This is a genomic window from Streptomyces mauvecolor (genome assembly GCF_039532965.1).
Taxonomy (GTDB): domain Bacteria; phylum Actinomycetota; class Actinomycetes; order Streptomycetales; family Streptomycetaceae; genus Streptomyces; species Streptomyces violascens.
The window spans coordinates 1-55338 of record NZ_BAAASQ010000005.1; the positions used below are offsets into that span (position 1 = coordinate 1).

Here is a 55338-nt window from a genome sequence, read left to right on the forward strand (position 1 = left end):
GTGGGGAAAGCCCCGCACCAGGTCCGTATCAACGGATCACGGTGCGGGGCTTTTTCGCGTTGTGGCAGTATCGGTTCATGGAACATGTCATACGGCCCATCCGCGCCGACGAATGGCGCAAGTCCAAGGAACTTCGGCTGGCTTCGCTTGCTGATCCCGCTGCCCCCGTAGCCTTTCTGGACACGCTGGAGAACGCGTCCGCGAAGCCCGATTCGCACTGGCAGGAGCGGGCGAAGGGGGCCTCGCAGGGTAATTCCGCCCGGCACTTCATCGCCGAGGGGGCCGATGGCGCATGGGCCGGCGGCGTTGTGGTGCTGATCGAGGCCGAGGGCAGCGACGACGTCTTCGGGAATCGGATTGCTTCGGCGCAGGCGCACCTCGTGGGCGTATTCGTACGGCCCGAGCACCGAGGGGTCGGGCTGACCGAACGGCTTTTCGGTGCCGCGATGGAATGGGCCTGGACGCTGGACGAGCCGAGGGTGAACCGGATCCGGCTCTTCGTGCACGAGAACAATCCGCGCGCCCAGGGCTTCTACCGGAAGATCGGCTTCGTACCGACCGGGGTCACCGCCCTGCTGTCCGGCGACGGCTGCCACGACCTTGAGATGGCGGTCGAGCGGCCGTAGCCGTACGCCCTACGTCAGCGCCTCGGTCCAGCGGGCTCGGGCCTGTTCGGGGGAGCGGAGCAGGACCAGGGGCGGCATGCCCCGGTCCTGACCGGTCGACAGCAGCTCCGGAAGCCGGGGAAGCGGAGCCACGGCCGCGACGTCGTCCAGGACGATCGTCATTGGTGGGTCGAGGTGACCGTCAGATGACCGTTCGGCCATGCGGCGGCCGCGCTCGACCACGTCTGAGGCGAGTGCCGTGAGCAGGGGCATCGCGGCGGGATGGGACCGGGGGTCCTCGATCGCTTCACCCACCACATAAAGGGTGCCCCCCTCGTTCACAAATGATTCCAGGGCGAGCGAATCTGCTCGGTTTGGTGTGCAGGCATCGCGGATGTGGATCGAAGAGAGACAGGCGAGGGCTCGGGCCGTCAACTCCTGGGCGACGTCCCGGCGTTCGGGGTAGGCGGTGAGCGCGGACTCCAGGAGTCCTGCGCCGCCGCTCTGAGCCTTGGGGTGCGTGCGGAGGATGCGTACCGCGTCCTGAATCGCTGTGCCCTGGGCCCAGCGGTGCAGCTGCTTCGTCGCCTTGCCGTCGCGGCTCTCCAGGGCGGCGGCGTGCAGCCAGCAGCGCAGGAGGGTTTCCGCGGTGTCTGCCATGGCGGCGTCCATGCGGGCCTGGGGGCGGACGGGGGCGAGCAGTGCGGTTGCCCTCGCGGCTGCTGTGTCCGGGTCTTCGCAGCCGGCTGTGGGGGACCAGTGGAGTCTGGCGGGGGTGTCGCAGCGGTGGGTTGGGTCGTAGACGTGTACGGGGCCCAGCTTGGCTCGGGCGTCTTTTGTTTCTGCCCACAGGGTGGGGTCTGAGGTGACGATCAGGGCTGCGCCCTCTGCGTCTTGGATTGCCTGGAGGGCTCTGGGTCTTCTTGCTTCGGGGGCGCCGTAGAGCAGGCGTGGGGTTGGTTGTTCTGCGCGGGGGGCCGGGAATTGCTCCACTGGCGTGGCGGCGGGTTCCCGTGTGGGAGTGGGTTGTTCGGGGTGTGGGGCCTGGCCGGGGGCGGTGACCGGGGTTCCGGCCGGCGGGGTTCGTTGGGCCCACCCTTCCCCAAGGTCTCGGCTTCGCTCGACCAGGGGAGACCCGCCCACAGCGAGAGCGGAATCGGGGTGGTTGCCCACCGCGTGAGGTGAAGGCGGCTCCGGGGCCGTGCTCGCGGTCGCGCCCGATCCGGCCGCCTCCCTCGCTCTCGCCCTGACCCCCCGCCACCGTGCAAACGTCCCCAGCGCGAAGATCGTCAGGACGAGCAGGATCATCAGCTCGCCGATCAACAGGCCCCAGAACAGGCCGTATCCCGAGAGGGAGTTTGGCGGGGTGTCCGGCCAGGCGGCCGGTAGGTCGTGGGGGGACGTGGCCAGGGAGCGCAGGGCCATGGGGCTGTGGGTGAACGATACGGCGGGGGGCCACGCCCCGTGGGTGAAGAGGCCCCCCAGGCCCGTGGCCGTCCATACCAGGACCGTCAGGCCCAGGAGGAAGGCCAGCAGGCCCACCAGGAGTCCGTCCGGGATGCCGCGCTGGTCGCCGCGCTCGCCGCCTCTCGGGGTGCCCGTTCCGCTCACCTCACGCCACCGTGCCCTCGGCGGACAGGTGTTGTTCCATCAGCGCTGCCCGGCGTTCTGTTTCCGATTCGAGCTGGGAGTCCAGCTCCGAGGCCAGGATGTCGTCCGTTGCCGCCGATTCCGTCATCGCGCGGTCGGTGAAGACCAAGGGGCGTTCGCGTTCTGTGATCAGGTGTTTGACCACCTGGACGTTGCCGTTTACGTCCCATACCGCGATGCCCGGGGTGAGGGTCGGGATGATCTCCACAGCCCAGCGGGGGAGGCCCAGTACCCTGCCTGTCGCCCTTGCCTCGTCTGCTTTTTGCGCGTAGATGGTGCGGGTCGAGGCCATTTTCAGGATCGCTGCCGCTTCCCTTGCCGCGGCTCCGTCCACCACGTCGCTCAGGTGGTGGACCACCGCCACGAACGACAGGCCCAGACGCCGGCCGAACTTCAGCAGGCGCTGGAAGAGCTGGGCCACGAACGGGCTGTTGATGATGTGCCAGGCCTCCTCGACCAGGAAGATGCGCTTCTTCCGGTCGGGGCGGATCCAGGTGTGTTCCAGCCAGACGCCCACGATGGCCATCAGGATCGGCATCGCGATCGAATTTCGATCGATGTGGGAGAGGTCGAAGACGATCAGTGGGGCGTCCAGGTCGATGCCCACCGTCGTCGGGCCGTCGAACATGCCGCGCAGGTCGCCGTCCACCAGGCGGTCGAGGACCAGGGCGACGTCCAGGCCCCAGGCCCGTACGTCATCTATGTCGACGTTCATCGCCTCGGCCGACTCGGGCTCGGGGTGGCGGAGTTGCTCGACGATGTCGGTCAGCACCGGCTGGCGGTCCGTGATCGTGGTGTTGACGTACGCGTGCGCCACCTTGAGAGCGAAACCCGATCGTTCGTCCAGGCCGTGTCCCATCGCAACTTCGATGATCGTTCGAAGGAGCGCGAGCTGGCCTGTCGTCGTGATCGCCGGGTCCAGCGGGTTGAGCCGGATTCCGCCGTCCATCGCGGTCATCGGGTCGAGCCGGATGGGTGTTATCCCCAGCTCGCGCGCGATGAGGTTCCACTCGCCGACGCCGTCCTCGCCCTGCGCGTCGAGGACGACGACCTGGCGGTCGCGGAACCTCAACTGACGTAGCACGTACGTCTTTTCCAGGGCGGACTTGCCGTTGCCGGACTCGCCGAGCACCAGCCAGTGCGGGGCCGGGAGCTGCTGGCCGTACAGCTGGAAGGGGTCGTAGATGTAGCCCTTGCCGCTGTACACCTCGCGCCCGATGATCACGCCGGAGTCGCCGAGGCCGGGGGCCGCGGTCGGCAGGTAGACGGCCTGGGCCTGGCCCGTGGAGGTACGGACGGGCAGCCGGGTGGTCTCCACCTTGCCGAAGAGCAGGGCGGTGAAGGCGTCGGTGACGAGAGACAGCGGATCTCGCATGGCGGGTACTGCCTCTCGGCTAGCGGCGGATTCCGGTCGCGAACGGCAAGGTGTTGACGAAGGCCCGGTGGTGCTCGCGGTCGCACCACTCCAGCTTCAGGTACGACTTGCCGGCGGAGGCTCTGATGGTCCGCTTGTCGCGGGCCAGCGCCTCCGGGGAGCGCGAGGACACCGTGATGTAGCCGACCAGGTTGACGCCCGCGGCGCCGCTCGCGAGGTCCTCGCCGCGCTGGTCGAGGCGGCCGTGGGCGGCGATGTCGCGGGGGTCGACGGTGCGGTTCATCTTGGCCGCGCGGGACGCCTCCGCCTCGTCGTTGGTCTTTTCCGTGAGCATTCGCTCAATCGCAACTTCGGTCGGTTCGAGGTCCATGCAGACGGCGACCGTACGGATCACATCCGGGGTGTGGACGAGCAGCGGGGCCAGGAAGTTGACGCCGACGGGGGTCATCGGCCACTCCTTCACCCAGGCGGTTGCGTGGCACCAGGGTGCCCGCGTCGAGGATTCCCGGGTCTTGGCCTGGAGGTACGTCGGCTCGACGGCGTCCAGCTCGGCGGGCCAGGCGTTGCGCTTGGTCATGGCCTGGATGTGGTCGATGGGGTGGTCCGGGTCGTACATGGAGTGCACGAGCGAGGCGAGCCGGCTCTGGCCGAGCGGCTGGCGTACGCGGATGTCGGCCTCCGCCAACCGGGCGCAGATGTCGGTCAGTTCACGTGCCATGACGACCGCGAGGCCCGCGTCGCGGTCCAGCTTGCGGCCGTGCGGGTTGGCTGCGCGGGCCATGGCGTGGGCCTCGGCGGCGAGCTCGCGGCTGTACTGCATGCAAGCCACGAGGTAGGCGCGGTGCTGCTCGCTGGAGGTGGACACCATCGACTGGAGCTGCTCGTAGGACTCCTGGAGCCAGTCGGGGGACTTGGTGTCGCCGCGCTGGGCGACGTCCTTGGCGTGCGCGTCGGGGTCGGCGGGCAGGGTGCGGGCCAGCATCTGGAGGCGGGTCACGAAGCCGTCGCCGTTGGCGACGTGCTTGAGCAGCGTGCCGAAGCGGTCCACGAGGGCCTCCTGGTCCTCGCTGTCGCGCAGGCCGACGCCCGGGCCCTCGATCTCGATCGCGGCGGTGACCGTACGCCGGTCCGCGTGCAGCAGGACGGCGATCTCGTCCGGGCCGAAGGGAGCCGCGAGCCAGCTGATGTGGCCGATGCCGGGTGGCGGCCCGACCTCGACCTCGCGCCCGTCGAGCCCCACCCCGGCCTCGGCGGCGCCCGACCGGTAGGCGGTGCCGCGCCGGAGCGAGCGCTTGTAACTGCGGTTGATTTCGAACCACTTGTAGAACGTGCGGTGCTTGTACGGGAGGTACACCGCGGCGAGCGCCAGGAACGGGAAGCCCATCAGGAGCACGATCCGCAGGGACAGGACGGGGACGAGGAGCCCGCACATCATGCCGAGGAACGCGCCGCCGATGATCAGCACGATCTCGCCGGTCTCGCGGTTCTTGCCGACGACGGCCGACGGCCGGGCACGGCCGATCAGATACGTACGGCGGGGCGCGACCGGCTGGGACTGGGTCGTCAACGCCCTCCACCTCCAGTGTTCTTGTTACGGGTGTGCGGGGTGCCGGACGTGGGCGCGGATCCGCGGCGTGGCGGAGGTGCGGCGGAGGGGACAGATCCGCCGCCGACTCCGCCGCCGGAGCCCCGGCTGCTGTGGGCGGCCACGCCACCGGACATGGGGTTGGCGGGGCGGGCCTGGGCGGCGCCGCCCCCCTGGTTGCCCCGGCCGCTGTGGGTCTTGATGCCCTGCGAGACGAGGGCGGCGGGCGAGGAGATGAGGGCGGCGGCCTGCGAGCCGTCGGTGGCCTGTTTGCGGTTCGTACGGGCCGAGGCGATCTCGTCGCCGAAGCCGGGCACGAAGCGGTAGATCATCGCCGAGGCGAAGATCGCCAGAAGGATGATCGCCAAGCCCGAGACGACGGCCGAGAACGAGTCGGGGCCCTTGCCGGACGAGAGCGCTCCGGCCAGGCCGAGCACGATCACGATGACCGGTTTCACCATGATCACGGCGATCATGATGCCCGCCCAGCGGCGCACGTGGCCCCACATGTTCTTGTCGACGAGCCCCGCGTACACGACGGTGCCGAGCAGGGCGCCGACGTACAACAGGGCGGCGCGGATGACCAGTTCGAGGAACAGCACGCCCGCGGCGAGGATCGAGACCAGGGCGACGACGATCAGCATGATCGGGCCGCCGCCGATGTCCGTGCCCTTTTTGAGCGCGGCGGAGAACGAGCCGAAGAACACGTCCGACTGGTTGCCGGTCGCGGACGCGATCGCCTCTGTCACGGCGTCCGTCGCCGATACGACGGTGTAGAGGATCAGCGGGGTGAACGCGGAGGCGAGCACGGTCAGCCACAGGAACCCGACGGCTTCCGAGAGCGCGGTGGACAGCGGCACCCCGCGGATCGCCCGCTTGGCCACGGCCAGCAGCCACAGGACGAGGGTGAGGAAGGTGGCGGCCGCGAAGACGACGGCGTACTGGGTGCGGAAGTTGCCGTTGGTGAAGTCCACGGTGGCCGTGTTCTTCACGGCGTCGGAGAGCTTGCCGACGATCCAGGCGGCGGCGTCGGCACAGCCCTTGGCCAGGGAGGTCAGGGGGTCGGCGGCCTGGTTCGGGTCGGTCACCGGCGCGCCCCCGCCCTTGCTGGAACCGGATTCGCAGTAGTCCCTGGCGGGGCCGCGGATGAGGTCGCACGCGTTGTTGCTCGGGCTGGGGCTCGGGCTGCTGCCCGGCGCCCCGCTCGGAGTCGGTGTTGGGGAAGGAGCGGCGTACGCCCTGCTCGCGAGCAGGATGGCCGCCGTCTGGACGGCTGTGAACGCGGCAGCGATCGAGAAGGCGCGGCGGGGCGGCTTACCGGGCATACGTGAACCCTCCGAACTGCTCCACGGCATCGGTCATGTCCTTGGCCGGAGCGGCGGCCTGGTCACGGCCGACAGGTGCCGGGCCGTCCTTCTGAGTGAAGTCGGTGATCTTCCAGTCCGTGCCGGTCCACTTGAGCTGAAAGGTGTTGGTGAACCAGCTCTCGGACACCGGGTTCTTGGACCCTTCGCCTGCCAGCCCGAAGAGCGACGAGTTCCAGACCGACACGCTTGCGGTGGTGCCGTCGAAGCGGTCCGCCTTGGAACCGACCGGATTGGCCCGGGAGATGAACGTCTGCCCAGCGGGCGCCGTGCCGTCCGGATTGAGGCCGATGCGGGACAGGAAGTCCTTGCCGGAGTACACCTTGTCGAGGTCACCGAGGCGGGCCGCCGCGACATCGGGTGCGTACACCGTGTTCACGATTTCGTGCCGCCGGCCGGTGTTGTACATACCGTCGGAACCCAGTGCCACCAGGTAGTTGACGGCCGCCGACTGCGCCCCCTGTTCCGTCTGCGGGAAGCCGGAGGCGATGCCGGACTGCTTGCCGTCCACCGGCTTCGTGCCCGTCGCCGCCGTCGACTGCGCGTCCGGCTTCTTCGCGTTCCCCGCGTCCGACGTCGAGCCGGAGTCGCCGCCCCGGTTCGCGAAGGCGATCGCGGCGACCAGCAGGACCACGACGCCCACGACCATCACCAGGGAGCGGGTGTTGCGCGGGGGGCGGCGGGCGCTGCCGTAGGCGTCGCCGGTGCCTTCGGGCAGGCGGGTGCGGGTCTGGCGGGTGCCGCCGAGCGTGCTGAAGCGGTCGTCGGCGGGGCCGGGATCGCCCCCGCCGTGGCCCGGCTCGTCGTCGAAACTCATGCCTGCGCCCCCTCGACCGTGTGCGGTTCCGCGTAGTACGACGGTAGCCGTGCTGGTTCCCGCGCGGGCGCGGTGTGGTGACTCGACATCAGGGAGACGCAACCTCTGCCGTTGGGCACGACGGACGGGTGGTGTGAGGGGGAAAGGAAGGGGAGTTGGCCTACTGACTCAGGGTCAGACGGCCATTCCGTACACGATGGTGAAGAGCGTGCCCAGCGAGCCGATGATGAAGACTCCGGTCAGGCCGGCCACGATCAGGCCCTTGCCCTGTTCGGCGCTGAAGGTGTCGCGCAGCGCCGTCGCTCCGATCCTCTGTTTGGCCGCGCCCCATACCGCGATGCCGAGGCAGAGGAGGATGGCGACCGCCATCACCACCTCCACCATGATGCGGGCCTCGTTGCCGAGCGTCCCGAACGGCCCCCAGTTGGGGGCGATTCCGCCGATGATGGTGGTGATGTCGCCTTTTCCGGCTGCCAGGTACATGTAACTCACCGCCCCTGTCGGGTAGTTCGAAGCCCTTGCCGCACGGCATGGGTCAGGCTCTATCTTCGCTGATGAAACCGCCGTAGTAGGACGCCTTGGCGCCTCTCTTTGCGCGACTCCGCACGGCAGTGCCGGTCGCACCGCCCTGACCTGCGATGAACCGGTGTCCACCACAACACGTACGGTCACTCTGTGTATCACGCACGGTGACTACCGGCAATGGCTGTCGTTGTTACACCTTTGGGCCGCTTGTCGTGCCGGGCAGGCGTCGGCGCAGGTGCGCGGGCGACGGGGCGGCTCGGGCCGGTTCATAGAAACTTCTCAGAAAAGGTTCATGGTCGTTCTCAGCCGAACCCGCGAGAGTCAGAGTGTTCCGCAGTCCGCAAGCAGGCCCGCCGACCACCAGGAGACGCACCGTATGAAGCGCACTGGCATCTCCGGGATGAAGTTCGCGACCACCATGCGCGGAAAGTTCGGCGCGCTGTCGGCCGCGGCGGTGCTCCTGGTCATGCCGACGTACGGGGACCACGACGCGGCGGCGAAGAACCTGACCGAGGCGGCGCCGGCCACGGCGGCCAACGCCCGGGTGGGCGCGATATTCAAGGGGGACCTCGACGGCGGGCACTTCTGCACCGCGTCCGTCGTGCACAGCTCCGGCCGCGACCTGATCGTCACCGCCGCGCACTGCCTGCCCGCGGACGAATCGGAGGGCGGCAAGGCGGTGTTCGTGCCCGCCTACCGAGACGGCGCGGCGCCGTACGGGAGTTGGCCGATCGAGTCGGTGTACGCGGACGACAGCTGGAACGAGGACGGCGACCAGGACAGCGACGTCGCCTTCGCGGTGCTCGGGCCCGGCACGGACGGGGGCAAGAAGATCGAGGACGCGGTGGGCGCCGCCCCGCTGTTCGCCGGCCGGGCGACCGGGCAGGCCGTGACCATCACCGGCTACCCGGGCGACACCGAGGTCCCGCAGGTCTGCACGAACACGTCCGTCGCGTACGGCGACACCCAGCAGCGCATCGACTGCCCCGACTTCCCCGGTGGCACCAGCGGCAGCCCGTGGGTCGTCGAGGGCGGGGCTGTCGCGGGGGTGATCGGCGGGTACGAGTTCGGCGGCGACGACCCCGACGTCTCGTACAGCGTCGTCTTCGGCCAGCACACCAAGTCGCTGTACAAGCTCGCGGAGGCGGCGGGCGACCCCAAGCCGGCGGCGGCGCCCTCGACGGCCATCAGTCCCCAACCTGCCGCCGCCAGCGAGCCGTTGAAGCCTGATCAGGCACGGACTCCGTCCCAGGCGCCGACCCGGCCCTCGAATGGGCCCATCACGTGTGCCTGCATCCTCCCTTGAGCAGGACGACCCGGTCACCCGGGATTTGACCGCGCACCGTCACATGACAGGGTTGGGCGGTGGATGCGCTCAGGCCTCGGCAGGATCCGGAACGGATCGGTACGTACGCGTTGCTCGCACGCCTCGGGGCGGGCGGGATGGGGATGGTCTACCTCGGGCGCTCGCCCGGCGGGCGGCTCGTCGCGATCAAGGTGATCAAGGACGAGATCACCGGTCACCCTGAAGCCCTGACCCGCTTCCGGCGCGAGGCGGAGACCGTGCGGGCGGTGCGCAGCGCGTACACCGCGAACCTCATCGACGCGTCGCTGTCCGCGCCGCCGTACTGGCTGGCGACCGAGTACGTCGCCGGTCCGACGCTCTCCCACGCGGTGCGCGAGCGGGGCGCGTTCCCCGCGGACACGTGCCGCCGGCTGTTCGCGGCCCTCGCGGAGGGCCTGGCGAGCGTCCATGGGTACGGGGTGACCCACCGCGACCTGAAGCCCCAGAACGTCATCCTGTCGCCCCAGGGGCCGCAGTTGATCGACTTCGGGATTGCGAAGGGGGCGGGGGATACGGCTTTGACGCAGACCGGGTACGCCTCGGGTACCCCGGGTTTCACGGCTCCCGAGGTGCTGCTGGCGGGTCAGGTCGGCTCGGCGGCGGATGTGTTCGCGCTAGGGGCGACGATCGCGTTCGCGGCCACCGGACGGGCCCCGTTCGGTTCGGGCGCGATGGACGCGGTGTCGTACCGGGCCGCACACGGGGAGATCGACGTGGACGGTGTCGAGCCCGGGCTCGCGGCACTGATCCGGGTGTGCGTGGCCAAGGACCCGGCGGCCAGGCCCGGGGCGGCCGGGGTGATCGAGGCGTGCGGGGTGGACTCGGCGCTGGTGGAGGACCCGTTCTACCGGCCGCTGGTGAGCCTCGGGGACGCGGTACCGGCGTACGCGACGCAGGCCGCCCCCGCTCTGCTGCACAACCTGCCCACGGCGGCGGCAGGCGGGCCCGAGCACCCGGCGACGTATGTGCCGACGGCGCTTGCCATCCCCGGCAAGCGCCGCACCACGCCGTGGCTCGCGGCCGCCGCGGTCGGTCTGGTGCTCGGCGTGGCCGGGGCGGGTCTCGTGTGGTGGCTGCCGGGCGACACCGGGGGTGACGGCGGGGCGAAGGCTGGAGGGACGTCCTCGGCCAAGCCGGGCATCTCCGCGTCCGCCTCGCCGGGGCCCATACCCAGCGCCGATGCCTCCGGCGGCAGCACGAAGCCGGTGGGCACGCCCGGGTACATCGAGCAGACCAACCCCTCGCGGGACTACTGGAACGCGCAGTCCAAGTCCTGCGGGCTGCCCGCCGAGGAGCGGCTGAACCCGAACCTCTCGGCGTACGAGGTGACCGAGCTCGGAAGCACCGAGCACAAGGAGGTGCTCAACGGGAAGCTCAAGGTCGGCTTCCTGCTGAAGTCGTACGCGGAGAGCGAGGTGAAGGCGCCCTACTACGTCTCCCTCGTTGTGAAGCCGCCGCACGCCATCGATCCGGACACCGGCGCCCCGGGTGCGGGCGTGCTCCAGCAGAACCTCGACCTCGGCTATGCGAGCAAGCCCGTCGACATGTTCGCCAAGGGGCTTGGCCAGTGGGTGGAGTTCACTTATCCGGACGACTTCACCGAGACGGTGATGGGTAAGCCGCATCCGGCCATCGACGTGAGCAAGGACCCCGGGGACTGGACGCTGCTTGTCGAGCACGTGCAGGCTCCGAAGCAGTACGCGTCCATCGTGTGCGCCGGTTTCAGGGTGGGCTGATCCGAGCCACTCGGGCAAAACGACGGTGAATACGGCCTGGATGGGGGAGGGTTGAGGCGTGCGCAAGGTCTTGTTGGTTGGCGGGATCGGGCTCGGGGTGTGCCTGAGCTTCGTCGCGCTGCTCGTCGTCGGCACGTATTCGGCCGCCGCCGGTCTTGCTTCGGCGGCGGGCGGAGCGGTTGGACTGGCCAAGGGAGCGGTACCGGCTCTCTACCAGCCGATCGTCCAGAAGTGGGGCAACCTCTGCCCGGCCATCAACCCGGCTCTGCTCGCGGCCCAGCTGTACCAGGAGAGCGGCTGGGACCCGAAGGTGGTCAGCCCTGCCGACGCGCGCGGCATCGCTCAGTTCATCCCCGACACCTGGGCGAGCCACGGCATCGACGGCAACGGGGACGGCAAGCGGGACATCTGGGACCCGGCGGATGCCATTCCGTCAGCAGCCTCGTACGACTGCGAATTGGCCAAATACGTCAAGGACGTGCCCGGGGACACGACGGACAACATGCTCGCCGCATACAACGCGGGGGCCTACCGAGTCATCCAGGCCGGCGGTGTCCCGAACATCAAGGAAACCCAGGGCTACGTAAAAACCATCCGCTCCCTCGAAAAGAGCTTCGCCGCCCCCGTCGGGCGGGTGCAGCCCTCGCAGCAGGCTGCTGGGGCCATCTACTACGCGCAGCAGAAGCTCGGGACTCCCTACCTCTGGGGTGGGGAGGGGACGCCTGAGCAAGGGGGGCGGTTCGACTGCTCGGGGCTTACCCAGGCCGCTTACCAGAGCGTCGGGATCACGCTGCCCCGCGTGGCCAACGACCAGTACAACGCCGGCCCGCACCCCGCCAGGAACGAGCTGCTCCCCGGGGACCTCGTGTTCTTCTCGACCGACCTCAGCAATTCGCGGGCCATCCATCACGTGGGGTTGTACGTCGGCGGCGGGTACATGATCAACGCGCCCTATACCGGCGCCGTCATCCGCTTCGACAAGATCGACGCGCCCGACTACTTCGGCGCGACCCGGGTCACCAAGGACGGTGCCGCGGCCCTGCCGAGCTTCAAACCGGCGGCTTGAACAAGCTCCCCCGGTGGCTGGAACTCTCCGTGAAGCCAAGGCCCTGAGCTGCGACGATGAGTCACTCTTCGATAACGTCGACGTGATCATTCAGTGGAGAGTGGAACGCGGCGGGCGAACAGGGCGTTCCCTGGACAGTGACTGATGTACGTACTGACCACGGGGGTTGGTAGCAGGACGGAACAAGGCAAGGGGCCGCAGCATGGCTGGACTCGCATTCGATGGCGCGAATCCCGATGTCAGCCTGCTCTACGACATCAACGGACTCGCCAAGGACGCTCCCTCCTGGCTCGATCGTGCGATGGCGTTCGTCGGGGAGTACGGGATTCTGCTCGGCCTCGTGCTCGTCGTGCTGTGGTGCTGGTGGAGCGTGCGGCGCGGGGAGGACCGGCAGTCGGCGGTCGCGTCCGTGGCCGGGATCGTGTGGGCGCCGCTGGCCGCCGGGATCGCCGTGCTCGTCAACATCCCCATCCGCGGCTTCGTGGAGAGGCCGAGGCCCTTCCTCGACCACAAGGGTCTGGACGTGCTGGTGGACGGCAAGAGCGACTTCTCGTTCGTGAGCGACCACGCCACCCTCGCCATGGCCATCGGCGCCGGACTCTTCGTCGCCAACCGGAAGTTCGGCCTCATCGCGCTCGGCCTCGCCCTGCTCGAAGGGTTCTGCCGGGTCTACATGGGCGTGCACTACCCGACCGATGTCGTGGGCGGCTTCGCGCTCGGCACCGCCGTCGCGCTGCTGCTCGCCCCGCTCGCCCAGATGCTGCTCACCCCGGTCGTCGCGGCCGTCGCCCGCTCGCCGCGGCTCGGCCGCCTGGTGCACTCGCGCAAAGCGCTGACCGTGGTTCCGGCCGCGGCCGGCGGTGCGGTCGAGTACCCGGGGGCCGAGGAGCGCGACCTCGCCGCCTGAGCCGGCGCCCCGTCAGAGCGCTTGGGGGAAGTCGAACAGCCTGGTCGGGTCGTACTGCTTCTTCAGCTGGGCCAGGCGCGGCGCGGCCGAGCCGTAGTAGGCCGTACGCCAGTCGGTGAGCTGCGGGTCCGGATAGTTCTGGTACGCCGCGCCCGACGCGTAGGGGCGCATCGCGCTGTGCGTGCGGATCAGCCAGGACTGCTGGGTCGCGCCCGGAGTGCCCGCCTGCCACGAGGCGATGTACTGGGCGAGCACCCGCGAGGTGCGGTGCACGAAGGCGGTCGCGTCCGGGGCGACCCGGTTGACGGCGCCGCCGAGCGCGGTGAGCACGAGGGTGCCCGCGCCCCCGTTGTCGGCGGCCGCGATACGGGTGAACTCCTCGGAGCTGCTGAGGAGTTGACGTACTCCTGCCTGGGGGAGCGCCTTGGTGTAGAAGTCGGACTTCGCGGCGTACGTCTCGCGCTGGAGCACTCCCTGGGGGTTGCGGCCCGGGGTCTGGCCGGGCAGATGGCACTGGGCCTGGCTGAAGGTGGAGCAGCCCGCGTACAGCAGCATCGCGTCCTGGAAGCCGGTGCGGCGCAGGGACACCGAGGCCGCGGGGGCGCCGGCGCGGTCGGCGAGGCGGTCGAGGGCGTTCTGGAGATCGCCGTACGAACCGATGGAGAACGCGGCGATGTTGATGGTCGGGTTGCCGCCGCCGGCCGCGCTCGCCAGGTGCGCGGCGGACCAGATCTCGTCCGCCTGGTCCGGGCCCCACTCCTGCCACGCCTCGACCACCGCCTGCGCCTGCCGCCAGGGCCAGGTCAGATAGGCGGTCACGGCCTGGGGGGCCTGGTGCGTACGGAAGGTGAAGCCGGTGACCACGCCGAAGTTGCCGTTGCCCGCGCCGCGCAGGGCCCAGAACAGATCCGGGTTCTCCTTCGCGCTCGCCGTCAGTTTTCGGCCATCCGCGGTGACGAGGCGGACGGAGGTCAGGCTGTCGCAGGTCAGCCCGTACGCGCGGGCCGTCACGCCGTGGCCGCCGCCCAGCGTCAGGCCCGAGACGGCGACGGTGGGGCACGAGCCGCCGGGGATCGCGCGGCCGGTCCTGGCGAGGTCGGTGTAGACGTCGATCAGCCGCGCGCCCGCGCCGATCGTGCCGTCGGCCGCCACGCCGTTCAGCCGCGACACGTCGATGACCAGGCGGCCCGTGCCCGATGACCACCCGGCGTAGTCGTGGCCTCCGCTGCGGACGGAGATCGGGGTGCGGTGGACCCGGGCGTAGGCGAGGCATTCCTGTACGTCCGCCTCGTGGGCGACGTACGCCACGGCGTCGGGCCGCTGGGGGTCGTAGCGGGTGTTGTAGAGCTGGCGGGCGGCGGCGTAGTCGGCGTCTTCGGGGCGGACGAGTTTGCCCTCCAGGGAGCGGGCGAGGGCGTTCAGGTCCGCCGGGGCCGGGGGCGTCGATGCGCTGGGTGAGGTGGTGCGGGGCGGGGTGGGCTTGGGGTGGGCGGTGCCTTCGCAGGCGGAGGCGGTGAACGCGGTTGCGGCGGTGGTGAGGAGGGTGCGGCGGCGCATTCGGGGCTCCCGGGGGGCGTGTGGGGCACTCCGCTTGCTCCTTCCCCGCCCCGCCCCTTCCCTAGACCCTCCGGCGGTCGGAAAAGGGGGAAGCCGGGTTTCCTGGGGGCGCCACCCCGGACCCCGTTCGCGCCTGAAGGGCGCTCGTCCTCGAACTCCGCCGCGCGCGGCTCGCAGAGGGGCCGGTCAGGAGTCGGAGGGGGTGCAGCTGGGCGGCGTGTGGGTCTCGGCGTCCGTACGGGCTCTGTCGCGGCTTCGGCGGGCCGGGCCCGTCCAGCCGCAGGAGCAGCGGGCGATCGCGAAGCTGCCGCGTTCCGTGATGGTGGTCTGGTGGAGCACCTCACCACCGTACTGCGGGCGTGACGGGGGCCGTATCGGAGTCGTTAGGAGTACGGGCTAGGCCAGTGGGCGTTGGGGGTTTGGCGGCGATGGTGGTGCAACGGCACGGAGCCGGACGAGCGGGTGCGATCGTGGTCGCCGCGCTGGTGGGCGGGGCGATCGCGAGCGCGGCCGGGTGCGGCGGCGGGAACAGCGCGGAGGTCGCGAGCGGGGGCACCGCCGACCCGGCGGGCCTGGTGCGCACCGCGGCCGACCGCCTTGTGGAGGCGGGCAGTTCGAAGGCCACCACCTCCATGGAGATGGCCACCGGGGGCACCCGGGTCGCGATCCGCGGTCAGGGAACGTACGACTTCCGGCACAGAACCGGGCAGTTGACGGTGGTGCTGCCGGGGGACGCCGCGGGGGAGGACGGCCACCGGCCGATCACCGAGCTCCTCGCGCCCGGCGCGCTCTACATGAAGAACCGGGGGGCCGGGGTGCCCGCCGACAAGTGGGTGCGGGTCGACACCGCCACGCTCGCCGACGGCAACCTCGTCACGGGCGGTGTCACCGACCCGTACACGGCGGCCGAGCTGCTGCGCGGCGCGCAGGGCGTGACGTACGTCGGCGAAGAGGAACTCGCCGGGGTGAAGGTGCGGCACTACCGGGGAAGTGCCGAACTGCCGGCGAAGGTGGCGAAAGGGTTCTCCAGGGGGACGGTTCCGTTCGACGCGTACCTCGACGAAGCGGGGCGGCTGTGCAAGGTGCGTCAGCAGTTCAGCTACGTCAACCAGGGCCGGCCCGTGGCGGTCGCCTCGACGACGCTGCTGTACGCGTTCGGGGCGGCCGTGAGCGTACGGCTGCCGGACGCCCGGGACATCTTCGACGGGAAGATCCAGCCGTAATCAGCCAGAAATGGCCCCCTCAGGTGGGCCTGTGGTGGCGGAAATGGTCCGTCCGTGCCATGCGCGGTCCGTGTCCCTCTCCCTACGCTAGGAAGCCGACGATGGCGAGAAGAGCGGGAAGAGGTCGAGGAAGAGGTGATGTGCGTGGCTGCGCTTCGCGGTGCGACCGTCCAGGACCACGTGGCCCTCGTCGAGATCGAGCTGTGCGGTGAACTGATGATCGCGGCGTCCGCCGCGGAGGGGGACCGGCTCAGCCCGGACCTCATCGACGAGGTGCTGAACGTGGGGCAGCCCGGGCCGCCCCCGGAATGCAACTAGTCCGCTCAGCCAGTTCCCTTTCCTGTCGGGGCGGCAGGGGGCGCGGTCGGGCCGGTTCCGCCGCGCCTTCCCTGCCGTGTCCGTCCCTGCGTCACGTCCGCATCATGCGGGCGATGGCCTTGGTGGCTTCCTCGACCTTGGCGTCGATCTCGTCGCCGCCCTTCACCGCCGCGTCCGCCACGCAGTGCCGCAGGTGCTCCTCCAGGAGCTGGAGCGCGAAGGACTGCAGGGCCTTCGTGGACGCGGAGACCTGGGTGAGTATGTCGATGCAGTAGACGTCCTCGTCGACCATGCGCTGGAGACCGCGGATCTGGCCCTCGATCCGGCGCAGCCGCTTGAGGTGCTCGTCCTTCTGCTTGTGGTAGCCGTGCACGCCGTGGTCGTGATCGGTCACAGGGGTCTCGACCGGGGGGCCGGCTGCCTCGGTGGTCGTCATCGCGTCCTCCCGTTGTCTGCCATGTGCCTGGTGGCCTGCCGTATGCGGCAAGGGGTTTCATACCCCTCATGGGTATATGGTAACGAATTTCCGGATCCCCGAAGGGGGCCCGTGCTGATCACTGTGCCTGATGGGCGACACTGAAGAACGCCGGTTAGCCGTGGCCGGATGATGCGCCTAGCATCAGCCTGACCGAATCCCAAGCACTCCGAGGACCCCACGTGCGCTTTCGTCTGACCCCCAGGGAGACGAGCTTCTACGACATGTTCTCCGCATCCGCGGACAACATCGTCACGGGCTCGAAGCTCCTCATGGAACTGCTCGGAGCGGATTCCGCGTCCCGGGCCGAGATCGCGGAGCGCATGCGGGCAGCGGAGCACGCGGGGGACGATGCCACCCACGCGATCTTCCACCAGCTGAACTCCTCGTTCATCACGCCGTTCGACCGCGAGGACATCTACAACCTCGCCTCGTGCCTCGACGACATCATGGACTTCATGGAGGAGGCCGTCGACCTGGTCGTCCTCTACAACATCGAGGAACTGCCCAAGGGCGTCGAGCAGCAGATCGAGGTGCTCAACCGGGCGGCCGTGCTGACCGCCGAGGCCATGCCGAACCTGCGGACGATGTCCAATCTGACCGAGTACTGGATCGAGGTCAACCGTCTGGAGAACCAGGCCGACCAGATCCACCGCAAGCTGCTCGCCCACCTCTTCAACGGCAAGTACGACGCCATCGAGGTGCTGAAGCTGAAGCAGATCGTGGACGTGCTCGAAGAGGCGGCGGACGCGTTCGAGCACGTGGCGAACACGGTGGAGACCATCGCCGTCAAGGAGTCCTGACCCAGTCATGGACACCTTTGCGTTGATCGTGACCATTGGGGTCGCGCTCGGATTCACGTACACGAACGGCTTTCACGACTCGGCGAACGCCATCGCCACCTCGGTGTCCACGCGGGCACTGACGCCGCGGGCGGCGCTCGCGATGGCCGCCGTCATGAACCTCGCCGGTGCCTTCCTCGGCAGCGGCGTCGCCAAGACCGTGAGCAAGGGGCTCATCTCCACGCCCGAGGGCAACAAGGGGATGGGGATCCTGTTCGCGGCGCTGGTCGGCGCGATCATCTGGAACCTGGTCACCTGGTACTTCGGGCTTCCCTCGTCCTCCTCGCACGCCCTGTTCGGCGGCATGGTCGGGGCGGCGCTCGCGGGCGGCATCACGGTGTACTGGTCCGGGGTGCTCGACAAGATCGTCATCCCGATGTTCGTCTCGCCGGTGGTCGGCCTCGTCGTCGGCTACCTCGTGATGTGCGTGATCCTGTGGATGTTCCGCAAGGCCAATCCGCACAAGGCCAAGCGCGGGTTCCGTATCGCGCAGACCGTCTCGGCGGCCGGCATGGCGCTCGGCCACGGCCTCCAGGACGCGCAGAAGACCATGGGCATCGTGGTGATGGCGCTGACCATCGCCAACGTTCAGTCCGCGGGTGACGAGATCCCGATCTGGGTCAAGATCGCTTGCGCGGCGATGCTGTCGCTCGGTACGTACGCGGGCGGCTGGCGGATCATGCGGACGCTGGGGCGGAAGATCATCGAGCTCGATCCGCCGCAGGGATTCGCCGCGGAGGCGACGGGTGCCTCGATCATGTTCGGGTCCTCCTTCCTGTTCCAGGCGCCCATCTCCACGACGCACGTGATCACCTCGGCGATCATGGGCGTGGGGGCGACCAAGCGGGTCAACGCGGTGCGGTGGGGTGTCGCGAAGAACATCATCCTGGGGTGGTTCATCACGATGCCGGCCGCGGCGGGTGTCGCTGCGCTGAGCTATCTGGTGGTGCGGCTCTTCTTCGGGTAGGCCCCCTGGGGCTCCGCCTCTCGGCCCCCGCTCCTCGAACGCCGGAGGGGCTGGATGAGCTCGTCGATCGGCCTCGGGCCGTGGGTGGCTGGTCGCGCAGTTCCCCGCGCCCCTGGGCAGGGTCGGTGCCGGCCGGGGTGAGCGTCTCAGCCTGTCCGGCGTTCGAGGACGAGCGCCCTTCACGCGCGAACGGGGTCCGGGGCGGAGCCCCAGGGGCCAGGGTTGTCGCGCGCGGGCGTACGTAAATGGGCCCGCCCCGGGTTTGCCGGGGCGGGCCCTTCGTCTTGCGGTGGCACCGCCATGCAGCACCGCAGACGCTCTGGGACGGGCCTAGCCGAAGCGGCCCGAGATGTAGTCCTCCGTGGCCTGCACGGACGGGTTGGAGAAGATCCGCTCCGTCTCGTCGATCTCGATCAGCTTGCCCGGCTGACCGACCGCCGCGAGGTTGAAGAACGCCGTACGGTCCGAGACCCGCGCCGCCTGCTGCATGTTGTGCGTCACGATCACGATCGTGAAGCGTCCCTTGAGCTCCCCGATCAGGTCCTCGATCGCGAGCGTGGAGATGGGGTCGAGGGCCGAGCAGGGCTCGTCCATGAGCAGAACGTCCGGTTCCACCGCGATCGCCCGCGCTATGCACAGGCGCTGCTGCTGGCCGCCGGAGAGGCCCGAACCCGGCTTGTTCAGGCGGTCCTTCACCTCGTTCCAGAGGTTCGCGCCCTTGAGGGACTTCTCGACGACGTCCGCCAGTTCGCTCTTCTTGAAATTGCCGTTCAGGCGCAGGCCCGCCGCCACGTTGTCGAAGATCGACATCGTCGGGAACGGGTTCGGGCGCTGGAACACCATGCCGACCGTACGGCGGACCGCCACCGGGTCGACCGCGGAGCCGTACAGGTTCTCGTCGTCCAGGAGCACCTTGCCCTCGACGCGGCCGCCGGGGGTCACCTCGTGCATGCGGTTCAGGGTGCGCAGGAACGTGGACTTGCCGCAGCCGGACGGGCCGATGAAGGCCGTCACCGAGCGCGGCTCGACCGTCATCGAGATGTCGTCGATCGCCTTGTGGGCGCCGTAGTAGGCGGAGAGGCCCGATACGTCGATTCGCTTGGCCATGTCACTTACTCACTGCTTCTGTAGGGGGATCAGTCGCTGTATGGCCGCGCGTCAGCGACCGGTCTTCGGGGCCTTCCAGCGGGCGATGCCGCGGGCCACCAGATTCAGGATCATGACGAAGGCGATCAGGACCAGGGCGGCCGCCCACGCGCGGTCGTACGACGCGTCGCTGCCGACTCGGTACTGCTCCCAGATGTAGAACGGGAGCGAGGACTGAGCACCGTCGAACGGGTTCGTGTTGATCAGCTGGTTGCCGAAGACGAGCAGCATGATCGGGGCGGTCTCGCCGGCGATGCGGGCGATCGCGAGCATGAAGCCCGTGGTGATGCCGCCGATCGCGGTCGGGATGACCACCTTCAGGATGGTGCGCCACTTCGGCACGCCGAGGGCGAGGGAGGCCTCGCGCAGCTCGTTCGGGACGAGCTTGAGCATCTCCTCCGTGGAGCGGACCACGACCGGCATCATCAGGATCGACAGGGCGAGCGAGCCCATGAAGCCCGACGGCTGCAGGTCGAACATCAGCATCAGGGTCAGGATGAACAGGCCCGCGACGATCGACGGGATGCCCGTCATGACGTCGACGAAGAAGGTCACGGCCTTGGCGAGCGCGCCCTTGCCGTACTCCACCAGGTAGACCGCGGTCAGCAGGCCGAGCGGCGCGGAGATCAGGGTGGCGATGCCGATCTGCTCCAGGGTGCCGATCAGCGCGTGGTAGATGCCGCCGCCCTGCTCGAAGGCGGGCACGCCGGCCATCGAGTGGGTCAGGAAGTATCCGTTGAGGACCTTGGTGCCGCGGCTGATCGTCGTCCACAGGAGCGAGAACAGCGGGATCACGGCGAGGATGAAGCAGACCCAGACCAGGGAGGTCGCCACCCGGTCCTTGGCCTGCCGCTTGTTCTCGACGGCCGAGGTGACCGCGTACGAGATGAGGACGAACAGCAGGGCCGCTATCAGGCCCCACTGGACCTTGCTCTGCAGATCGAAGGCGAGGCCGATGCCGACGGCGAGGGCGATCGCGGCGACCGCGAAGCCGGCTCCGGCCCAGCGGGGCAGGGAGCGGTGGCTGAGGCTGCCCTTGCGGGGGGCCGGGGTGGCCGGGGCTTCCTGAACGGCTACGTGGCTCATGCGTGGCTCCCTTCGGGGGCTCGTCCTGCGGGGTGGAGGGCGGGGGAAGGCACCGGGCTCATGCGTTGGCCCCCGAGTACTCCTTGCGGCGGGCGATGATCATGCGGGCGCCGCCGTTGACCAGCAGGGTGAGGACGAAGAGGACCAGGCCGGAGGCGATCAGGGCGTCGCGGCCGAGCTGGTTGGCCTCGTCGAACTTCGCGGCGATGTTCTGCGCGAAGGTGCCGCCGCCCGGGTTGAGCAGGTGCAGCGAGAGGACGTAGCTCGGGGAGAGGACCGTGGCGACGGCCATCGTCTCGCCGAGCGCGCGGCCCAGGCCCAGCATCGAGGCGGAGATCACGCCCGAGCGGCCGAAGGGCAGCACCGAGAGGCGGATGACTTCCCAGCGGGTCGCGCCGAGGGCCAGGGCGGCCTCCTCGTTCATGCGCGGGACCTGGAGGAAGACCTCGCGGCTGACGCTGGTCACGATCGGCAGGATCATGATCGCGAGCAGGATGCCGACGGTGAAGATGGAGCGGGCGACGCCGACTTCGGTCTTCTCGAAGAGGACGGTCCAGCCCAGGTACGAGTCGAGCCAGTCGTTGAGGCCGCCGAGGTAGGGCACCAGGAACAGGGCGCCCCAGATGCCGTAGACGATCGACGGTACGGCGGCGAGCAGATCGACGACGTACGCCAGCGGTGCGGCCAGCTTGCGCGGCGCGTAGTGCGAGATGAACAGGGCGATGCCGACGGCGACCGGGACCGCGATGGCCATCGCGATGACCGAGCTGACGACGGTGCCGAAGAGCAGGACCGCGATGCCGAACACCGGCGGTTGGCCGGCCGGGTTCCAGTCGAAGGTGGTCAGGAAGTTGCCCTGGTCCTCGGAGATCGCGATGCCGGCCCGGATGCTCAGGAAGATGGCGATGGCCGCCATGACGACGAGCAGGAAGATGCCCGAGCCCCGGGAGAGCCCGAGGAAGATCTTGTCGCCCGCGCGGCCGGTGGACTGCTTGCGGCGCGCTGCCGGGGCGGGAGCGGGTGGCGGAGGTGTGTCCGTTGCTATGGAAGAAGCCATGATCTTTCCGGTCTGTGGGCGGGGACCGGACGGGTCCCCTGGCGGCGGTGCACCGGATGGTGTGCGGCGGGGACCGGATCGGGGTCCCCGCCCCACGCGAGCCGCCGGGTCTTCGGCCCGGCGGCTCAACTGTCGCTCTACTGGAGGGAGTTGATGGTCTCGACGACCTTGGCGTTGATCTCGGACGGGATCGGCGCGTAGCTGGCGTCGGTGAGCAGCTTCTGCCCGTCGGCGCCGGCGGCGTAGGAGAGGAAGGACTTGACCGCGGGGAGGGTGGCGGCCTTGTTGCCCTTGTCGCAGGCGACCTCGTAGGTCACGAGGACGATCGGGTAGGCGTTGTCGGCCTTGGTCGCGTAGTCCAGCTTCAGCGCCAGGTCCTTGCCGGTGCCGGCGATCTTCGCGGCGGCGATGGCGGTGGAGGCGTTCGCGGAGCTGGCCTTGACCGGGGCGGAGGCGCCGGTGTTGATGTCCACGGTCTTGATCGACTGGGACGAGGCGTAGGAGAGCTCGAAGTAGCCGATGGCGCCGTTGGTCTGCTTGACCTGGGCGGCGACGCCGGCGGAGCCGGAGGCGGCCTGGCCGCCGGGGGCGGCCCACTTCTTGGCGGGCGCGTACGTCCAGTCGGCCTTGGCCGTGGCGCTGAGGTACTTGGTGAGGTTCTCGGTGGTGCCGGAGTCCTCGGAGCGGTGGAAGGCCTGGATCGCCAGGTCCGGGAGCTTGGCGCCCGGGTTCAGCTTGGCGATGGCCTCGTCGTTCCACTTGGTGATCTTGCCGCTGAAGATCTTGGCGAGGGACGAGGCGTCCAGGACGAGGCTGTCGACGCCCTCGACGTGGAAGCCGATCGCGATCGGGCCGCCGACCATCGGCAGGTTGATGCCCTGGCCGCCGGTGCAGACCTTCTTGGAGTCCTCGACCTGCTGCGGGTTGAGCGGCGAGTCGGAGCCGGCGAAGGCGACCGTGCCCTGGGTGAAGGCGACGATGCCCTCACCGGAGGAGGAGGACTTGTAGTTGATCTGCGCGTCCTTGCAGGCCGCCATGTAGTTCTTGACCCAGAGGTCCATGGCGTTCTTCTGCGCGGAGGAGCCGGAGGCCAGGAGCTGGCCCTTGGCGCCGTCGCACTTCACGTTGGAGGCGGCCCCGGAGGCCGTGCCGCCGGTCCCGCCCGTGGTCCCGCCGCCGTTGTTGTCGCTGCCGCACGCCGTGAGGGCCAGGGCGCTGGACACGGCGATGACGCCGAGGGCGGTGGCGCGGAGCCGGTTCTTGCGCTGAAGCTTCACTTTCGGGTGTTCCTTCCGGGAGCCGCCGGTTTCCGTTCGTTGTACGGCGGCGTGCGTGGATGGGCGGTGAGGGCGGGGTGCCGTGCACCGTGTAAGGCCGAAATTAGGCAGAACAGGTGAAGCGGTCGGCGGGGGAGAGTTAACGGAAGGTGAACCGTGGCGGGCAGTGCGGTGCCGACCGTTACCGGTTCGTGTTCAGCAGGCGTACGGAACCGATTCTGCGCCCGGGGTGCGCCGCTGTTGAGACCGGATTTCAGGCGGAGTGCAGCGCGTCGAGCAGCGCCAGGACCAGCTGCCGGTCGCGGGGCTGGGTGAGGCGGTGGTGGGCGGCCGCCGGGGGCAGCCAGAGCAGCCGGTCGACCTCGGAGTTCGCGGTGAACCGGCCCTCGCCCGCCTCGGCGGCCCAGTACTCGACCCGCTTGGGGCGGCCCTGGCCGTCCGTGTAGTGCACGGTGGGCAGCGCGGCACCCGGCGTGCACTGGTACCCGGTCTCCTCCAGTACCTCGCGCAGCGCACCCGCGAGCCCCGCCTCGCCCCGCTTCAGCTTGCCCTTGGGGTGCGACCAGTCGTCGTACTTCGGCCGGTGGACGAGGCAGACCTCAAGCCCGCCGTCGCCCCACGGCGAGCGGCGCCACAGCACGCAGCCCGCCGCGAGGACGGTTCCGTCGGGGGCGGTGCTCATGGTGCGGCCGTGGTCGCCGTGGGTGCTGAAGCCGAGGGTGCCGAGGTCACCGCCACCGGCTGCCAGACCCGCTGGAAGGCGAAGCGGGCCGCCTCCACGTCGTGCCGCTGGTCGGCGTGGAGCACGCCGAGCGCGTACGCGGTGGCCGGCGCGATCCGGGGCGTGCGGGCCGCGGCCGATGCCGCCGACGCGGCTTCGGCGGCGTCCCGGTGCCGGTCGAGGGCCCGCCCCGCGGCAAGGAGGCGCTCGGGGGGATCCTGCTCGCCGAGCCCGTGGTGCAGCACTTCCTGGGCGTACCGGTGCAGCCGGAGCAGCAGGCGCACCTGGTGCCAGGGGCTGTCCTGGGACTCGCTCTCGTGGACCAGGGCCTCCGCGTTGTACGGATGGGCGGCCCGGGCGAGCGGCAGCGCGGCCACCGCCCGGTCGAGGCGGTCCTCGGCGTCCAGGGCCGCGGGTGCGAGCACCTCGCAGGCGTGGGCGGCGGCCGCCGACGCCAGGGGCACCTCGCTGGCCAGCAGCGCGACCGCGTCCGCCACGGCGTGGAAGCGGGACGAGCCGAGCGCCTGGAGCGCCGCCGAGTGGGCCCGGGTGCGGGCCAGGGTCAGCTGCCGCTCCAGGAGCGCGCCGGCTCGGGCGGCGCCCACCGTGAGGGTGCCCGCGTCACCGCGCGGCGCCGGCACCCCGGGACCGGACAGCCGGTGCAGCGCGTCCAGGAGCCGGGTGAGCCGGGCCGAGCAGGAGTGCTCGCCCGCCAGCGTGCCCGACAGCCAGGCGAGTTCGGCCCGCAGCCGGTCGGCCCACTCCGGGTCGAGCAGCGGGCGGAAGGTGTGCAGGGTGCCGCTGATGCGGCGGGCCGCCGCGCGCAGGGCGCGGGCCGCCTCCTCGCTGGAGTGGTTGTCGGGACCCGCCTCGCGGTGGAGGCGGAGGCTGCGCAGGAATTCCCCTGCCTGCGCGTGGAGATAGGGGGCGAGGACCTCGCCCGCCAGCTCCTGTCCGGCGATGTTCTCAGGGCGTTGCACGCCGGCGCCTCCGGGCGTCTATCAGCATCTCCTGTACGTTCCGCAGCGGCTGTCCCTCGGCATCGGTCGCGTGCCGGTTCCAGTTCCCGTCGGCGCCCAGGTGCCAGGACGACGTGGTGTCCGACATCCCGGTCTCAAGGAGCCGGCTCAGGGCCGCGCGGTGGGCCGGGTCGGCGACCCGGACCAGTGCCTCGATGCGTCGGTCGAGGTTGCGGTGCATCATGTCGGCGCTGCCGAACCAGACTTCGGGCTCGCCGCCGTTCCCGAAGGCGAAGACCCGCGAGTGCTCCAGGAAGCGGCCGAGGATCGAGCGGACCCGGATGTTCTCCGAGAGCCCGGTCACGCCCGGCCGTATCGCGCAGATGCCGCGCACCCAGATGTCGACGGGCACGCCGGCCTGGGAGGCCCGGTAGCAGGCGTCGATGACGGCCTCGTCGACCATCGAGTTGACCTTGATGCGGACGTAGGCGGGCCGCCCGGCGTGCTGGTGGGCGATCTCCTTGTTGATCCGCGAAATCAGGCCGTCCCGAAGGGACTTGGGGGCGACGAGCAGACGCCGGTAGGTCTCGCGGCGCGAATACCCGGACAGCCGGTTGAAGAGGTCCGAGAGGTCCGCGCCGACCTGCGGGTCGGCGGTGAGCAGCCCCAGGTCCTCGTACAGGCGGGCCGTCTTCGGGTGGTAGTTGCCGGTCCCGACGTGGCTGTAGCGGCGCAGGGTGTCGCCCTCCTGGCGCACCACGAGGGAGAGCTTGCAGTGCGTCTTGAGGCCGACGAGCCCGTACACGACGTGGCAGCCGGACTCCTCCAGCTTGCGTGCCCACTTGATGTTGGCCTGCTCGTCGAAGCGCGCCTTGATCTCGACGAGGACGAGGACCTGCTTGCCCGACTCGGCCGCGTCTATCAAGGCGTCCACGATCGGCGAGTCGCCCGAAGTCCGGTACAGGGTCTGCTTGATGGCCAGCACGTCCGGGTCGGAGGCGGCCTGTTCCAGGAAGGCCTGCACCGAGGTCGAGAACGAGTCGTACGGGTGGTGCAGCAGTACGTCGCGTTCGCGCAGCGCCGCGAAGATGTCGGGCGCGGAGGCGGATTCGACCTCGGCGAGGTCGCGGTGGGTGCCCGCGACGAACTTGGGGAACTTCAGCTCCGGCCGGTCGAGCGCAGAGATCCCGAACAGGCCGGTCAGGTCGAGCGGGCCCGGCAGCGGGTAGACCTCGGCGTCCGAGATCTTCAACTCCCGTACCAGCAGGTCGAGTACGTACGGGTCGATGGACTCCTCGACCTCCAGCCGCACCGGCGGGCCGAAGCGGCGCCGCATGAGCTCCTTCTCCAGGGCCTGGAGCAGGTTCTCGGCGTCGTCCTCCTCGACTTCGAGGTCCTCGTTGCGCGTCACCCGGAACATGTGGTGCGCGAGCACCTCCATGCCGGGGAACAGCTCCTCCAGGTGCGCCGCGATGACGTCCTCAAGGGGCACGTAGCGCTGCGGAGAGGCCTCCAGGAAGCGGGAGAGCAGCGGCGGCACCTTCACGCGCGCGAAGTGGCGGTGGCCCGAGACCGGGTTGCGCACCACCACGGCGAGGTTGAGCGAGAGCCCCGAGATGTACGGGAAGGGGTGCGCGGGGTCGACGGCCAGCGGGGTGAGGACCGGGAAGATCTGCTGGCGGAACAGGGTGAAGAGGCGGGCCTGCTCCTTCTCCGTGAGCTCCGGCCAGCGGATCAGGTGGATGCCCTCGTCGGCCAGGGCCGGGGCGACGTCCTGCTGGTAGCAGGCGGCGTGCCGGGCCATGAGCTCGCGCGAGCGGGTCCAGATCAGGTCGAGGACCTCGCGCGGCTGGAGGCCGGAGGCGGAGCGGGTGGCGACGCCGGTGGCGATGCGGCGCTTGAGTCCGGCGACCCGGACCATGAAGAACTCGTCCAGGTTCGAGGCGAAGATCGCCAGGAAGTTCGCCCGCTCCAGGAGCGGGGTCGCCGGGTCCTCGGCGAGCTCCAGGACGCGCTCGTTGAACGCGAGCCAGCTGCGTTCGCGGTCCAGGAAGCGGCCCGAGGGGAGCTCGTCGCCCTCGCTCTCGTCCTCGTAGCCGTCCAGGTCGGCATCGATGTCCGGCTCGAGATCGGAGACGGCGGCCGCGAGCGTGTGCGGCCGGTGCGCGGCTATGGAGCCGACGGACGGCTGGGCGGGCTGGAGCGGGACCTCGGCGCTGGGCTGCTGGCTCATGTCCCCATTGTTCCGCGCGCCGGGGGTGTCCAGCGCGTCGGAGAGGGCGGGAGTGAGTGCCCGGGGGGATCTCGTGGGGGGAACTGTTCCGTTCCGGGTGGCGGGCGCCGGCGGCTTCATTACGCGAGCGTCGCAAGCGTGTCTGAATGGCTGGTTACGAGGACATGACGTGCGGGCCACCGAACCCCGGCCCCCGGGCGACGCCCAGGGGGCCGGTCCGCGGGGCGCGGCCACCAGAATGCGGCGGCCGGCCCGTCCGGGCAAGAGGTGCGGGAGGTCAGGACTCCGCGCGGTACATCAGGTCCACCTCGTGGGTGGTGAAGCCGAGGCGCTCGTAGACCGTGACCGCCGCGGTGTTGTCGGCGTCGACGTACAGCATCGCGGTGGGCAGGCCCTCGGCCGCCAGGTGGCGCAGACCCGTCGCCGTCAGCGCCTTGCCGAGGCCGCCGCCCTGGGCGTCCGGCCGGATCCCGACGACGTACACCTCGCCGAGCCGCTCCTCGGCGTGCACCTTCGTCCAGTGGAACCCGACGATCTCGCCGGCGCGCTCCGCGAGGAAGAAGCCCTTGGGGTCGAACCAGGGCTCGGCCTTGCGGTCGTCGAGGTCGCGCTGGGTGAGGGAGCCCTGCTCGGGGTGGTGCGCGAAGGCCGCCGCGTTCACCGCGAGCCAGGCCGCGTCGTCCTCGCCCGGCGTGAAGGTGCGCACGGTGACGCCCTCGGGCCAGACGGGCTCGGCGATGTCGAGCGGGCTCAACGGGCGCCGCAGCTGGCGCAGTTCGCGGAACAGGGTCAGGCCGAGGACCTGGGCGAGGTGGCGGGCCGCCGAGTGGCCGCCGTGCGCCCACACCCGCAGCCGCTTGCCGGTCGCGCCGAGCAGCGCGCTGCCCAGCGCCCGGCCGTGCCCGTGGCCGCGGTGCGCGGGGTGCACGACGAGCTCGGCGGCGGGTGCCTCGACCGGGTCGGTGTCCTCCAGCTGGGCGTACCCGGCGAGCACGTCGCCCACGGTCAGCAGAAAATGCCGCACGCCCTCGCGCCGGCCCCCGCGCAACTGGAGCCGCCCCTGCTCGGAGACGGCCTGCTGCCCGTCGCCGCGGGCGGCGTCGGCGATGAGGTCGAGGACGGCCTGCGCCTGCGAGTGACCGAGCTCGTCGAGCGTCTGGATCTCGCGGGAGGACGGGGTGGGGACGGCTGCGTCTGTCATGTGTACGAGGGTACGGGGGAGGGCGTCGCGGACGGGGCCGGGTGAGGGAGCCGGATCGCCCACGCGCCGTATGTGAACGCGCCCGTATGTGATCGGTCTCCGGTCGGTATGTGGTTGGTCCTCGGCCCGTACGTGATCAACGGCAACCAGCTCGTAACCCGCCACCCCCTGTTGCGCTACGCGCGTTGACCCTAGGCTGCGCCGGGACTTCACTGGAAACTCACAGGGGACTTTCAGAACATATGCCAGCGAAACCCCACATGAAGCGTGCCGCCACACGAATGTGGGCGGGGGCCGCCGGACTTGCCACCGTCGGGGCGCTCGTCGCCGCGATGCCCGCCGACGCGCACGACCGCGGTCACGGCCACCACCCCAAGCCGGACCGCACCGTCGACGTACAGCTGCTCTCCTTCAACGACTTGCACGGCAACCTGGAGCCCCCGGCCGGCTCCGCAGGGGCGGTGACGGAGCGTCAGGCGGACGGGACCACCAAGTCCGTGCCGGCCGGCGGCATGGAGTACCTCGCCACCTCGCTGCGCACCGCGCGCCAGGGCCACCCGTACTCCATCACCGCGGCCGGCGGCGACATGATCGGCGCGAGCCCGCTGCTCTCGGGGCTCTTCCACGACGAGCCGACCATCGAGGCGCTCAACAAGCTCAAGCTGGACGTCACGGCCGTCGGCAACCACGAGTTCGACGAGGGCGCCACCGAGCTCGCCCGCATGCAGAACGGCGGCTGCCACCCCACCGAGGGCTGCTACGAGAAGGGCAAGAAGTTCCGCGGAGCGGACTTCCCCTACCTCGCGGCCAATGTGACCAGCGAGAAGACCGGCAAGCCGATCCTCAAGCCGTACACGGTGTGGCAGAAGAACGGCGTCAAGATCGGCTTCATCGGCGTGACGCTCGAAGGCACCCCGAACGTCGTCACCGCGTCCGGCGTCAAGGGGCTCAAGTTCGCCGACGAGATCGAGACGATCAACAAGTACGCCAAGGAACTGGACCGGCAGGGCGTCAAGTCCATCGTCGCCCTGATCCACGAGGGCGGCATGCCGTCCAGCAACGCGTACAACGACAGCTGCGACAGCCAGGGCCCCGGCAGCGGGATCTCCGGCCCGATCGTCGACATAGCCAAGGGCATCACGCCCAAGGTCGACGCGCTGATCACCGGCCACACCCACCAGGCGTACGTCTGTACCATCCCGGACCCGGCGGGCAACCCGCGCATGGTCACCTCGGCGGCGTCGTTCGGCAAGCTGTACACGGACACGACGCTGACGTACGACCGGCGTACGAACGACATCGTCCGCACGGCGGTGAAGCCGCAGCAGCTGCCGAAGTCGGCGAACCACATCGTCAGCCGGGACCAGCCCAAGGCCGCGGACATGTCCCAACTGATCGCCCGCTGGGGCAAGTTGGCGGCGCCGGTCGCGGGCCGTCCGCAGGGGTACATCTCGGCGGACATCAACGGCCGCGGCTCGGAGGATCTGGAGAAGCCCCTGGGCGACCTGATAGCGGACGCGCAATTGGCAGGTCTTTCCTCCCCCGACAAGGGCGGCGCGCAGATAGCCCTCATGAACCCGGGCGGCATCCGCTCGGACCTGGTGTACAAGGCGTCCGGCGGTGAGGGCGACGGTGTGGTGACCTACGGCGAGGCCTTCACGGTCCAGCCGTTCACCAACATGATGAACGTGGTCGACCTGACCGGGGCGCAGCTGATCACCGCGCTCCAGCAGCAGGTCAGCGGGCCGAACGCGGCCGACCCGAAGATCCTCCAGGTGTCGAAGGGGCTTACGTACACGCTGGACATGACGAAGTCGGGGGCGGCGCGGGTGGTCGTGGACACGGTGAAGCTGAACGGGGCCGGGATCGACCCCGCGAAGACGTACCGGGTCGCGATGAACGAGTTCCTGGCGGGCGGGGGTGACGGGTTCCCGGCGCTGGTGGGCAAGAACAAGCTGGTCGGGGCGTCCGACCTCGACGTCTTCGACGCGTACCTGACCGCGAACTCTTCGGCTTCCGCGCCGATGGCTCCGCCGGTGCGGGGTCGGATCACGGTGGTGAAGTAGCTGTCCCCTGCGGGGGGCTGAGGGGCGGCGGGGCCTGTGCGGCCCGCCGCCCCCTCTTGCGCTTTCGGCACTCCGTGCCGGGGGTTTGTCTGCAGGCCCGGTGGGGGCTGGTCGCGCAGTTCCCCGCGCCCCTAGCGGCATCGGACCTGGCCACGGGGTCTGGGGCGGAGCCCCAGGGGCCCGGCGGCCCTACGGGGTCTCCGGGGGTGGGGTCGGGGCGCCCGGCAGGGTGATGGTTGCCAGGGTGCCGCCCGACGCGGGGGCGGTCAGGGTCACCTCGCCGCCCGCGTGTTGCACCGTACGGGCCACGATGGACAGGCCGAGGCCCGAACCGGGGAGCGCCCGCGCCGAAGGGGAGCGCCAGAAGCGTTCGAAGACGTGCGGGAGGTCTTCGGCAGGGATGCCGGGGCCCTGGTCGCGGACGGTCAGGACACCCCGGTCCAGCGCCACCGTGACCGTCCCGCGCGGCGGACTGAACTTCACCGCGTTGTCCAGCACGTTCACCACCGCCCGCTGCAACGCCGCCGTGACCGTCCCGCGCGGCGGACTGAACTTCACCGCGTTGTCCAGCACGTTCACCACCGCCCGCTGCAACGCCGCCGGCTCGGCCCGCACGTACCAGGGCGCCAGCTGCGCCGTGATCGTCAGCTCCGGCCCGCGCAGCCGCGCCCGGTCGAGCGCGACCCGCGTGATGTCGTGCAGGCCGACCACCTCCAGCGGGCCCTCCCGGACCGCGTCCGGACGCGACAGCTCCTGCAAGTCGCCGATGAGCGAGGCGAGTTCGGACATCTGTGCCGTCACCGACGCCATCAGCGCCTTGCGGTCGGCGGGCGGAATGGCCCGCCCCGTCTCCTCGCTCCGGGCGAGCAGCTCGATGTTCGTACGCAGCGAGGTGAGCGGCGTACGCAGCTCGTGCCCGGCGTCCGCGATGAGCTGTGCCTGCCGGTCCCGGGAGGAGGCGAGCGCGGCGGTCATCGCGTTGAAGGAGAGGGAGAGGCGGGCGATCTCGTCCTCGCCCTCGACCGGGATGCGTACGGTCAGATCCTCGGTGCGGGCGACGTGTTCGACCGCGCCGGTCAGCTTGTCCACGGGCTTCAGGCCGGTCCGCGCCACCCACAGGCCCGCCGCACCCGCCGCGATCACGCCGATTCCCGCGAGGCCCGTCAGCAGCAGGGCCAGCCGGTTGAGGGCGGAGTCGACCTCGGTGAGCGGGCGGGACAGCGAGACGGTGACCCACCTGCCGTCGAACTCCTGGAACTGGGTGTGCACCCGGACGTCCATGCCGCCCTCGGTGGTACTGCTGTGCAGGGTCTCGGCCTTGAGGTTGTGGGCGCGGGCGACCGCGATGTCCTGGGGCTTGACCCTTACGGGCGGGGAGTCCGGGGCCACGCAGCGGGTGCCGTCCGGCAGGACCACCTGGATGTAGGCGAACGGCTTCTGCCCCGGGGGCAGGCTGCCCTGCGCGTTGCAGGTCTGGAGCGCGGTCAGCACCAGGCTGGCGGGCGCGCTGGTGTTGCGCAGCGTGGTGTCGAGCTCGGCGCGCAACTGGGCCCGGGTCAGCAGCCAGCAGGTGACGGCGACCGCCGCCACCGCCACCGCCACCGCCGTGGCCACCAGCATCGCCAGGCGGGACCGCAGCGGCATCGCGCGGTACCGGCCGAGCAGACGGTTCACTCCGCGCCGCCCGGCCGGAGCGCGTACCCCACGCCCCGCACCGTGTGCACGAGGCGCGGCTCGCCGCCCGCCTCCGTCTTGCGGCGCAGGTACATGACGTACACGTCGAGGGAGTTGGACGACGGCTCGAAGTCGAAGCCCCAGACCGCCTTGAGGATCTGCTCGCGGGTCAGCACCTGCCGCGGGTGGGCCAGGAACATCTCCAGGAGGGTGAACTCGGTGCGGGTCAGCTCCACCACCCGGGTGCCGCGGGTGACCTCGCGGGTGGAGAGGTCCATCCTCAGGTCCGCGAAGGTGAGGACGTTCCCGGCGTCCTGCCCGGCCGCCCCCGCGTCGACCGCGTACGAGCTGCGGCGCAGCAACGCCCGGATGCGGGCGAAGAGTTCGTCGAGCTCGAAGGGCTTGACCAGGTAGTCGTCGGCGCCCGCGTCGAGCCCGGTGACGCGGTCGCCGACCGTGTCGCGCGCGGTCAGCATCAGGATGGGCGTGGTGGAGCCGGCCGCGCGAAGGCGGCGGGCCGCGGTGAGCCCGTCCATCCTCGGCATCTGGATGTCCAGGACGATCAGCTCGGGCCGGTACGCCTCCGCCTTCGCGAGGGCGTCGAGGCCGTCGACGGCGACCTCGGTGCCGTATCCCTCGAAGGCGAGACTGCGCTGCAGCGCCTCGCGGACTGCGGGCTCGTCGTCGACGATCAGGATGCGCTGCGGGTCGTCCTCGGCGGGGCTCATGAGCGGGTTCCTTCTTCTGCTTCGTGCGGCTCGATGGCTTCAGCCTCGCACGCGGACGGTGCTGCGCGGGGCGGCTCGCTGCCCCGCGCGGATCAGTAGCTGCCGCCGAAGCCGCCGGAGCCGTTGCCGCCCTGGCTGTTGCCGCCGCCGGTGTCGGCGCCGCCGCTGCCACCGCCGCGCAGGCTCGCGAGGTCGGACTTGACGGTGTTGATCGGGATGGCGAAGCCGAGCCCGACACTGCCGGCCGACGAACCGCTCGCGGCGCTCGAACTCGGCGAGTACATCGCTGAGTTGATGCCGATGATGTTGCCGTTCATGTCGATGAGCGCGCCGCCGGAGTTGCCCGGGTTGAGCGAGGCGTCGGTCTGGAGCGCCTTGTACGTGGTCTTCGAGGAGCCGGTGTCGCCGTTGAACTGCTGCCCGCCGAACTCGAACGGCCAGCCGCCGTTCCCGCGTCCCTGGCCCCGACCCTGGCCCTGGTTGCCCTGCTCCTTGGCGACGGTGACATCGCGGTCGAGGGCGGAGACGATGCCGGAGGTGACGGTGCCGGTGAGGCCCTCGGGGGAGCCGATGGCGACGACCTGGTCGCCGACCGCGATCTTGCTGGAGTCGCCGAGGCTGGCGGGCTTGAGGCCGCTCGCCCCGTCCAGCTTGATCAGCGCGAGGTCCTTGTCGGGGTCGGTGCCGACGACCTTCGCGGTGTACGTCTTGCCGTTGCTGAGCTTCACCTTGATCGAGGTCGAGCCCGCGATGACGTGGTTGTTGGTGATGATCTGGCCGTCGGCGGTGATGATCACGCCCGCGCCGGTCGACTCGCCCGAGCCGGACGTCGCGTTGATCTCGACGATGCTCGGCATGACGGCCTTGGCGACGCCCGAGACCGTGCCGTTGGTGCTGTTGGAGGCGTTGGTGCCGCTGACCCCGGAGCTGACGGTGGAGCTGTCGTTGCCGACGTAGTGCTCGACGAGGCTCGCGGTGCCGCCGCCTATGGCCGCCGCGATGATGGCCACGGCCGCGAGGAGGCCGACCGGACGCCTGGCCCGCCGGGGCCGGGGGGCGCCCGCCTCGCCGCCGGCGAGGTGCGCGGTGCCGCCGTCGTTGCCGCCGCCGTGGAACCCTGCCTCGGGGTGGGCGGCCGTATTGCCGGGCCACACCGTGGTGCCGGGGCCGGTGGTCACCGGGGTGGCCGGCTGGTACGGGGGCGGCGGGGGGTAGGCGGCGCCGTAGGCCTCGGCCTCTCGCCGCGCGTCGTCCTTGGCTCGCTGCCAGGACTCATCGGAGTGGTTCGGCTGCTGCTCGGGGTACTCGCCGCTGCGGCGGGGGCTCTCGGTCATGTCTATGACGATCGCGAGCATTCATGAGAGCAGCCTGAGGACCGCGTAAGAAGCCCGGCAGAACCGTGTTTGCCCGATATAAGGACGCCCGGGCGCCCGGTGGCTGGCGGGTTATCCGCAGCCGCAGGAGCGGCGCACGACGAGCCGCGAGGGGAACTGCTTCAGGCGCTCCCGGCGCGAGCCCGCCACCCGCAGGCCGTCGTCCAGGACCAGATCGACGGCGGCCCGCGCCATGGCGGGCCGGTCGGAGGCGATCGTGGTGAGCGGCGGATCGGTGAGGGCCGCCTCCTTGACGTCGTCGAAGCCCGCCACGGCGAGCTCGCCCGGCACGTCGATGCGCAGCTCGCGGGCGGCCCGCAGCACGCCGATCGCCTGGTCGTCGGTCGCGCAGAAGATGGCCGGCGGCCGCTGGGGCCCGGCGAGGATCTCCAGGGCCACCTTGTAGGCGTCGTACCGGTTGTACGGGGCCTGGAAGAGGCGGCCTTCGAGGGAGCGGCCGGACTCCAGCATGGCCCGGCGCCAGCCCTCGACGTGGTCGGCCACCGGGTCGCCGACGGCCGGGGTCGACTCGATGCCGCCGAGGCAGGCGACGTACTCATGACCGTGTTCGAGCAGGTGGCGGGTGGCGAGCTGGGCGCCGCCGATGTCGTCCGTGACGACCGCGACGTCGTCGATGGCCTCGGGCCGCTCGTGAAGCAGCACCACACGGGCGTCCCAGGCGTCGATCTCGGCCGCGGCCCGCTCGCTGGGGCCCTGGCTGACCAGGATGAGCCCGGCGACCCGCATGCCGAGGAAGGCCCGCAGGTAGTGCACCTCGCGGTCGTCGATGTAGTCGGAGTTGCCGACCAGGACCATTTTTCCGCGCTCGGAGGCGGCCTGCTCGACGGCGTGCGCCATCTCCGCGAAGAACGGCTGGCGCGCGTCGGGGACGATCATTCCTATGAGGTCGGTGCGCCGCGACGCCATCGCCTGGGCGACCCGGTCCGGCCGGTACCCCAGCTCCTTGATCGCGGCGAGGACACGCTCGCGCGTGGCCGGGGCGACCGGCCGGGGTCCGTTGTTGATGACGTAACTGACGACGGCGGTCGAAGTACCCGCAAGTCGTGCCACGTCGTCCCGCGTCACCTTGGCCACGCGCGGCAGTCTACGCGGGGTGACCCGCCTCTGGGCAGGGCATATCGCAGGTCGTACCCCATGCGTGATCTGCCGTTCGGGTTACCCCGCCGAGGAAGGCGATCTACCGCTTCTGGGAGCGGGCCGCCGCTTCCTTCGTCTCGGCGGTGGCGGCGTCCACGACCGCCTTCGCCTTGGCGTCCTCGGCGGAGCGCTCGGGCTTCTCGGGCGTCACGAAGCGGTAGCCGACGTTGCGGACGGTGCCGATCAGCGACTCGTGCTCGGGGCCGAGCTTGGCCCGCAGTCGCCGTACGTGGACGTCGACCGTACGGGTGCCGCCGAAGTAGTCGTAGCCCCAGACCTCCTGGAGCAGCTGGGCGCGGGTGAACACCCGGCCCGGGTGCTGGGCGAGGTACTTGAGCAGCTCGAACTCCTTGAAGGTGAGGTCGAGGACCCGCCCCTTCAGCTTCGCGCTGTACGTCGCCTCGTCGACCGAGAGGTCGCCGTTGCGGATCTCCATGGGGGAGTCGTCGGAGGTGGCCTGTGCGCGGCCGGTGGCGAGCCGCAGCCGGGCCTCGACCTCGGCGGGCCCCGCGGTGTCGAGCAGGACGTCGTCGATGCCCCAGTCGGCGGTGACGGCGGCCAGGCCGCCCTCGGTCACGACCAGCATCAGCGGGCAGCCGGGGCCCGTGGAACGCAGGAGCTGGCACAGCGACCGCACGTGCGGCAGGTCGCGGCGGCCGTCGATCAGGATGACGTCGGCACCAGGGGTGTCGACGAGGGCCGGGCCCTCGGCGGGGGCCACCCGCACACTGTGCAGAAGCAGGCCGAGAGCGGGGAGCACCTCCGTCGACGGCTGAAGGGCGTTGGTCAGGAGCAGCAAGGAGCTCATCGCGCCCCACCTGCCCCGATGGTCCGCTTCGTATCGTGCACGGTTCGCTCGCCCATAACGTCGGTTCCTCCTCGGTCCCTGCGAGGACGCTGCGGCACTGCTTCGTACATTCAGGGCCTACCCGCCGGCCCTTTGTGTGAGCGTTTGTTCACCCGTCCGTAACAACGACCGGGAAACACAAAAGGACCCGGGGGCTACGTTGCCCGGATCCTCTGCCAAGGAGAATAGCCCACATGAATGCCGGGGCAGAGGGTCGATTTCACACTTCAGCTGTTTCCTCGATCACTCCTGGACCTCGGCGCGCAACCCTGTGTACGTCCGACGGTGTCCGTATCGAGGCGGTTTACGAACCGTGGGTGAAGGGCGCCTGCGACACCGCGATCGTGGTCGCCCACGGGTTCACCGGATCGGCCGACCGCCCCGCCGTACGAAGGGCCGCGGGCGTGTTCGCGCAGTACGCGGCCGTGATCACTTTCTCGTTCCGCGGGCACGGGAAGTCCGGCGGCCGTTCGACCGTCGGCGACCGCGAGGTGCTCGATCTGGCGGCGGCGGTCGAGTGGGCGAGATCACTCGGGTACGAACGGGTGGTGACGGTCGGCTTCTCGATGGGCGGCTCCGTGGTGCTGCGGCACGCGGCGACGTACCGGGGGAGCGCGCGGGGGCGCACGGAAGCAGTGGCGGCGGTCAGCGCACCCGCCCGCTGGTACTACCGGGGCACGGCCCCGATGCGGCGGGTGCACTGGCTCATCACCCGGCCCGCCGGGCGCCTGGTGGGAAGGGTCGGCTTCGCGACCCGCATCCACTCCGAGGACTGGGACCCGGTGCCGCTCTCGCCCGTCGAGGCGGTCCCGCTGATCGCGCCGACCCCGCTGCTCGTCGTGCACGGCGACCGCGACCCGTACTTCCCGGTGGACCACCCGCGCATGCTGGCGGCCGCCGGACCTGCGCAGTTGTGGCTGGAGCCGGGCATGGGGCACGCCGAGAACGCGGCCGGCGAGGAGCTGCTCGGGCGGATCGCGGGCTGGCTGACCGCCGCGCGGCCCGCCGCGTAGCCCATCATGGAGGGCGACGAAAGGAGCCTCACCATGGCAGCGGGAACCATCCGCTTCTGGGCCGCGGCCAAGTCCGCCGCCGGTGTCGGCGAGGAGCCGTACGCCGCCGGGACGCTGGCCGAAGCCCTCGACGCGGTGCGCGAACGGCACCCCGGAGAGCTCACGCGCGTACTGCAGCGGTGTTCCTTCCTGGTCGACGGTGACCCCGTCGGCAAGCGGAACCATGAGACCGTACGCCTTGCCGAGGGCGGCACGGTCGAGGTGCTCCCGCCGTTCGCAGGAGGGTGACCCCCACGTCATGAGCGAGCAGTACCCGTATCAGCAGCAGCCCCAGTACGACCAGTACGGGCAGCCCGTGCAGCCGCAGCCGCCGTTCCCGTACGAGCCGTACCAGGACCAGCAGCAGTACACGCAGACCTGGGAGGGGCAGACCTGGGACACCCAGTACCAGCCCACGATCCAGCCCGGGCCCGCCCAGCAGCCGGCGGAGCCCGCGCCGAGCCGGGGACGCCACGCGCAGCCCGCGCCCGGGCAGCCCTGGCAGGAGAGCGCGCCGGGGACGCCTTACGCGGCGGACACGGCGTACCTGCCGCCGCAGAACGGTGCGGGGACGACGTCCGTGCCGCTGCCGCCCGAGGTGCCGATGACGTCCGGGCCCGCCGCGGCGCCGGTGTACGAGCCGGCCGCGGCCCCCACGCATGTTTCCGTCCCGGTTCCCGGCCCCGTTCAGGCGTCGGGTTCGGCTTCCGGGGAGGGTCCGGCGTACACCTCGCCGACGACCGTCGGCAACGCGCGGATCACCGATGCCCAGCGGGCCCGCGCGGAGGGGCGTTCGCCGATCATCGCGCCCGGGATGCAGCCCGCCGCGCTCACCGCCGTACTGGGCCTGCTCCTCGCGGTGGCCGCCCCCCTGGGCCCGTACTCGCTCGCCGTGCCCTTGGTTCTCCTCCAGGCGGTGACGGCGGCGGGCTGGTTCCGCCTGAACGGGATGTGGCCGGCCCGGCAGGGCATCGCGCTCGCCTTCGCGGGCGGGCTCGTCGCCGACGTCGCCCTGCTCGCACTCGGCCGTGAGCACGCGCCCGCCGCGATCCTGGGCACGCTCGGGGCGTGGGTGCTGCTCACGCTCGTCCTCCAGCTGCGCTCGCACGCCGACCCCGACGAGCGGATGTACGGCCTGATGGCGACGGTCGCCTCGGCGGCGCTCGCGGTCCTGGCCGGCGGGTACCTCGCGGCGCCGCCGCACGCGGTGTCCGTGGGTGCGGCCGCCGTGGCCGTCGCGGCCCTCGCGCGGGCGCTGCCGCTGCCGTCGGCCGCCTCCGTGGTGGTCGCGCTGCTCGCGGCGGCGGGCGTGGGGATCGCGGTGGGCGGAATGACCGGCATCGGCGGGGGCGGCGCGCTGCTCGGCCTCGCGGCCGGGGGCTGCGCGCTGATCGGCCTGCGGGTCGCCTCGTACGACTACCCGTCCCGGTTCGTCCACATGACGGCGGGCGTGGCCCTGCCGCTCACCGCGGCCGTTCCTGTGCTGTATCTCATCGGGCGGGCCGTGGCGTAGGGAACCGCGGCTAGGCTCGCGATCGTCGTTCCGGAGGATTGATCACAAACAGGAGGATCGATCACCCGGAGTTTCTGATCAAAGGGTCGATGGCCGGCTGATGGCCGACTGGTGGGGGACGTAGGCAATGCGCGCACTGCGAATACTTTTGATCATCGCGATCGTTCTCGGCGGCATATTCGTCGCGGCGGACCGCATCGCGGTGAACATCGCCGAGTCCAAGACGGCCGACAAGATCAAGAGCAGCCAGCGGCTCAGCTCGACCCCTGACGTCGACATCAAGGGCTTCCCCTTCCTGACCCAGGTGCTCGGCAAGGAGCTCGACGAGGTCGACGTCTCGCTGTCCGGGGTCACCGCCACGGCGGGGGGCCACTCGGTCAACGTCACCGAGGTCACGGCCGAGCTGTACGCGGTGAAGATCGACAGCTCGTTCTCGTCGGCGGTGGCGGGGCGGGCCGACGGGGCGGCGCAGATCTCGTACGCCGACCTGTCGAAGGCCGCGCCCAAGGGGGCGACCGTCGGGTACGCGGGGGCGGAGCGGGCGGCGAAGGGCCAGGTCAAGGTGACCGGCCCGCTCACGGATCTCCTGGAGGGGCAGGGTGTTGTACTGCCCGCCTCCGTCAAGGCGCTGCTCCAGGGGCGGACGGTGTCGGCGTACAGCACGGTGAGCCTGAACGGGTCGGGGTCGGTGCAGCTCCGGGCGGAGTCGTTGCCGAAGCTGCCGGTGCCGGGGTTCGACCAGCGGCTGCGCAAGGCGGTCGACTACGACCTGAAGATCGACGGGATGCCGTCGAGCATCAAGCTGAACAAGGTGACGGCGACGGAGTCGGGCCTCCGCTTCTCGGGCGAGGGCACGGACGTCCGCCTGGCGGGGTGACAGCGGCCCTGCCCCACCCGGGGCGACTTCGCGGCGCCCTTGCCTGGGGCTCCGCCCCAGCCCCGGGGTGCTTTCCCACCCGCCCGCCCGTGACGGGGGTGGAGAGGGCTGAGCCCTGGGGCTGCGCCCCAGACCCCCTGCGGGGGCTGCGCCCCCTGCACCCCTTTCGGGGGCTCCGCCCCCGGACCCCCGTTCGCGCCTGAAGGGCGCTCGTCCTCAAACTCCCCAAGGCCCCAAGGCCCCAAGGCCCCAAGGGCCAGGAGGGGCCCCATGACAGGCTGAAATGCCCCGACGCGGGCCAGCACCAACCCTGCCAGGGGCGCGGGGAACTGCGCGACCAGCCACAGACCGGCCGAAGGGGAATCCGCCCGCCCCCGGAGGGTCTAGGGAAGGGGCGGGGTGGGGTGGGGCAAACGGGGTCCGGGGCGGAGCCCCAGGGCACCCTCCCCGCCTAGCCAGAGGCGCGGGGAACTGCGCGATCAGCCACGCACGGTCCGCGGCCAACCGGGCGGAGCACGAAAGGGGCGGTGGGGGCGCAGCCCCCAGGGGCCGGGCCGTCCAACCCGTTGCACGGGTGGGTGGGTGGGACAACCGCCGGGGGGTTGGGGCACAGCCCCCGCAGCCCCCCCGGGATGCCCCCGCTCGCATCGTGAGACATCCCTGTCCGTAGGGCAGAAACCGTCCCCGCGGGCCACCACCCCGGAGGGGGCCGGGGTGTCCCGCACCCCCTCTCGTATCAGTATGCGGATGATCGAGTCTCAGCATGCGACACACCGGTGACACGCCCCGGTTTGCCTCCCTACGATCGGACGCATGAAGCGACAGGCGGACCTCACGAAGCGGCGGGCAGTAGACCTGTGCCGCGTCGCCGCCATGCTCTGTCGCCCCTTCTGAGCGGGACGCTCAACTCCCGCATTCCCCAAGCCCTTTGAGCTGATCAGGGCAACCCCGCGCCACCCCGTGCCGCACTGCGCGCGCCCCCGGACGCGTACCCGCACACCTGCACCGCCCCCCGCAGACTGCCCCGGAGGAGAAACAACATGAGCCGCAGCGACGTCCTGGTAGACGCCGACTGGGTCGAGGCCCACATCGAGGACCCGAAGGTCGCCATCGTCGAGGTCGACGAGGACACCTCGGCGTACGAGAAGAACCACATCAAGAACGCGATCCGGATCGACTGGACCAAGGACCTCCAGGACCCGGTCCGCCGCGACTTCATCGACCAGGAAGGGTTCGAGGCCCTCCTCTCGGCCAAGGGGATCGCCAACGACACCACCGTCGTCCTCTACGGCGGCAACAACAACTGGTTCGCCTCGTACGCCTTCTGGTACTTCAAGCTCTACGGCCACCAGGACGTCAAGCTCCTCGACGGCGGCCGCAAGAAGTGGGAGCTCGACTCCCGCGACCTCGTGGACGGCGACCAGATCCCCAGCCGCCCGGCCACGCAGTACAAGGCCAAGCCGCAGGACGCCTCGATCCGCGCGTTCCGCGACGACGTCGTGAACGCGATCGGCACCAAGAACCTCGTCGACGTGCGCTCGCCCGACGAGTTCTCCGGCAAGCTGCTCGCCCCGGCCCACCTCCCGCAGGAGCAGTCGCAGCGCCCGGGCCACGTCCCGTCCGCCCGCAACATCCCGTGGTCGAAGAACGCCAACGACGACGGCACCTTCAAGTCGGACGACGAGCTCAAGGCCCTCTACGAGGCCGAGCAGGTCGACCTCGCCAAGGACACCATCGCCTACTGCCGCATCGGCGAGCGCTCCGCCCTGACCTGGTTCGTGCTGCACGAGCTGCTCGGCCAGACCAACGTCAAGAACTACGACGGCTCGTGGACCGAGTACGGCTCCCTCGTCGGCGTGCCGATCGAGCTCGGCGCCAACAAGTAACCCCCTCCGGAACCTCCCTTCCGTAAACCCCTCAGGAGACCCCCATGTGTGGAGCGAAGGCCGGCGGGCCCGATGCCTCGACGATCAAGCCCGGTGAGACCACCATCCAGGGCCAGGTGACCCGCGACGGCGAGCCCGTCACCGGTTACGTGCGCCTGCTCGACTCGACCGGCGAGTTCACCGCCGAGGTCCCGACCTCGGCCACCGGACAGTTCCGCTTCTACGCGGCCGAGGGCACGTGGACCGTGCGCGCCCTGGTGCCGGGCGGCAGCGCGGACCGTACGGTCGTCGCCCAGACCGGTGGCCTCGCCGAGGTCGCCATCGCCGTCTGACCGACGGCACACCGCAGTACCGGCCGGAGGGCCGCACCCCGGGGGTTGGACGCCTTGGAATGGGGTGCGGCCCTCCGCGCCGTTCGCCTGTACGCCCAAGAGCGCGGTCGGTCGGCCCGTGCCGTTTCGAGTCCGGCTCCGCGGTCGTACGCTGGATTCATGTTGGCCCGGCGCCGGCGCGGCTATTTCTGGATGATGGGCGGCTGCATCCTGCTCTTCGTGTCCGCCTGGGGTTTCGTGCGCCTGTGGTCGGTTCCGGTGGCGGTGGGCATGTGCGTCGTCGCCATGGTCATCCCGCCGATCGCCGCCATGGTCGCCAACCGGCGCGGCCCCGACGACCGCTGGTGGGACGACCCCTCCGGCGACCCGAAGTCCGACGAGTGGTGGGACGAGCTGGACGGCAAGAAGCGCCGGTGACGCATCTGCCGGGCCGGCACCGCCTAGTACACGAGCGCCTGCACGCCGTCCGCCATGATCTCCTGGACGAAGACCTGCGCACCCGCGATCCGTACGCCCTCCAGGACGTCCTTCTCCGTGATGTCCCGGCGCGTCGCGCACTGCGTGCACAAGGTGATCTGCCCGCCCCCGCCCTGGATCGACTCGATGAGGTCGGGCAGCGGCGCGGCATGGGGGAGTGAGAACTCCGCGGCCCGGCCCGGCAGGGCGAACCAGGACGATTCGCCCGTCAGCCAGAGCGAGACCTCCACCCCGCTGGCCGCCGCCACCGCCGCGACGGTGAAGGCCTGGGAGCACCGCTCGGGCGCCTCGGCGCCGGCGGTCACCTTGATCACGAGCTTGTTGTTCGGCATATGCCGAACTGTAATCCGCGGCACCACAACCTCCCCCCGCGGTTGTGGGTCTGCTGTGTGCCGCAGAGAACGGAATCTGCGCTTCGAGGGCGCCCTGCCGGCAGCGAAATGCCTGCCAGGGCCCGTCGAGCCTTTGGGGACGGTCACGTCCTGTGCAAGTCCTGTGGGGGGACACATGAGTTCCGCTGAAGAGCCGTCCGGTACGAGTTCCGGTACGAGTTCCGCCGAAGAGCCACCTGGTACGAGTGCCTCCGAAGAGCCACCCGGTACGTCCGGGCCCGTGCGGCCCCGCCGCCCCCGGGGCCGCACCGCGTTGATCGTCGCGGGCGCGGCCGCGCTCGGGGTCCTCGCGGGGACCGTCACCGGGTACGCCGTCCAGTACCAGCGCCAGCCCACCCCGCTGGGCCCGCTCGCGCAGCAGGGCCTCGCGGAGTCGAAGACCGCGCCTGCGGACAAGAACACGACGGCCCGCACCGTCTCGGCCAACCGCTGGGACGAGAAGTCCGACGGCGACCTGCGCCGCCTCCTCGTCGCGAAGCCGGACGCCGCGAAGTCCGGGGAGCAGCCCGCCTGGCAGGACCTGCTGCTCTCCTCGGCGGACTACGAGCAGCCCGACGGGGCGTTCCGGCAGTTCCTGCGCGACGGATTCCGGCGCAGCGCGACGACGTCCTGGTCCCAGGACGGCAAGGTGTACGTCACCGTCATGCTGACCCAGTTCCGCGACGACACCGCGGTCGTGTCCAAGGACTACGCCCGGCAGCAGCAGGAGTACATGCCGGACGAGGACTACGCCGGGAACTACGGCAAGCCGATCCCGGGCAGCGACAACGGGCACACCTACGTCTTCGACAAGCCGGTCACCAAGGCCGGCTACGAGCCGCTCTACGAGGGCCGCGCCCTGGCCTGGCGCAACGGCGTCTTCATGGAGATCCAGTACGAGAACAACTCGGGCCCCGTCTCGGAGTCGGCCCTCCAGGCCCTGGCCAAGCAGCAGTTGGAGCGACTGTGATGACGAACGACGTCCACGACGAGCCCTCTCAGGCCGCCGAGGCCGCGGCCGAGGCGCCCGCCCCGGCCCGCCGCCCCCGCCGTCTCCTGCCCCTCGTATCCGGCGCCGCCGCGCTCCTCGTCGTGGCCGGGGGCGGGGTCTGGGCCGTGGGGGCGCTTCAGGACGCGCCCCGCACTGCCCCGACCGTCGTCTGGGCAGAGCCGAGCGGCGCCGCGACGGCCACGCCCGAGGCCGCGCCCCGCGCCGGGCTCGGCGGCAGGCTGCTTCCGCTGCCGCCCGGCTATGAACTCGGCCCGGACATAGGCGAGTTCGGCAACGACTCGGTCCTCGGGGCCGCGCAGGCCGTCGCCATGCTGAAGGAGGGCGGCCGCGGTCTGCCGGCCGGCGAGCGGGAGAGGAACGACAAGGCCGTCGACACGCTGAAGGTCCAGGGTGTCGCCCTGCGGAGCTACACCGACAGCCACTTCGTCACCGAGATGCGGCTCTCGCAGATGCGGAACACCGCGGCGATCAAGGACCTGAACGCCTTCCAGAGCGAGTTCGCGCACGCGCTCAAGGCGTTCCGTGCGGGCCCGAAGATCGACGGGCACGCCAATGCGGTGTGCTTCCTGCTGCCCAAGGCCGACAAGCTCAAGCTCGACGCGATGTTCTGCAACGCGTACGAGGGCGACGTCATGGTCAGCACGTACACCTACGCGGCCGCCCCGCTGGACACCGGCGCCGCGGCCGGGCTGCTGCGCAAGCAGCTCGACCTCATCAAGTCCCCCGGGGAGTCCGTGTGAGCGACCTGACCGACCAGAACCCGGCCGAGGCCCCGCCGCAGCCCACGGAGCCTGCACCCGCCGCGGCCCCGCCGCGGCCGACCGAGCCCCCGGCGCCGCTGCCCGAGGCCCCGCCCGCCCCTCCCAAGGACCGCCGGGTCCTGCGTGCCGCCCTCCGCTGGACCGCCGCCGTCGCCGTCTTCGGCGTGCTCGGTACCGGCATCGCGTACGGGATCACCGCGCAGGAGCGCACCGACGTGCCCGGGCTCTCCACCAAGAGCGACGGGCGCTGGGCCTACCCGAAGCTCGTGAAGCCGGCGCTGCCCGCCGGGGCCGCGCTGCCGTACGCCGCCGAGAACCCCGGGATGATCCACTACGCCGACCTGGAGCAGCTCCTGCTGCCCGCCCCGGCGGGATCGACGCCCGACCCGACGCTCAAGGGCGACAGGAGCCGGATCACCACCGACCGGTTCCTCCAGGAGTTCGCCGGCGACAACCGCGTACCGAGCATGCGCCAGGACCTGGCCCAGGGCGGGCTGCGCCAGATCGCGGCCCGCGGCTGGACCATGCCGGACGGCACCGCCACCCGTATCTACCTGGTGCGCTTCCACACCTCGGGGTACCAGAACGCGTTCACCACGCTGTACTTCTCCAACGCGGGCAGCGCCCCCAGGGTCCTGAAGGACATCGAGGGCGAGTCCGCGCTCGACGACGCCTACATCTCCGGCAACGGCATCCCGCACGTGCGGCACGACGTGTACGTGGAGTCGGCGCCGACCGGGCCCGTCCAGGTCCGGCACGCCTACATCGCGGCCGGTGACATCGTCGCCCTGGTCGTCCAGTCGCGGAAGGGCACGGCCGCCGCGGTCCCCTTCCACCAGACGACCGTCCTCCAGGAGCAGCTCCTGGGCTGATCCCCCCGATCCCCCGGGCGCGCCACCGGCGGCGTACCTCACAGAGAGGGCCGGCCCCCCACCCATTAGGCTGGGGGCCGGCCCTGACCGCCCCTACACCCGCTCATGCGAGGAGCCCCCCGTGCTTGAGGCTGTTTTCTCCACCCTCCTTGTCCTGGTCTGCGTCGGCGTCCTCGCCTTCGCCGGGCTGACCGTGAAGAAGCTGTACCAGGGTCAGCGCTAACCCCGACCGCAACGAAGAGATCGCAGCCTCATGATCGAGATTCCGTCCGACCTCCACCCCGACCTGGTCCCCCTGGTCTTCCTCCTCGGCACGTGGGAGGGCGTCGGCGTCACCGACTTCCCCGGCGCCGAGAAGGCGAACTTCGGGCAGTCCGTGACCTTCTCCCACGACGGCCGTGACTTCCTGGAGTACGTCTCGCACTCCTGGATCCTGGACGCCGAGGGCAACAAGGTGAAGCCGCTGGAGTCCGAGTCGGGCTACTGGCGCATCGACAAGGACCGCAAGGTCGAGGTCGTCATGGTCCGCGACCAGGGCATCGCCGAGATCTGGTACGGCGAGCTCGCCCACCAGAAGCCGCAGATCGACCTGGTCACCGACGCCGTCGCCCGCACCCCGGGCGCCACCGCGCACACCGGCGGCAAGCGCCTGTACGGCTACGTCAAGAGCGACCTGATGTGGGTCGGCGAGAAGGCCACCCCCGAGGTCGAGCTCCGCCCCTACATGTCGGCGCACCTGAAGAAGGTCGTCACGCCGGAGCAGGTCGCGGAGATGGCCCGCGGCCTCGGCGACCTCCCGGACGACGGAATCGCCTTCTTCAAGTAGGCCGTACTCAAGTAGGCCGTACTCGTCCCGTGGGTGTCGCCGGGTTCACTCCTACACTGGGAGCGTGGTGACCACCGACTGGCAGAGCGACCTCCGCAGGCGCGGGTACCGGCTGACCCCCCAGCGACAGCTCGTCCTGGAGGCCGTCGACGTACTCGAACACGCGACGCCCGACGACATCCTCACCCAGGTGCGGAAGACGGCGGGCGGCGTGAACATCTCCACCGTGTACCGGACCCTGGAGCTCCTGGAGGAGCTGGGTCTGGTCTCGCACGCCCACCTCGGCCACGGCGCTCCGACCTACCATCTGGCCGACCGCCACCACCACATCCACCTGGTGTGCCGCGACTGCACCAAGGTGATCGAGGCCGATGTGGACGTGGCCGGTGACTTCACCGGGAAGCTCAGGGACACCTTCGGCTTCGAGACGGACATGAAGCATTTCGCCATCTTCGGGCGCTGTACCGACTGTGCCAAGAAAGCGCCAAGTTCCGGGTCGTAGGCTTGTCCGTATGAAGAGCCCCCTGCTGTCCAAGGCCGGTGCCGTCCCCGCCGAAGGGCGCGACGAAGGAGTCGCGGCGCACTACGGTGACCTGTTCCGCGAGCAGCGCGCGCTCGCCGGCGGCACCGGCCTCGTCGACCTCTCGCACCGCGGTGTCATCACCGTCACCGGCGACGACCGGCTGAGCTGGCTGCACCTGCTGCTCACCCAGCACGTCAGCGAGCTGCCCGTCGGGCAGGCCACCGAGGCGCTCGTCCTCTCCGCGAACGGGCACGTCGAGCACGCCCTGTACCTCGTCGACGACGGCACGACGGTGTGGATCCACGTCGAGCCCGGCACCGAGGGCGAGCTGATCGCCTACCTGGAGTCGATGAAGTTCTTCTACCGGGTCGAAGTCGCCGACCGCACCGAGGAGTTCGCGGTCGTCCACCTGCCGGCCGGCTCCATCGCCGAGGTGCCGGACGGCGTGGTCGTACGCGAGACGGCGTACGGCCGCGATCTGTTCCTGCCGCGCGCCGACCTGGAGAAGTACGCCGCCGAGGCGGGCCCGCTCGTCGGCATCCTGGCGTACGAGGCGCTCCGCGTGGAGGCGCACCGGCCGCGGCTCGGCTTCGAGACCGACCACCGGACGATCCCGCACGAGGTGGGCTGGATCGGCTCGGCCGTCCATCTGCAGAAGGGCTGCTACCGGGGCCAGGAGACGGTCGCCCGTGTCCACAACCTGGGGAAGCCGCCGCGCCGCCTGGTCTTCCTGCACCTGGACGGCAGCGAGGTGCTGCTTCCCGGGTCCGGCACGCCGGTCAGGCTCGCGGCCGACGGGGTCGAGGGCCGTCAGCTCGGCTTCATCACGACCTCGGCCCGCCACCACGAGCTGGGCCCGATCGCGCTGGCCCTGGTCAAGCGCAACGTCCCGGTGGACGCGGAGCTGCTCGCGGGCAGCACGGCGGCGGCCCAGGAGGTCGTGGTCGAGCCGTAGGCCGCTGGAGCTGAGGTCTCAGACCTCCACCAGGACCGTGAACGGGCCGTGGTTGGTGAGGGACACCCGCATGTCCGCGCCGAAGCGGCCCGTCTCCACATGCGCGCCGAGCGCCCGCAGCTGCGCCACCACCTCGTCGACCAAGGGCTCGGCCACATCGCCGGGGGCGGCCGCGTTCCAGGTGGGGCGGCGGCCCTTGCGGGCGTCCCCGTAGAGGGTGAACTGCGAAATCACCAGCAAGGGCGCATTCACGTCCGAGCAGGACTTCTCCCCCTCAAGGATGCGAACCGACCACAGCTTGCGGGCGAGCTGCGCCGCCTTGCCCGGATTGTCCTCGTGGGTGACTCCGACCAGGACACACAGGCCCTCGCCCGTGATCTCGCCGACCGTCTCGCCGGCCACGACGACCTTCGCGCCGTCGACTCTCTGCACCACCGCTCGCATGCGCCCCAACCTATGCCACGGGTCGCTCCGATTTCCGAGCGGCTGAACGGGTGCAGTGCACCTGCACGTGCCGTACCCGGAGTGGCACGATGCGTACAGGCGGTGCTTCCCTCTGGTCCTTCGGGCCCGGGGAGACCCCATGCACCGGTCGAGGGGACGGAAAGACGCATGAGCACACCAGGCGCCGGGCAGTCGCCCGGCCCCGTATCGCTGACCCGGACCAACCCGCGTACCGCCGTGCGACCGCCCGTACAGCGGGCGGGCGGCACGCTGCCGCCCCAGCGCGACCACGACCTGGCCGCGCTCCGGCTCGCCGAGCTGCGCACCCTGCGCCGGCAGTCGCAGCGCGACGAGGCCGACCTCAGCTACGTACGGCGGCTGCTGCACGGCCGGATCGACATCCTGCGGGCCGAGCTGGCCCGGCGCACCGGGCCGCAGGCGCCGGTGGTGGAGCGGCTCGCCGAGATCCTCACGGACGCGCCGTCCTCGCACCGCGCCTCCGCCCGCCACGTCACGCTGTCCGCGCCGCGCAGCGAGGAGTACCGCATCCTCGCCGCCGAGATGGACGCCGAGGTCCAGCTGTCCGACCTCGCCGCCCGTACGGACGAGGAACTGCACACCGCGACCGGGCGCCTGATCCGCTACGAGCAGCAGGTCTCGCGGAGTCGCAAGGAGGTCCAGCGGACCGCCGACGATTGCAGTGCCGAGATCGCCCGCAGGTACCGTGATGGTGAAGCACAAGTAGACGATCTGCTCACCTGACCCGCCCTTATCGGAAGCGATCCCTCCGGGGCAGGTCACCTGCCCGGAAGGCCGCACCGCCATGACCGCCCTGACGTCCCCGATACCCCCGGTCCTCGCCGAAGTCGTACGCTCCGGATTCGTCGAGGGCCATCATCGGGGCTCGCTGGTGGTACTGGCGGCCGACGGCAGCGTCGAGTTCTCGCTCGGCGACCCGGCCGCGCCCGTCTTCCCCCGCTCGTCCAACAAGCCGATGCAGGCCGCCGCCGTGCTGCGGGCGGGCCTCGACCTGTCGGGCGAGCGCCTGGCCATCGCGGCCGCCAGCCACTCGGGCGAGAGCTTCCACCTCGATCTCGTACGCAAGATGCTGGCCGAGCACGGGCTGACCCCGGACGACCTCCAGACGCCGCCCGACCTGCCGCTCGACTCCACCGAGGCCGAGACGTACCTGGCGGCGGGCCATGTCCGCGAGCGGCTCACCATGAACTGCTCGGGCAAGCACGCGGCGATGCTCGCGGCCTGCAAACTGAACGGCTGGGACCTCGGGAGCTACCTCGACCCGGCGCACCCGCTCCAGCGCCTTGTCCACGACTCCGTCGAGGCGGCCGCGGGCGAGCAGGTCGCCTCGGTCGGCACCGACGGCTGCGGTGCGCCGCTCATGGCGATCAGCCTGACCGGCCTCGCGCGCGCCTTCCGCACCTTCGCGACGGCCCAGGCGGGCACGGTCGAGGGCCGGGTCGCCGAGGCGATGCGCGCCCACCCCGAGTACGTGGCCGGCACGCGGCGGCCCGACACCTGGCTGATGCGCGAGGTGCCCGGCACGCTGTCGAAGATGGGCGCCGAGGCCGTGCAGGCGGTGGCCCTGGCCGACGGCCGCGCCCTCGCCTTCAAGGTCGACGACGGCGCGATCCGCTCGCTCGGCCCGATCCTGGCCCGCGCGCTCCAACTCCTGGGTGTGGACGGCCCGGTGGTGGACCGGATCGGCCGCGCGCCGCTGTTCGGCGGGGCTGCCGAGGTCGGCGAAATTCGCGCGACATTCTGACCGGGAGCCGCCTAGCGTGGCCGGTATGAGCACCCCGGCTACGCCCGACATCGAGGTCCGTACCGTCGCCGAAGCGGAGTACACCGACTGGCTCAAGGCGGTCAACCGGGGCTTTCTGCGCCCGCCCGTCGTGAGCGACGAGGAGGTGCGGGGCCGGCTCGCCCACACCGATGTCGGCCGGTTGCAGGGCGCCTTCGAAGCGGGCCGGTGCGTGGCGACGTTCCGGTCCTTCGCGCAGGAGCTGACCGCGGTCGGCGGCGCCGCGCTGCCCGTGACGGCGGTCAGCGGCGTCACCGTCTCCCCCACGCACCGCAGGCGCGGGCTGCTCACCCGGATGATGGCGGCCGAGCTGTCGGCGGCCAGGGAACGCGGCGAGGTGGCCTCCACGCTGATCGCCGCCGAGTACCCGATCTACGGCCGGTACGGGTTCGGCCCGGCCACCTCGCTCACCGAGTGGGAGATCGACACGGCGCGCTCCGGTCTCGACCCGAACTGGTCGGGTCCCGCCGACGGCGGCCGCATCGACCTGGTGGACCCGGCCGAGGCGGCCAAGGTGGGCCCCGAGATCTTCGAACGGTTCCGGGCGGCGCAGCCCGGCGCGGTCGGCCGCGACCGGCGCTGGTGGGACCTGGCCACCGGCGCGGCCCGTGTCGACGGCCCCTGGACCGAGCCGTTCTTCGCGGTGTACCGCACGGCCGGAGGCGAGGCGGCCGGGATCGCCGCGTACACGGCCGACGAGCGGTGGAGCGACGCCAAGCTGCCCGAGAACACCGCGACGGTGAAGAGCCTGATCGGCCTGACGCCCGACGCGGACCGCGCCCTGTGGCACTACCTGTGCTCGATCGACTGGATCCGCACGGTGCGCACCGGCTACCGCGCCCCGGACGACCTGCTGCCGCTCTTCTTCCCGAACCCGCGCGCGGCCAGGATCGTCACCCACAGCGACTTCCTGTGGCTGCGCCCGCTCGATGTCGTACGGGTCCTGGAGGCGCGCACGTACGCGAGTGAGGGCGCGGTGGTCCTCGAGGTCGTGGACCCGGCGGGTCTGGCTTCGGGCCGCTTCCTCCTGGAGGCGGGCGGGACGGGCGCCCGCTGTCGGCCGACGACGCGTTCGGCTCAACTGACCCTGAGTGTAAGGGAGTTGGCGTCGTTGTATCTCGGCGACGAGTCGGCGACGCGGCTGCTCGCGGCCGGCCGGGTCGCTCAGGAGCGGGCGGGGGCGGCGGCGCGCGCGGACGAGCTGTTCCGCACGGCGCGCCGCCCCTGGTGCCCCGACATGTTCTGACCCGGGACGCCCCGGCGCCGGATGCCGCCGACCCCCACCCCCGTGGGAGGTCGGCGACATGTCATGACGGCGGTGTCACGGCTTGAGCAACACCTTGCCCACCAGGCGACGCCCCTCGATCGCCGTGTGCGCGTCGGCGGCGCGCTCCAGCGGGAACACCTCGCCGATCACGGACCGCAGCCGCCCGGCCGCCGCCTCTTCGAGCACCCGGTCGAGGAGCGCGGTGCGTCGCTCGGGCGTCAGCTGTACGTCGCCGATGCCGAGCAGGGTGATGCCGCGCCGCCGGGCCTCGTCCGGGTCGACGGCGGCGAAGCCGGTGCCGGAGGGGGCGCCGTGCGCGGAGAAGCGTCCGCCGTCGGCGGTCAACGGGAAGGCCAAGAGGCCGAGTTGGCCGCCGACGCCGTCCAGGACGAGATCGGCGCCGTGTTCGCCGAGCGCGGCGCGGGCTCCTTCCGGCCAGCCGGAGTCGGCCGCGTCGATGACCTGGTCGGCCCCCAACTCCCGTACCAGCGCGGTCTTTTCGGGCCCCCGGGCCACGCCCACCACCCGGGCGCCGATCGCGCGGGCGAGCTGGACGAGCAGGGTGCCCATGCCGCCGGACGCGCCGGTGATCAGTACGGTCTCGCCCGGCTTGAGCGCGGTGTTGTCGAGGAGGGCGAGGGCGGTCACCCCGTCGTGGACGAGGGAGGCCGCCTCGCGCAGGCCGACGCCGTCGGGGACGGGGGAGAGGTGGGCGGCGGGGACCGCCATGAGCTCCGCGTAGCTGTCGGCCTGACCGGCCACGGCCACCCGGCGGCCCATCCAGGCCGGGTCCACGCCGGGGCCGGTGGCGGTGACGGTGCCCGAGACGCCGCCGGCGGGCACGTAAGGGGGCTTGACGTCGAAGAACTCGCCGAAGGCTCCCGCGCGGATCTGGGTCTGCACGAAGAGGGTGTCGATGTGGTCGACGGCCACGAGAACCCCGCCCGCCCCGGCGGCCGGATCCGGCACCTCCGCGGAGGCCAGTACCTCGGGCCCGCCGAACTCCCCGACCTGTGCAACACGCATGACGATCACTGCTCCCACCCGTTGGCCGCGCCGGTGCGCGGTGCGTACGGCGAGTCTTCAACCTCAACTGGGCTTGAGGTCAAGGAGGTTCCAGCGGACCGTGTTAACGGTGCTGGAATTCCCTTAGGCTGGTCCCCGTCTTCGCCGGACCAGGAAAGGGAGTCGCGATGGAGGAGGGCGTGGAGCCGGAGCCGGGGACGCTGCGGCCGGGCGGGCGGACGGCGCGGGTGCGGGCGGCCGTACTCCGGGCGGCCGGGGACGCGCTGGCCGAGCACGGCTTCGACGGTCTCGACCTGGCCGATGTCGCGCGCCGGGCGGAGGTCGGCAAGACCACGGTCTACCGGCGCTGGGCCACGACGGCGGGCCTGGTCGCCGACCTCCTGGACGACATGGCCGAGCAGTCCTCTCCCCGTACGGACACCGGATCGCTGGACGGCGACCTGTCGGCGAACGCGCGCCTGGTCGTCAAGACGCTGACCGATCCGCGGCAGGGCGCCCTGTTCAAGGCGGTGATCGCCGCGGCCACCTGCGACCCCCGCGCGGCCCGCGCCCTGCACCGCTTCTACGCCACCCGCATCGAGGAGTGGGCCCCCTGTGTCACACAGGCCGCGGACCGAGGCGAGGTCCCGCCCGGCACGGACGCGGCGGAAGTGATCCGGGCGGTCTCGGCACCGCTGTACTACCGCTTCCTGGTGAGCGGGGGCGAGCTGGACGAGGCTGCGGCGGACCGCGCGGCGGGGGCGGCGGGGGCGGCGGCGAGGGCGGGGGCGTACGGGAGTTGAGGGCCTGACCGGGGCGGAGGCGGGCGGGGTGCCGGTCGCCTCTGGGTCAGCCCGGGTGCCGGGCCGATGTCAGAGCCGGGGCCTAGGCTCGACACCCATGACCACGCAGAGCCCCAAGACCCCGCCGACACCCATGACCACGCCGACGTCCGCGGCCCCGCAAGGGGCAGCCGTCACAGGCGAGTTGAAAGCCCCCCACCTGCAGACGACACGCACGTTCTACGACACCGTCGCGACGGAGTACGCGGAGCGCTTCCGCACCGTCCTTGAGGACAGGCCGCTGGACCGGGCGATCCTGGGCGCGTTCGCGGAACTCGTCCTCGCGGCGGGTGGCGGACCGGTCGCGGACCTGGGCAGCGGCCCGGGCCGGGTGACGGCCCATCTGCACGGGCTCGGCCTCGATGTCTCCGGGATCGACCTGGCGCCCCGGATGGTGGAGATGGCCCGCGCGGACCACCCCGGGGTGCGTTTCGAGGTGGGCTCGCTGACGGACGTGGACGCGGCGGACGGGACGCTGGCGGGCGTGCTGGCCTGGTACTCGATCATCCACACCCCGAGGGAGCGGCTGCCGGAGGTGATGGCGGAGTTCCACCGCGTACTGACCCCCGGAGGTCACCTGCTGCTCGGCTTCCAAGTGGGCGAGGAACCACTGCACTTGGCGAACCCGTTCGGCTACGAGGTGTCCCTGGACTTCAACCGCCTGTCCCCGGACCACATCGCGGCCCTCCTGAAGGAGGCGGGCTTCACGGTGACGACGCGGGCGCGGCGGGAGCCGGAGGGCACGGAGGCGGTGCCGCAGGCCTACCTCTTCGCGCGCAAGGAGCGCGAAGAGGCATAACGGGCCGGTCATCCCGGGCGTTGGCCCGCGGGAGCCGCCGCCCGGCCTCCCGCCCCCCAGCGCCACTTCCCGCCGGGCACCCGCCTGTACGCGGAGGGCTTCAGCGACGGGGAGAGCGTGGGGCTGCCCTGCCTGACGATCACGAACCGACGGGTCGGCGCGGCTCGCCGAACCAGTGGGCGAGCGCCGGTTCCGGGTCGCCCGGGCCGGCCCAGCACACGTAGCCGTCCGGCCGGACGAGCATCGGGGCGGTGTCGGCGCCCCGGCCCGCTCGGTCCACGCGGTCCGACCAGGGGGCGGCGATGCCGGCGAACGCGTCGGACGGGTCCAGCAGGATGCCGCGGCCGGACCGCAGCAGTTCGTGGACCCGGGCCGGACCGAGGTCCAGGTCCGGGGCGGGCAGGCCGACGAGCGGGTGGGTTGCGGTGCCCGGCATCGGGTAGCGGACGGTCATCCCGGACATCAGGTCGGCGAGATGGTGCTGGACGTCCGGGAGCTGGGCCATCGCCGTGAAGATCTCCCGGGCGGCCAGCACCTCCGGATCGCGGGTACCGGCCCAGTCCATCAGCAGGCTCTGCGCCCGGACATTGCGCAGTACGGCGGCCCCGGCCGGGTGCCGTTCCGCGTGATACGTGTCGAGCAGGTCCTTCGGCGCCCAGCCGTGCACGGCGGCGGCCAGCTTCCAGCCGAGGTTGAACGCGTCCTGCATCCCGGCGTTCATGCCCTGCGCGCCCAGCGGAAGGTGGACATGGGCGGCATCGCCCGCCAGGAACACCCGCCCGTGCCGGTACTGCCCGACCTGCCGCGACGCGTTGGTGATCCGGCGGGCGTAGCGAAGTTCGAGCAGGTGCACCCGCGTTCCGAACACGGTGCTCAGGCCGTCGCGGATCTCGTCCTCGGTGACCGGGGTCTCCCTCGGCAGCGACCGGCCCGGCCCGCCGAGGACCAGCCGGCGCAGCGGCCTGCCCTGCGGATCGGTGCCGAGCGGGAACAGCGCCGCCCAGTGCCCGTCCTCGCCCCAGGTGTGCGAAGTGGCCGGATCGTCCCCGCCCAGCCGCACGTCGGCGGCGACGATCGTCAACGTACCGGGCTGACCGGGGAAGGCGGCCCGCAGCAGCGACCGTACGGTGCTGTGCGCTCCGTCGGCGGCGACGAGGTAGCGGGAACGGACCGCGGTGCCGTTGGCGAAGGCCGCGGTGACCCCGTCGGGGTCCTGGGCGAGGCCGACCAGTTCGTGGTCCCTGCGGGCATGGAGGCCGTGCGCGGCGAGGTGCTGCTCGAAGAACCCCTCGATGACCACCTGCGGCACGGCCCGCCAGGGCAGGTGGTGCCGGTTGGAGTCGAACGGGAGGGGGATACCGGCGAAGTGGCCCGTGGTGACGGGGTGGTCTCCGGTGGCCAACAGGGGTTCGAGCAGGCCTCGTTGGTCGAGCGCCTCCAGGGTGCGGGACTGCACGCCGCCCGCCTTGGAGAGGCTGCTGCGCCGCGGCAGCTTGTCGACGAGGACGGCCGACACCCCCGCCGTGAGCAGCTCGTTGGCCAGCGTCATACCGGTCGGGCCGGCGCCGGCGATGAGTACATCGGTGTCCACGGACTCTCCTCAGGCTGTGTCGATCGGGACAGGGGCAACGCTCCGTCGGCCGAGCCGCCCCGGCCAGTAACAGCCCGGATTCCATGGATAGTTGACACCGTCTACCCTCGACACGGTGGAATCCGACTCCGCCCATGCCCATGCCTACGACGACCTGGACCGTCGGCTCGTGCACGCCCTGCAGATCGACGGCCGTGCTCCGTTCAGCGCCATCGCCGAGGTGCTCGG

56 protein-coding genes (1 of these 56 only partly in view) are annotated in these 55338 nt (G+C 71.0%); 30 read left to right on the top strand and 26 right to left on the bottom strand.

Annotation, left to right across the window (positions count from 1 at the left end; translation table 11 throughout):
• A partial coding sequence (locus tag ABD346_RS05445) for a GNAT family N-acetyltransferase (protein ID WP_344372202.1) occupies positions 1-626 on the top strand: 626 nt, incomplete at its 5' end.
• A gap of 9 nt (positions 627-635) precedes the next feature.
• Here ABD346_RS05445 and ABD346_RS05450 read toward each other — a convergent pair.
• From ABD346_RS05450 to ABD346_RS05475, 6 genes are all read right to left on the bottom strand, one after another.
• Positions 636-2216 (bottom strand): type VI secretion protein, encoded by a 1581-nt coding sequence (locus ABD346_RS05450; RefSeq protein WP_344372205.1) that lies wholly within the window; start codon positions 2214-2216, stop codon positions 636-638.
• Position 2217: 1 nt separating this feature from the next.
• Complete coding sequence (locus ABD346_RS05455; protein WP_344372208.1) at positions 2218-3630, bottom strand: ATP-binding protein; 1413 nt, start codon at positions 3628-3630, stop codon at positions 2218-2220.
• 19 nt (positions 3631-3649) lie between these two features.
• Positions 3650-5197, bottom strand: a complete 1548-nt coding sequence (locus tag ABD346_RS05460; protein WP_344372211.1) for an SCO6880 family protein — start codon at positions 5195-5197, stop codon at positions 3650-3652.
• Positions 5194-6540: a hypothetical protein gene (locus ABD346_RS05465; protein ID WP_344372213.1), complete on the bottom strand. Its 1347-nt coding sequence runs from the start codon at positions 6538-6540 to the stop codon at positions 5194-5196. The genes ABD346_RS05460 and ABD346_RS05465 overlap by 4 nt, the downstream gene beginning before the upstream one ends.
• Positions 6530-7396 (bottom strand): hypothetical protein, encoded by an 867-nt coding sequence (locus tag ABD346_RS05470; protein WP_344372216.1) that lies wholly within the window; start codon positions 7394-7396, stop codon positions 6530-6532. The genes ABD346_RS05465 and ABD346_RS05470 overlap by 11 nt, the downstream gene beginning before the upstream one ends.
• Positions 7397-7570: 174 nt before the next feature.
• Complete coding sequence (locus tag ABD346_RS05475) at positions 7571-7879, bottom strand: hypothetical protein (protein WP_053729027.1); 309 nt, start codon at positions 7877-7879, stop codon at positions 7571-7573.
• Between the two features lie 418 nt (positions 7880-8297).
• On the opposite strand from ABD346_RS05475, the gene ABD346_RS05480 reads away from it, so the two are divergent.
• The 4 genes from ABD346_RS05480 to ABD346_RS05495 all read left to right on the top strand — a co-directional run bounded on the left by ABD346_RS05480 (position 8298) and on the right by ABD346_RS05495 (position 12975).
• Positions 8298-9227, top strand: a complete 930-nt coding sequence (locus ABD346_RS05480; RefSeq protein ID WP_344372219.1) for a trypsin-like serine peptidase — start codon at positions 8298-8300, stop codon at positions 9225-9227.
• A gap of 59 nt (positions 9228-9286) precedes the next feature.
• Positions 9287-11002, top strand: a complete 1716-nt coding sequence (locus tag ABD346_RS05485) for a serine/threonine-protein kinase (RefSeq protein ID WP_344372222.1) — start codon at positions 9287-9289, stop codon at positions 11000-11002.
• 73 nt (positions 11003-11075) lie between these two features.
• A complete protein-coding gene (locus tag ABD346_RS05490; protein ID WP_344372845.1) occupies positions 11076-12068 on the top strand; it encodes a C40 family peptidase in 993 nt (330 codons plus the stop codon).
• Positions 12069-12270: 202 nt separating this feature from the next.
• On the top strand, positions 12271-12975 hold the full coding sequence (locus ABD346_RS05495) for a phosphatase PAP2 family protein (RefSeq protein WP_344372225.1): 705 nt from the start codon (positions 12271-12273) through the stop codon (positions 12973-12975).
• Positions 12976-12987: 12 nt separating this feature from the next.
• Here ABD346_RS05495 and ABD346_RS05500 read toward each other — a convergent pair whose 3' ends face one another.
• The gene (locus tag ABD346_RS05500; protein ID WP_344372228.1) at positions 12988-14532 is read right to left on the bottom strand and encodes an FAD-binding oxidoreductase; all 1545 of its coding nucleotides are present in this window, start codon (positions 14530-14532) and stop codon (positions 12988-12990) included.
• 186 nt (positions 14533-14718) lie between these two features.
• Positions 14719-14907 carry a hypothetical protein gene (locus ABD346_RS05505; RefSeq protein ID WP_344372848.1) on the bottom strand — a complete coding sequence of 63 codons (189 nt, stop codon included), beginning with the start codon at positions 14905-14907 and terminating at the stop codon, positions 14719-14721.
• A 53-nt stretch (positions 14908-14960) separates the two neighbouring features.
• Between ABD346_RS05505 and ABD346_RS05510 the strand changes: the two genes are divergently transcribed.
• Positions 14961-15755 carry an SCO4651 family lipoprotein gene (locus tag ABD346_RS05510; protein ID WP_344372231.1) on the top strand — a complete coding sequence of 265 codons (795 nt, stop codon included), beginning with the start codon at positions 14961-14963 and terminating at the stop codon, positions 15753-15755.
• Between the two features lie 138 nt (positions 15756-15893).
• Positions 15894-16073 (top strand): hypothetical protein, encoded by a 180-nt coding sequence (locus ABD346_RS05515; RefSeq protein ID WP_344372233.1) that lies wholly within the window; start codon positions 15894-15896, stop codon positions 16071-16073.
• Between the two features lie 91 nt (positions 16074-16164).
• Here the strand turns inward: ABD346_RS05515 and ABD346_RS05520 are convergent, their stop codons facing one another.
• Positions 16165-16509, bottom strand: coding sequence for a metal-sensitive transcriptional regulator (locus ABD346_RS05520; RefSeq protein WP_053729023.1), 345 nt, complete (start codon positions 16507-16509; stop codon positions 16165-16167).
• Between the two features lie 221 nt (positions 16510-16730).
• Between ABD346_RS05520 and ABD346_RS05525 the strand changes: the two genes are divergently transcribed.
• Positions 16731-17351: a DUF47 domain-containing protein gene (locus ABD346_RS05525; RefSeq protein ID WP_344372237.1), complete on the top strand. Its 621-nt coding sequence runs from the start codon at positions 16731-16733 to the stop codon at positions 17349-17351.
• A gap of 7 nt (positions 17352-17358) precedes the next feature.
• The gene (locus ABD346_RS05530) at positions 17359-18357 is read left to right on the top strand and encodes an inorganic phosphate transporter (protein WP_344372239.1); all 999 of its coding nucleotides are present in this window, start codon (positions 17359-17361) and stop codon (positions 18355-18357) included.
• A gap of 330 nt (positions 18358-18687) precedes the next feature.
• Here ABD346_RS05530 and pstB read toward each other — a convergent pair whose 3' ends face one another.
• The 8 genes from pstB to mshD form a co-directional block, all read right to left on the bottom strand.
• A complete protein-coding gene (gene pstB / locus ABD346_RS05535) occupies positions 18688-19464 on the bottom strand; it encodes a phosphate ABC transporter ATP-binding protein PstB (RefSeq protein ID WP_344372241.1) in 777 nt (258 codons plus the stop codon).
• Positions 19465-19515: 51 nt separating this feature from the next.
• A complete protein-coding gene (gene pstA / locus ABD346_RS05540) occupies positions 19516-20589 on the bottom strand; it encodes a phosphate ABC transporter permease PstA (protein WP_344372242.1) in 1074 nt (357 codons plus the stop codon).
• A gap of 58 nt (positions 20590-20647) precedes the next feature.
• Positions 20648-21646, bottom strand: a complete 999-nt coding sequence (gene pstC / locus ABD346_RS05545) for a phosphate ABC transporter permease subunit PstC (RefSeq protein ID WP_344372244.1) — start codon at positions 21644-21646, stop codon at positions 20648-20650.
• 137 nt (positions 21647-21783) lie between these two features.
• A complete protein-coding gene (gene pstS, locus ABD346_RS05550; protein ID WP_344372247.1) occupies positions 21784-22923 on the bottom strand; it encodes a phosphate ABC transporter substrate-binding protein PstS in 1140 nt (379 codons plus the stop codon).
• Between the two features lie 253 nt (positions 22924-23176).
• The gene (locus tag ABD346_RS05555) at positions 23177-23605 is read right to left on the bottom strand and encodes an NUDIX hydrolase (protein ID WP_344372250.1); all 429 of its coding nucleotides are present in this window, start codon (positions 23603-23605) and stop codon (positions 23177-23179) included.
• A complete protein-coding gene (locus tag ABD346_RS05560) occupies positions 23602-24624 on the bottom strand; it encodes a CHAD domain-containing protein (RefSeq protein ID WP_344372252.1) in 1023 nt (340 codons plus the stop codon). The genes ABD346_RS05555 and ABD346_RS05560 overlap by 4 nt, the downstream gene beginning before the upstream one ends.
• Positions 24611-26836 carry an RNA degradosome polyphosphate kinase gene (locus tag ABD346_RS05565; protein WP_344372255.1) on the bottom strand — a complete coding sequence of 742 codons (2226 nt, stop codon included), beginning with the start codon at positions 26834-26836 and terminating at the stop codon, positions 24611-24613. Before ABD346_RS05565 ends, ABD346_RS05560 begins: the two co-directional genes overlap by 14 nt.
• A 277-nt stretch (positions 26837-27113) precedes the next feature.
• Complete coding sequence (mshD, locus tag ABD346_RS05570; protein WP_344372258.1) at positions 27114-28037, bottom strand: mycothiol synthase; 924 nt, start codon at positions 28035-28037, stop codon at positions 27114-27116.
• 242 nt (positions 28038-28279) lie between these two features.
• On the opposite strand from mshD, the gene ABD346_RS05575 reads away from it, so the two are divergent.
• Positions 28280-30103 (top strand): bifunctional metallophosphatase/5'-nucleotidase, encoded by a 1824-nt coding sequence (locus tag ABD346_RS05575; RefSeq protein ID WP_344372261.1) that lies wholly within the window; start codon positions 28280-28282, stop codon positions 30101-30103.
• 189 nt (positions 30104-30292) lie between these two features.
• On the opposite strand, the gene ABD346_RS05580 is transcribed toward ABD346_RS05575, so the two are convergent.
• The 5 genes from ABD346_RS05580 to ABD346_RS05600 form a co-directional block, all read right to left on the bottom strand.
• The gene (locus ABD346_RS05580) at positions 30293-31768 is read right to left on the bottom strand and encodes a sensor histidine kinase (protein ID WP_425582961.1); all 1476 of its coding nucleotides are present in this window, start codon (positions 31766-31768) and stop codon (positions 30293-30295) included.
• 5 nt (positions 31769-31773) lie between these two features.
• Complete coding sequence (locus tag ABD346_RS05585) at positions 31774-32505, bottom strand: response regulator transcription factor (RefSeq protein WP_344372264.1); 732 nt, start codon at positions 32503-32505, stop codon at positions 31774-31776.
• 92 nt (positions 32506-32597) lie between these two features.
• On the bottom strand, positions 32598-33839 hold the full coding sequence (locus ABD346_RS05590) for a S1C family serine protease (protein WP_344372267.1): 1242 nt from the start codon (positions 33837-33839) through the stop codon (positions 32598-32600).
• Between the two features lie 111 nt (positions 33840-33950).
• Positions 33951-34973: a LacI family DNA-binding transcriptional regulator gene (locus tag ABD346_RS05595; protein WP_053729012.1), complete on the bottom strand. Its 1023-nt coding sequence runs from the start codon at positions 34971-34973 to the stop codon at positions 33951-33953.
• Between the two features lie 103 nt (positions 34974-35076).
• A complete protein-coding gene (locus ABD346_RS05600) occupies positions 35077-35844 on the bottom strand; it encodes a response regulator transcription factor (protein WP_344372272.1) in 768 nt (255 codons plus the stop codon).
• 233 nt (positions 35845-36077) lie between these two features.
• On the opposite strand from ABD346_RS05600, the gene ABD346_RS05605 reads away from it, so the two are divergent.
• The 8 genes from ABD346_RS05605 to ABD346_RS05635 all read left to right on the top strand — a co-directional run bounded on the left by ABD346_RS05605 (position 36078) and on the right by ABD346_RS05635 (position 41960).
• Positions 36078-36896: an alpha/beta hydrolase gene (locus ABD346_RS05605; RefSeq protein ID WP_344372275.1), complete on the top strand. Its 819-nt coding sequence runs from the start codon at positions 36078-36080 to the stop codon at positions 36894-36896.
• A gap of 33 nt (positions 36897-36929) precedes the next feature.
• A complete protein-coding gene (locus tag ABD346_RS05610) occupies positions 36930-37184 on the top strand; it encodes a MoaD/ThiS family protein (RefSeq protein ID WP_053729010.1) in 255 nt (84 codons plus the stop codon).
• 10 nt (positions 37185-37194) lie between these two features.
• Entirely contained in the window at positions 37195-38448 is a 1254-nt protein-coding gene (locus ABD346_RS05615) for a hypothetical protein (RefSeq protein ID WP_344372279.1), read from the top strand.
• 127 nt (positions 38449-38575) lie between these two features.
• Entirely contained in the window at positions 38576-39325 is a 750-nt protein-coding gene (locus ABD346_RS05620; RefSeq protein ID WP_344372282.1) for an LmeA family phospholipid-binding protein, read from the top strand.
• A gap of 813 nt (positions 39326-40138) precedes the next feature.
• On the top strand, positions 40139-40219 hold the full coding sequence (locus ABD346_RS38600) for an Ms5788A family Cys-rich leader peptide (protein ID WP_350751515.1): 81 nt from the start codon (positions 40139-40141) through the stop codon (positions 40217-40219).
• 146 nt (positions 40220-40365) lie between these two features.
• Positions 40366-41211, top strand: coding sequence for a sulfurtransferase (locus ABD346_RS05625; RefSeq protein WP_189965024.1), 846 nt, complete (start codon positions 40366-40368; stop codon positions 41209-41211).
• A gap of 44 nt (positions 41212-41255) precedes the next feature.
• A complete protein-coding gene (locus tag ABD346_RS05630) occupies positions 41256-41543 on the top strand; it encodes a DUF1416 domain-containing protein (RefSeq protein WP_030362227.1) in 288 nt (95 codons plus the stop codon).
• 159 nt (positions 41544-41702) lie between these two features.
• The gene (locus tag ABD346_RS05635; RefSeq protein ID WP_344372291.1) at positions 41703-41960 is read left to right on the top strand and encodes a DUF3099 domain-containing protein; all 258 of its coding nucleotides are present in this window, start codon (positions 41703-41705) and stop codon (positions 41958-41960) included.
• 23 nt (positions 41961-41983) lie between these two features.
• Here ABD346_RS05635 and ABD346_RS05640 read toward each other — a convergent pair whose 3' ends face one another.
• Positions 41984-42352 carry a DsrE family protein gene (locus tag ABD346_RS05640; protein WP_344372293.1) on the bottom strand — a complete coding sequence of 123 codons (369 nt, stop codon included), beginning with the start codon at positions 42350-42352 and terminating at the stop codon, positions 41984-41986.
• A 175-nt stretch (positions 42353-42527) separates the two neighbouring features.
• Between ABD346_RS05640 and ABD346_RS05645 the strand changes: the two genes are divergently transcribed.
• The 6 genes from ABD346_RS05645 (at position 42528) to ygfZ (ending at position 47340) form a co-directional block, all read left to right on the top strand.
• Positions 42528-43361 (top strand): hypothetical protein, encoded by an 834-nt coding sequence (locus ABD346_RS05645; protein WP_344372296.1) that lies wholly within the window; start codon positions 42528-42530, stop codon positions 43359-43361.
• A complete protein-coding gene (locus ABD346_RS05650) occupies positions 43361-44143 on the top strand; it encodes a hypothetical protein (RefSeq protein ID WP_344372298.1) in 783 nt (260 codons plus the stop codon). The genes ABD346_RS05645 and ABD346_RS05650 overlap by 1 nt, the downstream gene beginning before the upstream one ends.
• Positions 44140-45036, top strand: coding sequence for a hypothetical protein (locus ABD346_RS05655; protein WP_344372301.1), 897 nt, complete (start codon positions 44140-44142; stop codon positions 45034-45036). Before ABD346_RS05650 ends, ABD346_RS05655 begins: the two co-directional genes overlap by 4 nt.
• Before the next feature lie 253 nt (positions 45037-45289).
• Positions 45290-45862, top strand: coding sequence for a heme-binding beta-barrel domain-containing protein (locus tag ABD346_RS05660; protein ID WP_053729003.1), 573 nt, complete (start codon positions 45290-45292; stop codon positions 45860-45862).
• A 64-nt stretch (positions 45863-45926) separates the two neighbouring features.
• Positions 45927-46364, top strand: coding sequence for a Fur family transcriptional regulator (locus tag ABD346_RS05665; RefSeq protein WP_344372304.1), 438 nt, complete (start codon positions 45927-45929; stop codon positions 46362-46364).
• Between the two features lie 10 nt (positions 46365-46374).
• Positions 46375-47340 carry a CAF17-like 4Fe-4S cluster assembly/insertion protein YgfZ gene (gene ygfZ / locus ABD346_RS05670; RefSeq protein WP_344372307.1) on the top strand — a complete coding sequence of 322 codons (966 nt, stop codon included), beginning with the start codon at positions 46375-46377 and terminating at the stop codon, positions 47338-47340.
• 18 nt (positions 47341-47358) lie between these two features.
• On the opposite strand, the gene dtd is transcribed toward ygfZ, so the two are convergent.
• On the bottom strand, positions 47359-47784 hold the full coding sequence (dtd, locus tag ABD346_RS05675; protein WP_344372309.1) for a D-aminoacyl-tRNA deacylase: 426 nt from the start codon (positions 47782-47784) through the stop codon (positions 47359-47361).
• A 168-nt stretch (positions 47785-47952) separates the two neighbouring features.
• On the opposite strand from dtd, the gene ABD346_RS05680 reads away from it, so the two are divergent.
• The 3 genes from ABD346_RS05680 (at position 47953) to ABD346_RS05690 (ending at position 50852) form a co-directional block, all read left to right on the top strand.
• Positions 47953-48546, top strand: coding sequence for an RsiG family protein (locus ABD346_RS05680; RefSeq protein ID WP_344372312.1), 594 nt, complete (start codon positions 47953-47955; stop codon positions 48544-48546).
• 61 nt (positions 48547-48607) lie between these two features.
• Positions 48608-49567 (top strand): asparaginase, encoded by a 960-nt coding sequence (locus tag ABD346_RS05685; RefSeq protein WP_344372315.1) that lies wholly within the window; start codon positions 48608-48610, stop codon positions 49565-49567.
• Positions 49568-49592: 25 nt separating this feature from the next.
• Complete coding sequence (locus ABD346_RS05690) at positions 49593-50852, top strand: GNAT family N-acetyltransferase (RefSeq protein WP_344372317.1); 1260 nt, start codon at positions 49593-49595, stop codon at positions 50850-50852.
• A 75-nt stretch (positions 50853-50927) separates the two neighbouring features.
• On the opposite strand, the gene ABD346_RS05695 is transcribed toward ABD346_RS05690, so the two are convergent.
• Entirely contained in the window at positions 50928-51899 is a 972-nt protein-coding gene (locus ABD346_RS05695; protein WP_344372320.1) for a zinc-binding dehydrogenase, read from the bottom strand.
• A 167-nt stretch (positions 51900-52066) separates the two neighbouring features.
• On the opposite strand from ABD346_RS05695, the gene ABD346_RS05700 reads away from it, so the two are divergent.
• Positions 52067-52681 (top strand): TetR/AcrR family transcriptional regulator, encoded by a 615-nt coding sequence (locus tag ABD346_RS05700; protein WP_344372323.1) that lies wholly within the window; start codon positions 52067-52069, stop codon positions 52679-52681.
• A 97-nt stretch (positions 52682-52778) separates the two neighbouring features.
• Positions 52779-53519 (top strand): class I SAM-dependent DNA methyltransferase, encoded by a 741-nt coding sequence (locus ABD346_RS05705; RefSeq protein ID WP_344372326.1) that lies wholly within the window; start codon positions 52779-52781, stop codon positions 53517-53519.
• A gap of 139 nt (positions 53520-53658) precedes the next feature.
• Here ABD346_RS05705 and ABD346_RS05710 read toward each other — a convergent pair whose 3' ends face one another.
• On the bottom strand, positions 53659-55110 hold the full coding sequence (locus ABD346_RS05710) for an FAD-dependent monooxygenase (RefSeq protein WP_344372328.1): 1452 nt from the start codon (positions 55108-55110) through the stop codon (positions 53659-53661).
• A 115-nt stretch (positions 55111-55225) separates the two neighbouring features.
• Here ABD346_RS05710 and ABD346_RS05715 point away from each other — a divergent pair, with 115 nt between their 5' ends.
• Positions 55226-55338, top strand: partial view of an Lrp/AsnC family transcriptional regulator gene (locus tag ABD346_RS05715; protein WP_344372331.1) — the start only. Its footprint extends 871 nt past the window's final position; only the first 113 of its 984 coding nucleotides appear in the window; it begins with the start codon at positions 55226-55228; its stop codon lies off the right edge, out of view.

Bases quoted from the DNA above. Each gene is read 5' to 3' on its own strand.
- ABD346_RS05590 (WP_344372267.1), bottom strand. From the start codon at position 33,839: ATGACCGAGAGCCCCCGCCGCAGCGGCGAGTACCCCGAGCAGCAGCCG.
- ABD346_RS05605 (WP_344372275.1), top strand. From the start codon at position 36,078: ATGAATGCCGGGGCAGAGGGTCGATTTCACACTTCAGCTGTTTCCTCG.
- pstB (WP_344372241.1), bottom strand. From the start codon at position 19,464: ATGGCCAAGCGAATCGACGTATCGGGCCTCTCCGCCTACTACGGCGCC.
- pstC (WP_344372244.1), bottom strand. From the start codon at position 21,646: ATGGCTTCTTCCATAGCAACGGACACACCTCCGCCACCCGCTCCCGCC.
- mshD (WP_344372258.1), bottom strand. From the start codon at position 28,037: ATGACAGACGCAGCCGTCCCCACCCCGTCCTCCCGCGAGATCCAGACG.
- ABD346_RS05455 (WP_344372208.1), bottom strand. From the start codon at position 3,630: ATGCGAGATCCGCTGTCTCTCGTCACCGACGCCTTCACCGCCCTGCTC.
- ABD346_RS05705 (WP_344372326.1), top strand. From the start codon at position 52,779: ATGACCACGCAGAGCCCCAAGACCCCGCCGACACCCATGACCACGCCG.
- ABD346_RS05610 (WP_053729010.1), top strand. From the start codon at position 36,930: ATGGCAGCGGGAACCATCCGCTTCTGGGCCGCGGCCAAGTCCGCCGCC.
- ABD346_RS05685 (WP_344372315.1), top strand. From the start codon at position 48,608: ATGACCGCCCTGACGTCCCCGATACCCCCGGTCCTCGCCGAAGTCGTA.
- ABD346_RS05690 (WP_344372317.1), top strand. From the start codon at position 49,593: ATGAGCACCCCGGCTACGCCCGACATCGAGGTCCGTACCGTCGCCGAA.
- ABD346_RS05615 (WP_344372279.1), top strand. From the start codon at position 37,195: ATGAGCGAGCAGTACCCGTATCAGCAGCAGCCCCAGTACGACCAGTAC.
- ABD346_RS05470 (WP_344372216.1), bottom strand. From the start codon at position 7,396: ATGAGTTTCGACGACGAGCCGGGCCACGGCGGGGGCGATCCCGGCCCC.
- ABD346_RS05465 (WP_344372213.1), bottom strand. From the start codon at position 6,540: ATGCCCGGTAAGCCGCCCCGCCGCGCCTTCTCGATCGCTGCCGCGTTC.
- ABD346_RS05645 (WP_344372296.1), top strand. From the start codon at position 42,528: ATGAGTTCCGCTGAAGAGCCGTCCGGTACGAGTTCCGGTACGAGTTCC.
- ABD346_RS05650 (WP_344372298.1), top strand. From the start codon at position 43,361: ATGACGAACGACGTCCACGACGAGCCCTCTCAGGCCGCCGAGGCCGCG.
- ABD346_RS05575 (WP_344372261.1), top strand. From the start codon at position 28,280: ATGCCAGCGAAACCCCACATGAAGCGTGCCGCCACACGAATGTGGGCG.
- ABD346_RS05680 (WP_344372312.1), top strand. From the start codon at position 47,953: ATGAGCACACCAGGCGCCGGGCAGTCGCCCGGCCCCGTATCGCTGACC.
- ABD346_RS05530 (WP_344372239.1), top strand. From the start codon at position 17,359: ATGGACACCTTTGCGTTGATCGTGACCATTGGGGTCGCGCTCGGATTC.
- ABD346_RS05635 (WP_344372291.1), top strand. From the start codon at position 41,703: ATGTTGGCCCGGCGCCGGCGCGGCTATTTCTGGATGATGGGCGGCTGC.
- ABD346_RS05500 (WP_344372228.1), bottom strand. From the start codon at position 14,532: ATGCGCCGCCGCACCCTCCTCACCACCGCCGCAACCGCGTTCACCGCC.
- ABD346_RS05475 (WP_053729027.1), bottom strand. From the start codon at position 7,879: ATGTACCTGGCAGCCGGAAAAGGCGACATCACCACCATCATCGGCGGA.
- ABD346_RS05480 (WP_344372219.1), top strand. From the start codon at position 8,298: ATGAAGCGCACTGGCATCTCCGGGATGAAGTTCGCGACCACCATGCGC.
- ABD346_RS05620 (WP_344372282.1), top strand. From the start codon at position 38,576: ATGCGCGCACTGCGAATACTTTTGATCATCGCGATCGTTCTCGGCGGC.
- ABD346_RS05630 (WP_030362227.1), top strand. From the start codon at position 41,256: ATGTGTGGAGCGAAGGCCGGCGGGCCCGATGCCTCGACGATCAAGCCC.
- ABD346_RS05555 (WP_344372250.1), bottom strand. From the start codon at position 23,605: ATGAGCACCGCCCCCGACGGAACCGTCCTCGCGGCGGGCTGCGTGCTG.
- ABD346_RS05495 (WP_344372225.1), top strand. From the start codon at position 12,271: ATGGCTGGACTCGCATTCGATGGCGCGAATCCCGATGTCAGCCTGCTC.
- ABD346_RS05585 (WP_344372264.1), bottom strand. From the start codon at position 32,505: ATGAGCCCCGCCGAGGACGACCCGCAGCGCATCCTGATCGTCGACGAC.
- ABD346_RS05700 (WP_344372323.1), top strand. From the start codon at position 52,067: ATGGAGGAGGGCGTGGAGCCGGAGCCGGGGACGCTGCGGCCGGGCGGG.
- ABD346_RS05695 (WP_344372320.1), bottom strand. From the start codon at position 51,899: ATGCGTGTTGCACAGGTCGGGGAGTTCGGCGGGCCCGAGGTACTGGCC.
- ABD346_RS05640 (WP_344372293.1), bottom strand. From the start codon at position 42,352: ATGCCGAACAACAAGCTCGTGATCAAGGTGACCGCCGGCGCCGAGGCG.
- ABD346_RS05660 (WP_053729003.1), top strand. From the start codon at position 45,290: ATGATCGAGATTCCGTCCGACCTCCACCCCGACCTGGTCCCCCTGGTC.
- ABD346_RS38600 (WP_350751515.1), top strand. From the start codon at position 40,139: ATGAAGCGACAGGCGGACCTCACGAAGCGGCGGGCAGTAGACCTGTGC.
- ABD346_RS05565 (WP_344372255.1), bottom strand. From the start codon at position 26,836: ATGAGCCAGCAGCCCAGCGCCGAGGTCCCGCTCCAGCCCGCCCAGCCG.
- ABD346_RS05515 (WP_344372233.1), top strand. From the start codon at position 15,894: ATGTGCGTGGCTGCGCTTCGCGGTGCGACCGTCCAGGACCACGTGGCC.
- pstA (WP_344372242.1), bottom strand. From the start codon at position 20,589: ATGAGCCACGTAGCCGTTCAGGAAGCCCCGGCCACCCCGGCCCCCCGC.
- ABD346_RS05520 (WP_053729023.1), bottom strand. From the start codon at position 16,509: ATGACGACCACCGAGGCAGCCGGCCCCCCGGTCGAGACCCCTGTGACC.
- ygfZ (WP_344372307.1), top strand. From the start codon at position 46,375: ATGAAGAGCCCCCTGCTGTCCAAGGCCGGTGCCGTCCCCGCCGAAGGG.
- ABD346_RS05625 (WP_189965024.1), top strand. From the start codon at position 40,366: ATGAGCCGCAGCGACGTCCTGGTAGACGCCGACTGGGTCGAGGCCCAC.
- ABD346_RS05510 (WP_344372231.1), top strand. From the start codon at position 14,961: ATGGTGGTGCAACGGCACGGAGCCGGACGAGCGGGTGCGATCGTGGTC.
- ABD346_RS05600 (WP_344372272.1), bottom strand. From the start codon at position 35,844: ATGAGCTCCTTGCTGCTCCTGACCAACGCCCTTCAGCCGTCGACGGAG.
- dtd (WP_344372309.1), bottom strand. From the start codon at position 47,784: ATGCGAGCGGTGGTGCAGAGAGTCGACGGCGCGAAGGTCGTCGTGGCC.